The following is a 56,344-nucleotide window of genomic DNA, read 5'->3' on the forward strand; positions in this document are numbered from 1 at the left end:
CGGCGGCGACGGCGGTGGCAGCGGCGGCGGTGGCAGCGGCGGCGGCGAGCCGTCGTCCAACAGCAGCGGGCCCGGCGGCGGCAAGAGCACCTCCGTGGTCCGCACCGGCGGGGGCACCGCCGTCATGGCGAAGAAGTCCGCCCAGGTCTCCCCCTCGGAGATCACGCAGCCGGTCCCGGTGCGCCGGCTCTGTCATGTGCACGCGTTCGAGGACGTCGACCCGGGGTCGGACGAGGTGGTCGGCGTGGTCGTGCTGGTCGGCCCGGTGACGCGGGTGGCGGGCCTGGAGACGGTCCGCGACCTGGTCGCCGCGTCCGGCTGGCCGCTGCTCGGCGTCGTCGGCGCGACCCGGAAGATCCCGTCCCGCAGGAGCAGGGGGTAGCCAGATGAGTTCGTCCGTCCCGTTCACGATCCCGTCGGTGTCCGGCGAGGTGTCCGACGCGGTCGTCAAGGTGCTCGACTCGGGCTGGATCACGACGGGCCCGCAGACGGCCGCGTTCGAGCAGGAGTTCGCCGACCACCTCGGCGCCGCGCACGTCGTCGCGGTGGCCTCGTGCACGACCGCGCTGGAGCTGTGCCTGCGCGCGCTCGCCCTGCCGCCCGGCTCGGCGGTGCTGACGCCGAGCCTGACGTTCTGCGGCGCGATCAACGCGATCCTGCACGCGGGGCTCCGGCCGGTGCTGGTCGACATCGACGAGGACACGCTCGTCCCGAGCCCGGAGACGGTCGCGGCGGCGGCGCGCCGCTGCGCACCGGCGGCGATGATCGTCCAGAACCAGGGCGGGTACCCGGTGGACGTGCCGGCGCTCGCGGCGGCGGCCGGGCTCGACCGGACGCGGGTGGTCGAGGACGCCGCGCACGGTCCGGGCGCGGCGCGCGGCGGGAAACGCGTCGGGTCGGAGTCGTTCGCGGCGTGCTTCTCCTTCTACGCGACGAAGAACATGCCGATCGGCGAGGGCGGCGCGGTGGCGTCCGGCGACCAGGAGTTCGCCGACCGGGTCCGCGCGATGCGGTTGCACGGGATGAGCAAGGACTCCTGGAAGCGGTACCTGCCGGGCGGCAGCTGGCGCTACGACGTGAAGACGGTCGGGCTCAAGGCCAACATGACCGACGTGCAGGCTGCGATCGGGCGGGCGCAGCTCGCGGCGCTGCCGGCCTGGCAGGAGCGGCGCGCCGAGATCGTCGCCCGCTACGACGCGGCGCTGCGCGACCTGCCGGGGCTCGTCCTGCCGCAGCGGAACCTGGACGGGATCCAGCACGCCTGGCACCTCTACCAGGTCCGCGTCCAGGACCGGGACGCGATCAGCGCCGAGCTGGAGGCGGCCGGCGTCGCGACGTCCGTGCACTTCATCCCCGCGAACCAGATGACGGCCTACCAGGAGATCCTCGGCGCCGAGGAGTGCGCGCAGGTGCCGGTGACCGACCGGGTCGGCGAGGAACTGCTGTCGCTGCCGCTGTATCCGGGGCTGACCGGAGACGGGCTGGAACGCGTCATCACCGCGCTCACCGAGGCGCTGCGGACCCGGAGCTGACCGTGCGAAGGTTCCTGCCGCGCCGCGGCCCCGGCGCCCCCGCGCCGGTCCCGGCCAGCCCGCTCGCCCTGCTGATGGGGCGGGACGAGGTGGCCATGGCGCCGCACCGCGGGCGGCGGCTGGTCCGCGGCCGGCGGGTGCTGGTCACCGGGGCGTGCGGGACGGTCGGCCGGGCGCTGTGCCACCAGGTCGGGCTGCTCGAACCGGCCGCGCTGTGCCTGCTCGACCGCGACGGCGACGGCCTCGCGGGCCTCGGGGAGGACCTCGCCCGGCACGGCGTCGAGGCCGTCACGCTCGCCGAGGCCGACGTGCGGGACGCCGACCGCGTCGGCGAGGTCGTCGCGGCGGCCCGCCCCGACCTCGTCTTCCACACCGCCGGGCGCAACGAGCTGGCCGACCTCGAACGCGACCCGTGCCGGGGCGCCGCGCACAACGTCCTCGGCACCCGGCACGTGATCGACGCGGCGGTGCGGCACGGCGCGGAGCGGCTGGTGTTCGTCTCGTCCGACAAGGCCGCCGACCCGACCTCGGTGCTCGGCGCGACGATGCGGCTCGGCGAACTGCTGCTGCGGACGGCGACGCCCGGCCCGACGTGCTTCGCCGCCGTCCGCGTCGGCAACGTGATCGGCGGGGCGGGCCGGCTGCTGACCGTCCTCGCGCACCGCATCTCCTCCGGCGAGGTCGTCACGATCGCCCACCCGGAGGTGGCGCGCCACTTCATGACCGTGGAGGAGGCGGCGGGACTGCTGATCGAGGCGGCGGCGATGGCGGAGGAGGCGGAGACGTTCGTCCTCGACATGGGCCGCCCCGTCCCGGTGGTGGAGCTCGTGCACCGGTACGCCGAGCAGCTGCGGCTGCCGGAGGTGACGATCCGGTTCAGCGGGCTCGGGCCGGGCGAGAAGCTCGCGGAGAAGGCGTTCGCCGACTCCGAGCGCCGGATCCGCACCGCGCACCCGAAGATCTGGGCGACCCGTCCCGCGGCGCCGCCCGCCGGGCTCCCGCAGCTGCTGGACGAGCTGGAGGCGGCGGCAGGCGCCGGCGACTGCGACGCGGTCCGGCTGCTGCTGCGCCGGCTGCTCCCCGAGTACCACCCGGTCCGGCGGGCGGAGCCGGCCGGCGACCCGCCGCCGCCCGGACCGACCTGCCTCTGCGGCGCGGGGTGCGACCCCGCCCCGCCCGGCCTGTGAGGTGCGCATGACCAGCACGAGGAAGCTCAGAGTCGCCACGGTGATCACCCGCTTCAACGGCGGGGCCGGGCAGGTCGCGCTGAACGGCGCGCTCGCCCTCCCGGACGGCGGCTACGAGCGCGCGATCGTCACCGGCGGCGTCGGCATGGACAGCACGGCCGCGTCCACGGGAAACAGCGTCCTCTACGGGGACGCGGCCGTCGCCAACGCCGCCGCCGGTGACCTCACTCCCGCGGCGCACGCGGCCGGGATGGAGATCGTCCAGGTGGGGCCGCTGGTGCCGCAGATCTCGCCGCGCGACGACCTGGCCGCGCTGCGCACGCTCACCCGGGTGCTGGCGGAGGGGCGGTACGACGTCGTCCACACCCACAGCGCGAAGGGCGGCGTGATCGGCCGGGTCGCCGCCGCCCGCGCCGGGGTCCCGCGCATCGTGCACACCTGGCACGGGTTCCCGTTCAACGAGTTCCAGTCGTGGGCGCGGCGACGCGTATACATAGGTCTCGAACGGATCGCCGCCAAGCGCACCGACGCGTTCCTCGCCATCGGGTCGGAGACGGTGACGACGGCGCTGCGGCTCGGGCTGACGACGCCGGAGCGGGTGCGGCTGTCGTGGCCGGCGGTGGACGTGGACGCCTACGCCGCCGCGCCCGGCTCCCGCGCGCAGGCCCGCCGCCGCCTCGACCTGCCGCTCGGCGTGAAGGTCGTCGGGTCCGTCGGGCGGCTGACGTTCCAGAAGGGCCCCGAGGTCTTCGCGAAGGCGATCGCGCGGCTGCCGGACGACGTGTTCGGGCTGTGGGTCGGCGGCGGCCCGATGGCCGACGAGCTGGCGGCGCTGACGGCCAAGCTCGGCATCGGCGAGCGGATGCGCTGGCTCGGGCACCGCGACGACGTCGCCGGCGTGCTGCCCGCGTTCGACGTGATGGCGATGGCGAGCCGCTGGGAGGGGCTCCCGTGCGTGCTGGTCGAGGCGATCGCGGCGGGGATCCCGCTGGTCGCGACGGCCGTCCCGTCCAACCAGGACCTGGTGCTCGCCGGTGAGACGGGGATGCTCGTCCGGCCCGAGGACCCGGACGGCCTCGCGTCGGCGGTGTCGGCGCTGCTGGACGACCCGTCCGCCGCGACGCGGATGGCCGAGCGCGCCCGCGCCCGGGTCGGCGCGTGGTTCTCGCCGGAGCACCTCGGGACCGTCCTCGACGAGACCTACCGAGGGAACTCCGCGCGCCCATGACCGCGACCATCGAGGCCCCGCCCGCCCCGCCGGCGACCGCGACCGCGGCCGCGCCGCTGAAGCGCGGTACGCGGCTGACGGCCGTGACGCTCGTCGCGGGCATCGCCTCGCTGCCGATGCTGATGCCGGCCGGGCTGCCGCCGGGGCCGGGCAACACGGGCCTGCCCGACCTCGCGCTCGTCGCCGTCACCGGGACGCTCCTGCTGTGGGCGGGCACCCGGAGACTGCCGGTCTACTGGCCGTTCCTCATCCCCACACTGCTGACGATCATCGCGGGCGGCATCGCCGCGATCGTCAACGACGCGGGCGCGCTGACGCTCGTCAAGGACCTGTTCGTGCTGCTGTGGGCGGTCGCGATCGCCAACTTCGGCCGCGACACGTCCCTGTTCAAGCTCGCGCTCCGCGCGTTCGTCTGGATCGGGACGTTTTACGCCATCGTCATGATCGTCGGCTTCGTGCTGGGGATCGAGGCGCTGTCCGGCAAGCAGGTCGACGGCGAGCGCGCGATGTTCACCTTCGGCGACGCCAACTACGCGTCCAACTGGTTCATCTGCGTCTTCTTCATCGCCCGCGCGAGCCGCTTCCCCGAGACGGCCTGGAAGCGGTGGACCGTCTGCGGCGTCCTGCTCGCCGCCGAGATCCTGACCGGCTCCAACGGCGGGCTGCTCGCGCTGTGCATCGCGGTGCTGCTCGGCTACCTGTTCCGGCTGTTCCGCGAGGGCAAGGCGCACCACGCCATCGCGGTCGGCGCGCTCGCCGTGTTCGTCGGCGGCGGCGCCGTCACGGTCGTGTCGGCGGTGAACGTCCAGCCGCTCCTGGACCAGGCGAGCCAGGCGTCCCCGATCCTGCGCGACTCCATCGGCCGGACGACCGGGGAGAGCACCAACTCGCGCAGCACCGTCCTCGCCACCACCCTCCAGATGATCGACGCCCAGCCCCACCCGTGGGGCATCGGGCCGGGCCAGACGGAGAAGCAGATGCTGGTCCGGCAGGAGACGTACGTGCGTGAGGCGCACAACGACTACGTCGCCGCCGTCCTGGAGCGCGGGTTCCTCGGCGGGATCGCGCTCATCACGCTGGTGTTCGTCCTGCTGCTGAAGTGCGTGCGGATCGCCCGCCGGGACGCGCTCGCCGGCGAGTACGCGCGGCTCGTCCCCCGGCCCGAACTGTTCGGCGCCCTAGTCGCCGTCTTCCTCGTCTCCGGGCTCTTCTACGAGACCCTCCACTACCGCCACGGCTGGGCGTTCTTCGGCCTCATCGCCGCCCTGGATTTGTTTGGAAGGGAGCGCGCCCGATGACCGGTACCCAGTCGCCCGACAGCGCGCAGGTCACCGCCGTGCCCGCTGCGGAGGCGGGACGGCTGCGGCGGCGGCTGCTGGCGCTCGTGGCGGGGAACATGGCGGGACGGATCGGGGCGCTCGGCTCGCTCGGCGTCGCCACGATCCTCGTCGCGCGGGTCGGCGGACCGAAGCTCGTCGGCGCGTTCACGCTCGTCCGGATCCTGCCGGGGCTGCTGTGCCAGCTGTCCAGCGCGGGCCTGCCGGGCGCCGCGCCGTTCTTCCTCGCCCGCGGCGACTACGACCAGCGCCGGGTGCGGCCCACCCTCGCGTGGCTGACCGTCATCGGCGCCGCCATCTCCGGGATCGGGTGGCTCGCGCTCAGCCCCCTGTTCTACCTGGTGTTCTTCAAGTCGTTCGGGATGTGGGTCGCGGTCGCGGCCGCCGCGCCGTCCTTCACGCAGGGCTTCGTGTCGGTCGGCAAGGGCCTCCTCCAGGGGACGGACGACCAGCACGGCGCGAGCCTCGCCATCGCCGTCGAGGAGTTCGTGTTCCTGCCCATCTACCTCGTGATTCTGACCGGCTGGTACGGGCCCGGCGCGCTGATCACCGGGCTGGTGCTCGCCGACGTCGCCGCCGCCGCGTGGATCGCCCGGCGGCTCGCCCGGCGCGGCTTCTTCCGGGGCTGGGGGCGCGCCGACCGGCGGCTCGGCCGCTCCATCGCCGGGTACGGGTTCCGCGGCTACCTCGGCCAGCTCATCGACCTGCTGCAACTCCGGTTCGACATGGCGCTGCTCGGCGCGCTCGCCGGGCCGAAGGTGCTCGGCGTGTACACGGTCGCGAGCAAGTTCGCCGAGCTGGTGCAGCTGCCGGGGCTCGCGGTCAACTACGTCCTGTACCCCGACTTCGCCAAGGAGGACCGGGAGACCGCGACGAAGCGGACGTCCCACCTGATCCTGCCCGCGCTGGCGGTGTCGGCGCTCGCCGCGCTGCCCCTCGCGCTCATCGCCGGGACCGCGCTGCCCTGGGTGTTCGGGGACGTGTTCGACGACGCGGTCGTGCCCACCTACATCCGGCTCGCGGGCGTCGTCACGTTCGGCGTGACCGGGCTCATCATGGCCTACCTGTACGGGGTGGGACGGCCCGGCGCCGCGTCCACCGGGCAGGGCATCGGGCTGCTGGTCGTCGTCGTCCTCGGCGCCGTCCTCATCCCGACGCACGGCGCGGTCGGCGCCGCCGTCGCCACGTCCGTGTCCTTCGTCGCCACCACGGCCGCGCTGCTGGTCTGGTTCCAGCGCGTCAAGAACCCCGCGCGCGGGGCCCCCGCGCCCACTCGACCCCCCGTCACCGAGCACAAGGGGTGATCATGTCCGAGCTCGCGAGCCGTCCGCTCGAACCGTCCGGCGGGGTCCCGCCGTCCAGGCCGCGGCGCGTGCTGGACGTCGCCGGCGCGCTCACCGGGCTGCTGCTCCTCAGCGTCCCGCTGCTGCTGATCTACGTGCTGGTGCGGCTGTCCAGCCCCGGTCCCGGCGTGTTCCGGCAGACGCGGGTCGGGCAGGGCGGGCGGCCGTTCACGATGTACAAGTTCCGGACCATGCGGCAGGGCGTCGGCGGCCTCACCGTCACCGCCAACTGCGACCCGCGGCTCACGAAGGTCGGCAAGCTGCTGCGGCAGTGGTCGCTGGACGAGCTGCCGCAGCTGGTGAACGTGCTGCGCGGCCAGATGACGCTGGTCGGGCCGCGCCCGGAGACCTACGACCTCGCCGTCCACTACGCCGCCGACTGCCGCTGGGTGTTCGACCACCGGCCCGGGCTGACCGGGGTGTCGGAGGTGCGGCTGCGCGACTTCGACGTCCTCGGACCGGACGAGGAGGTCGACCTCGCCAACTACATCGAGCGGATCGTGCCCGCGCGGGTCGCGGTGGACGCCGTCTACCTGCGCGACCCGTCGATGAGCGCCACGTTCGGCGCGCTGTGGGACACGGTCAAGCACATCCTCGGCATCCCGCTGCCGCCGCTGCCGCCGCTCCGGCGGGACGCGGCCGGGGCCGAGCAGCCCGTCCGTCCTGCGGAGGAGCCCGGCTCCGCCGCCTGACCAGCCCGCCCGGCCGGGCGGGCCGGCCGCCATCGGGGAGGAAGCATGGACATCCGGGACGTCCGGGTCCGGATCTGGGCCATCGTGACCGCGGTCGTCCTGGTCGCCGGGTTCCTCTTCTACGTCGGGCACCGGAAGGCCGGCTACCAGCCCTACCGGGGGCCGCTCGCCTCGCCCGGCACGCCCGCCGCGCATCCCCCGCCGACGCGGCGGATCGCGCTGAACACCCAGCCCGCCGACTACCCGCGGCTGAAGGCGCTCGGCTACGACCTGGTGGACGTGAAGGCCGACCCGGCCCTCGTCGCCGGCGTCCCCGCCGGGATGCAGGCGCTGCTGTGGGTCGGCAACTTCACCTGCGGCGACTTCGAGCTCGGCTGGGACGCGTTCCAGCGGGCCGTGCAGCGGTTCGGGCGCGACCCGAAGGTGTACGGCTGGTACCTCTCGGACGAGCCGAACCCCGGCGACTGCCCCGAGGTCGCCGGTGAGATCCGCCGCCGCGCCCAGTACATCGAGCGCCACGCGCCCGGCCAGGTCTCGTTCATCTCACTGACCGACTGGCCGATGAAGCCGCTCGCGCCGAAGCGCGTCGGCGTCGACCTGATCGGGCTCGACCCGTACCCGTGCAAGGGGTCGGCCAGGACGCGCGAGCGCTGCGACATCGGGGCCATCGACCGGATGGTCCGCCTGGCGGACGCCGCCGGCATCCCCCGCGCCCGGGTCGCGCCCGTCCTGCAGACGTTCGGGCAGGGCTGCACCAAGGGCGACAAGCAGTACTGGCTGCCGACGCGGACCCAGTTCCGCGAGATCCTCGCCCGCTGGGACCGGCTCGCGCCGCGCCCACCGCTGGAGATCTCCTACTCCTGGGGCCGCCAGGACGAGTGGGCCTGCCCGACGCTCGCCGACGCGACCGGCGGGAAGCACCCCGACCTGCAGAGCATCATGCGGGCCCGCAACCTAGGGAGCTGACCGGCCTAGCCGGGATCGTCGGCGACGGCCGGATGCTGTGCGCCGGACGGCACCGGGAAGTCGAGCGACCCGAGCTTCAGGGCCGCCATCTCCATTGCACCGACGAGCAGAACGAACGCGACGGCCAGCAGGCCGAGCTTCTTGCGGTTCAAGTCCCGCACCCCTTCAAAACCCCCAGAAACGCAGGTCAAACGTAACACACGATGATCTACGCCGTGGCCCGGAACACTTCACCGCACACAAGACGTAATGCCCTTGTTACGGCCCGCCCGTGCAGCACTGCGGGCCGGGCGGCGCGGGAGGCGCCCGGCCCTCAGGGGCGGGGTCTACGGGAGTTTGCGGCTGGTGAGGTTGGCGGCTCGGGCGTTGAGGCACTCGCCGGTGGCGAGGTCGAAGGCGAAGTTGTGGGCCAGGCAGTGGATCCGGCCGTCGCGGACGACGGCGCCGACGGACAGGTCCTCGCCGGCGTGCGGGCAGTAGCGCGGGATGTCGTAGCGGGCGCCGTCGCAGTCGACGGTGATGCGCTCGGACTCGTCCCGCCCCGTCTCGTACGCCTCGACGGCCTGCAGCGCGGGCGCGTTGGCGTGCTTGAGCAGCCCGACCAGGTGGTCGTTGTAGACGTCCGGGTCGCGGTAGAGGCTGAGCCGGAACGAGATGAGCAGGTCCTCCCAGGCCATCCGGCCGGTGAGGACGGCGTCCAGCCAGCGTCCGGCGGTGGTGATCCGGTAGTGCGGGCGGACGTCCGGGCCCGCGACCGCCACGGTGACGCCGTCCTCGCCGAAGTCGACGTCCCAGGCCCCGCCGTTCGGCCCGGTGATCTCGAAGCGGACGGTCATCGCGATGCGGCGGCGGAAGTAGTCGCTGAGGCCGCCCAGGTGGGTGAAGTGGGCGGCGAAGCGGTCGAACAGGTCGGGGCCCGGCTCGGGGTACTCGGCGAGCACCGCGGCGAGGGCGGGCGCGCGGTCGGCGGCGTACCGCTTGAGGTAGTCGCCCCGGTCGGCGTCGGCGAAGGAGAACTCCGCCGAGACCGGGTCGCGGGTGATCTCGCCGGTGTCCAGGTCGATCGCGTCGCCGGGCAGGAAGTGGTCCCAGCGCTGCCGCGGCAGGTGCTCGCGCAGCCACGCCGTCGAGACCTCCGGGTCGCAGAACGCGCCGTCCTCCTGGCCGAGCACCCAGTTGAGGTGCTCGACCTCGGCGTCCAGGAAGCACGGCGGGCCCGCGAACGGGACGGCCAGCTCCGGCTCGGTCTGCCGGACGAGGCGCTGCACCGCGCGCAGCTTGGAGATCCGCTTGGACAGGGAGAGCTCGGCCATCTCCGCGGCCGGGTACTCGTAGCAGATGGGGTGCCAGGACGCCCCGGACGTCTGCAGCGCCATCAGGTCGAGCCGGTCGCCGGCGAGGTGCTTGGCGCGGCGGGCCTGGGCGGCGGTGAGCCGGGCGTCATTGCAGTGCAGGATCCCGCGCCCGTCCGCCACGATGAGAAAGGCGGCATCGTGGCACATAGGAGATAGTTCCGGAATCACCGTGATCCAGGACCCGCGATTGTCAAGCGGGTATTTCCCCCAGGGTTCGATCTCGATTACCTGGCGGCCACCCGCGGCGGCGGCCATGCGTTCCCGGAAGGCGGGTCCGGGATAACGCGGAATGAGGATCCGGGTTCGCACCGGAAGGCGGTCGATGACCCAGGGGTCGAAATGATCTAGATGCTCGTGCGAGACGGCGACCCAGTCGGCGTCGAGCACCGCGTCCGGATTCAGGTGATCGTTTCTCGGATACTGGTGCCAGGCTCCGAGAAAGGCCCCGGTCGGGGCGAGCCACGGGTCCGCGAGCAGGTGGAACGCCTGCGCGTCCACCGCCACCCCCGCATGTCCGAGAAATGTGACCGTCGGCATGAGGCGACTGTCCCGCCGCGGGCCCGCCGGCGCACCCACCGGAATGCGCAAAGCGGCTACGCCACCGGTATGAAAGAAAAGCCGCGGGACGAACTGACAAACCTGACTGAGACGTTCCGACAAAGCATCGAGTTTGCCCTGGTGAGGCACATGTCCACTTCTGGACAGGCACCGGTCTGTTGCGGTCAATTCACTGGACATGCGCCGGGAGGCCGGGTGACCGTCTATGGGGTGCTGGAATAGCGGACGGGGGACTTTCATGAACAACGGACGGGCGCGGTCCTCCCCGGCGGACGCCTCCGCGGTGCCCGCGGGGCCCGCGGGCGCGGGCGCGCACGCGGGCGCGCCGGACGGCGGCCACCCCGCCGGGCGGGGCGAGCAGGTGCTGTGGCGGCGCCGGCTCCGCCACGACATCCGGCACGAGCTGGGCACCATCATCATGCTGGCCTCGGCCGTCGTCGTCGCGGAGGACGTCGGCGACACCAGCCGGGCCCGCATCGAGCAGCTGCTCGGCGAGACCCGCTGGCTCGACCACCTGCTGCGCCGGCTCGACGAGGACGACACCGGCGACGGGGACGGCCCGGACGGCCGCCCGCTGCCCGGCCCCGAGCGGCTCCGGGTCGACGAGCTGACCGCCGAGGTCGTCACCGGGATGCGGCTCGCGACGCGGCACGAGGTGTGCTTCACCGGCGGCGAGTCCTGGGCCCACATGGACCCGGTCGCCCTGTGGCGCGCGGTCCGCAACGTCCTCGACAACGCGTGCCGCGTCGCGGCGGGCCGCGTCGACGTGCGCGTCGAGGCCGACCAGGGGTGGGTCGTCATCCAGGTCGACGACGACGGCCCCGGCTTCGGCGCCGGCGGGCGCCCCGGCGAACCCGGCCGCCCGGGGCGCGGGCGGGCCCGGCCCGGCCTGGCCTCGCTCGGGCTCGGCATCGTGCACGACCTCATCTCCGGCTACGGCGGCAGCCTGGAGATCCGCACCTGCGAGATGGGCGGGGCGCGGGTCCGGATGCTGCTGCCGGCGGCGCCGCCCCCGGAGTCCGCCGCGCCCCGCGGCATCGGCGCCGACGCCTTCCTCGACGACTGGCGGCCGCACCCATGAGGATGGTCATCTGCGACGACCACGCGGTCTTCGCCGAGTCGCTGTCGCTGGTGCTGGCCGACGCCGGGCACAGCGTCGTCGGGGTCGCCTACTCCCCCGCCGACGCGCTGCCGGTGCTCCGCTCCCGGCAGCCGGATGTCTGCCTGATCGACCTGCGGTTCCCGTCCGGCACCGCGCTCGACTGGATGCCGCGGCTGCGCGCCGCGTCCCCGCACACCAAGTTCGTCGTGCTGACCGGGTTCCTGGAGCAGCCGGTGCTGGAGGCGGGCGTCGCGGCGGGCGTGCGGGGGTTCGCGCACAAGGGCCAGCAGGCCGGCGACATCCTCGCCGTGCTGCGCCGCGTCGCGGACGGCGAGGTCGTGATCGACCAGGCGGCGCTGCGCGGCGGCACACGCCCGAACACCCGCGCGCAGAAGGTCGCGCGGTTCCTCACCCCGCGCGAGCGGGAGGTGCTCACCCGGCTGGCCCGCGGCGAGTCCACGCAGGCGCTGGCCAAGGCCATGGGGGTCACGCGCAGCACGGCGCGCAGCCACGTGCAGAGCGTGCTGTCCAAGCTGGGCGTCCACTCGCAGCGGGAGGCGGTGATCGAGGCGGCCCGGCACGGGCTGGTCAGCGTGGAGACCGGGGAGTGGCTCGCGGGCTGACCCGCGCGCCCCCGCCGCGCCATGCAGCCCCCGCGCATGGGGACGGCCGAATCCGGCCCTTCAGGGTTCGGCCGCGACGCGTTAGCGTCTGCCTCGGAGAGGAGGTACCCATGCCGCAACCGCGCGGCGCGCCGCCGATCCCCGCCGGGGCCCTCGGCCGCGCGGACGCCTACGCCGGCGGGATCCCGCACGACCGGCTCGAACGGCTCAGGGCGCGGACGCCGGTGGTCTGGCTGGACGAGCGCTCCGCCGGGCAGCCCGGCGCCTGGGCCGTGCTGCGCTACTCCGACGTCCACCACGCCCTCACCCACCCCGAGCTCTTCGCCCCGCAGATGGACGGCCCGCTGCACGGCCCCGTGAGCGGCGCCGACGCGCCCCCGGCCGACGTCCCGCCGGGCGACGCGCGCGACGCGGCGCACATCGACATGGACCCGCCCGCCCGTGCCATGCTCGCCCGCATCCCGTCCCGGGAGCCGGTCGACTTCGTCGGCGAGGTCGTGCGCGAGCTGCCCGAGACGCTGCGCAACACCCTCGCCGGGGGCCTGTACGCGCTGCTGCGCCACCCCGCCGAGTACGTCCGGCTCCAGGAGGAGCAGCACGACGACGCGCTGGTCGACAGCGCCGTCGAGGAGATGCTGCGCTGGTGGACGCCGGTGCTCCAGGTGTGGCGGACGGTCCTGCGCGGAACGACCGTCGGCGGCGTGCCGCTGCTGCCCGGCGAGCAGGTGGCGCTGTGGCTGGTCTCCGCCAACCACGACGGCGAGAAGTTCCCCGACCCCGGCCGGTTCGCCCCGGACCGTTTCGTCCAGTCCCCGCGGCCGCATCTGTGCTTCGGGTTCGGGCACCGCGCCTGCCTGGGCGCGCGGCTGGCGCGGGTGCACCTGCGCGCCATGCTCGTCGCGCTGCTCGAACGCCCGGGGCTGCCGCGGCTGGCGGGCGAGCCGGTGCCGCTGCGGTCCAGCGCCCGGCACGGCTTCGCCCATCTGCCGGTCCGCTGGACCGCCTGATCCCTCGGTGGCGCCTGGTCCCTCCGGTGGCGCCCGGTCCCTCCGGGTACCTCCCGAGGAGTACCGGCGCGCACTCCCCGCGGCCGACGTGCCGCCTGACCTCGATGACTTACCGTGCAGGCATGAGCACCTCACCGCCGCACCCGCCGGGCCACACCGGCCGGCCGCGTCCCGGCACGTGGCCGGTCTGGGTGGTCCCGGCCCTGGTCGCCCTCATCCAGGTCGCCGGGTCGCTCGGCGCGCAGCGCGGCGGCCCGGCCGGCGGCGAGCGGTCCGGCGGCCCGCCCTGGGAGCACGGCGGCGGGACGTCCGAGCTGGGGCACACCGACCTGGACGCGCTCGGCTTCGCGCTGCTGCTCGGCGGCCCGGCGCTCCTGCTGCTGCGGCGCCGCAACCCGGTGTTCACGGTGTGCGCGGTCGCGGCCGTGACCGCGCTGTACTTCCTGCGCGCCTACACCTACGGCCCGGCGCCGCTCGCGCTGGCCGTCGCGATGATCGCCGCGATCACCGCCGGGCACCGGCTGCTGACCTGGGCCGGGACCGGCATCGGGCTCGCCGCGTTCTTCTCCCTCACCGCGCTGATCGGCGTGCCGGCCGCCGAGCGCGGGCAGGACGGGCCGTTCCCGGTGGAGGAGCCGACGCTCGGCGGGTCGAGCTTCGTCGTCGGCTGGGCGCTGGTGGTGCTGATCGGCGGCGAGCTCATCCGGATGCGGGCGCAGCGGGCCGCGGAGACCGCCCGGACGCGGGCCGAGGAGGAGCGCCGCCAGGCCAGCGAGGAGCGGCTGCGGATGGCCCGCGAACTGCACGACGTCCTGGCGCACAACATCTCGATGATCAACGTGCAGGCGGGGGTGGCGCTGCACCTCATCGACCAGAACCCCGAGCAGGCGCGGACGGCGCTCGCCGCGATCAAGGACGCGAGCAAGGAGGCGCTCACCGAGATGCGCGGCGTGATCGGCGCGCTGCGCTCGGAGGGCGAGACCGCGCCGCGCGCGCCCACCGCCGGGCTGGACCGGCTGGACGACCTGCTCGACCGGGCGCGGTCCGCCGGGCTCGCGGTCGACGCCGAGATCACCGGGGACCGGCGGCCGCTGCACGCGAACACCGACCTCGCGGCGTTCCGGATCGTCCAGGAGGCGCTGACGAACGTGACCCGGCATGCCGGTCCCGGGCCGGTGACGGCGCGGGTCCGGATCGCCTACGGTGAACACGAGATCGTGGTCCGGGTCGAGGACGACGGGCGGGGCGCGCCCCTGCTGGACGACCGGCCCGGCGGCAGCGGCCTGCGCGGGATGCGCGAGCGCGCCGCCGCGCTCGGCGGGACGTTCGACGCGGGGCCGCGGCCGGGCGGCGGGTTCCGGGTGCGGGCCGGGCTTCCCCTGCGGGAGGGCGACGTGGACGAGGACGGCGCGGACGACGGCGCGGACGACGGCGCGGGCGGCGGGCCCGGAGGGAGTGTGCGGTGATCAAGGTGATGCTGGCCGACGACCAGGTGCTCGTCCGGGCCGGGTTCCGCGCGCTGCTGGACGCGCAGCCGGGCATCGAGGTGGTCGGCGAGGCGAGCGACGGCGAGGAGGCGGTCGCGGGGGCGCGCCGGCTGCGGCCCGACGTCATCCTGATGGACATCCGCATGCCGGGCCTGGACGGGCTCGCGGCGACCCGCCGGATCGCCGCCGACGAGCGGCTCGACGGCGTGAAGATCGTGATCTTGACCACGTTCGAGCTGGACGAGTACGTGTTCGAGGCGCTGCGCGGCGGCGCGAGCGGGTTCCTGGTGAAGGACACCGAGCCGGTGGAGTTGATCCACGCCGTCCGGGCCGTCGCGGCCGGGGACGCGCTGCTGTCGCCGAGCGTGACCCGGCGGCTGATCGCCGAGTTCGCCGCGCGGGCCAAGGAGCCCGCGCCGTCGCCGCGGCTGAACGCCCTGACCGACCGGGAGCGCGAGGTCATGGCGCTCGTCGGGGAGGGGCTGTCCAACGAGGAGATCGCGGCCCGCCTGGTGGTGAGCCCGGCGACCGCGAAGACGCACGTCAGCCGCACGATGGTGAAGCTCGGCGCCCGCGACCGGGCGCAACTGGTGGTGTTCGCGTACGAGTCGGGGTTGGTCAAACCCGGCTGGCTGCCATAGAAATTTACTCTGCATCGATTCACTGTTGCCGTCGGCGGGAGCATGACAGGCTGGACGGCACAGGCCACCACCGACGTTGAGGAGTCCAGTGCCGAACGACACGAGGATCCTGGCCGTCGACGACCGTGAGGAGAATCTGACCGCCCTCGCGGCCGTGCTCGACGCGCTGCCGGTGGAGGTCGTGCCCGTCACGTCGGGGCAGGCGGCCCTGAAGGAACTCCTCAACGAGGACTTCGCGCTCATCCTGCTGGACGTCGTCATGCCGGAGATGGACGGGTTCGAGACGGCCGAGCACATCAAGTCCCGGCCGCGCACCCGCGACATCCCGATCATCTTCCTGACCGCGGGCGGCGGCGCCGGGGAGCAGGCGTACCGGGGCTATGCGGCCGGCGCCGTCGACTACCTGACCAAGCCGTTCGACCCGTGGCTGCTGCGGGCGAAGGTGTCGGTGTTCGTCGACCTGCACCGCCGCAACCTGGAGCTCAAGCAGCAGGCGCGGCTGCTGCGCAGCACGCTCGGCGGCGACGACGCCGAGAGCGCCCTCGCGGGCTGCGAGCGGTTGCTGGCGGCGCTGGACGAGCGGCTCGCCAAGGTGGAGGGCGACCTCGTCCAGGTGCGGGCGGCCGGCGACGGCCCGGTGGACGCCCTCGAACGGCACGTCCGCGAGCTGCGCCTCGCCGTGGACGCCTTCTCGGCGGGAAGCTGACCCGCCGGTCTCTCCCCTCCCCCCCGCTTTCGGGACCTTCGGCCCGCAGACTCCGGGATCTTCGGCCCGTGACGATCACGCTTGGTAGTTGATAGTGGTTGATCCTCACCGGCTCTATTGACAGCGAGTTCAAGAGCTTTCGCAGGTAAAGGACTGGATCCTTTACCTTCGAGGGTCCTGTCGGCGATTGCCGCAAGTAAGTACTTGGTAGTAACTTGCACTCACCGTCACGAGATCGACCGGTGCCGCCGGGACCCCCGCCCGGCCCGCCGAGACCCCCAGGAGCAACCCCCATGTCCGAATCCCCCGACCCGTCCGGCACCGGCGGCGCCGGCTCCGACGCCTCCGCCCCGGTCGGCCGCGTCCGCTGGAAGCGGTTCGCCGCCCTCGCCGTCCCCGCCGCGATCGGCGCGGGCGCCCTCGCCTTCATGACCGCGCAGGGCGCGATCGCCTCCTCCTTCGCCGTCTCCGGCGGCAGCTTCAAGGTCAGCGCCGACTCCCTCACCGGGCAGGGCTTCGTCCAGTACGGCGGCGTCGACACCGGCAAGGACGGCGCGAAGCACCCGGTGCAGATCTCCGGGATCAAGTCCGCGCAGATCCGCAACATGTGCCAGTCGGTGAAGGTCGGCCCGTTCACGCTGCGGCTGACCGCCGGCACCGGCTCCAAGCCCGTCGAGGCGTCCGACCTGGTCCTGGACGTGGAGCAGCTCAACGCCGACGCCACGTTCTCCAACATCGAGATCGGCCGGGACGCCAGCACGCTGGACAAGGGCCCGAACGGCGCCCAGGGCCCGGCGGGCATGTTCGGCCAGCAGGCGTCCAGCATCGAGCTGCGGAACGTCAAGCAGGTCGCGTGGGCCACCACCGCCGGCACCTTCAAGCTGAGCGACCTCAGCATGAAGCTCGGCGACGAGTGCTTCTGAGCGCCATGGACTCCGCCGGAACCTCCGGATTCCGCCGCTGGCGGCGGACGCGCCCCTTCTGGGGCGGCGTGTTCGCCGTCCTCGGCGGCCTGGAACTGATCGCGATCCCGCTCGCGCCCCTGCCGCTCGTCGTCCACCAGGGCATGGCCGGGGTGGCGAGCTGGCTGATCGGCGCGCTGCTCGTCACGGCGGGCGTGCTGATGTGGGCGCAGCCCGCCCAGCGCAGCTTCTACGGCGTCCTGGCCGTGCTGCTGTCGCTGGCGTCGTTCCTCACGTCCAACTTCGGCGGGTTCTTCGTCGGCCTGCTGCTCGGCCTGGTCGGCGGCGCCCTCGGCTTCGCCTGGTCCCCCGCCGCACCCGCACGGCCCGCGGCGCCCGCGCCCCGGCGGGCTCGGCACGGCGGGCGGCTGACCGCCATCGCGCTGCCCGCCGCGCTGGGCCTCCCGCTGCTCGCCCCCTGGCCCACGCCGCCCTTCGGGACGGCGCCCACGGCGCCCACGGCCCCTGTGGTGACGCCCAGCCCGACGACCGCTCCCAGCACCGCCCCCGCCGCGAAGCCCGCTCCGACGCCCGCTCCGAGGACTAGCACCAAGGCGGCGACCTGCCCGGACGTCCCTTCGAACGCCGCCGGGCTGTCCCAGGAGCAGCTCCGCAAGCTGCTCCAGAGCCTGCGATCGAGCGAGGACCCGGCCTGCCAGGCGAAGGACGGCCAGGCCGCGTCCAAGCAGGCCGCCGGCTCCGGGACGCGGCTCTACACCGGCGCATCGACCCTGCGCGCCGACTCCCTGACGATGTCGGGGCTCAGCTATGACGGGGTCGCGTCGCTGCCCTCGGCGGGCGGGACGGTGAAGGCGCTGAAGTTCAGCATGTCCAAGGCCGTCCTGAAGAACGTGGACCAGACGACGTCCGCGCGTGGCGGGGCCGCGTCACGGACGCGCACACCCAACCTCACGCTGACCGGCGACGTCGTCATGTACACGACGAAGATGTCGTCCAAGCTGCTCGGGATCCCGCTGACCTTCACCCCGGAGAGCCCGCCGCCGCTGACGCTCCCCTACATGGTGATGACGGACGTGGTGTCCGAGCAGCCGTCGGTCACCGCGAACGGGGCGCAGATCACCGGGCTCGGCATCGGCGCCGCCTGAGCGTTCGAGCGCAGCTTGCCGCGCAGGATGAACGCCCCCAGCAGCACCGCGGCCACGACGAGGATCACCGCGACCGTGACGACCAGCACCGTCCGCTGACGCTCACCGCCCGCCGCCCCGGCCGGGCGCGGCGCCGGCGGAGGCTGCGGCTGCTGCCAGTTCGCGAACTGCTGCGGCTGCTCCCACGGCGGCGGCGTCTGCGGCGGACCGTTCGGCCTGGACGGGGTGTTCGGGCTGGTGGGCGGCGGCGCCCACTCGGTCTCCAGTAAAGTCCGCGCGTTGTGCTCCCCGGCGCCGGGGCCGGGGTCGCGGCGGGTCACCGGGTCGGGCTCGGGCGGGTCGAGGCGGGTCACCGGGTCGGCGAAACCGGCCGGGTCCAGGACGGTCTCGGCCGCGTCCTCGACGCGGGACGCCGGGCGGCGCCGCGCGGACGGCTCGTCCATCACCGTCTCGCTCGCCGACGGCGGCTGCGGAGGCGGCGCGGGCGGCCGGGCCGGACGGGACGGGACCGGCATCGTCGCGACCCGGCTGAGCAGCGGCTGCGCCTGCGCGGCGGTCATCCGGTGCACCGGCTCGCGCGCCAGCAGCCCGTCCAGCACCGGGGCGAGCGGCCCCGCGTTCCGCGCGATCGGGACCGGCTCGGTCAGCACGGCCTGCAGCGACGACATCGCGTCCGACCGCTCGTAGGGCGACCGGCCCTCGAGCGCCGCGTACAGGGTCGCGCCGAGCGCCCACAGGTCCGACGCGGGGACCGCCCGCTCGCCCTGCGCCCGCTCGGGCGGGATGTAGGCGGGCGACCCCATGACCAGGCCCGTCTGCGTGAGCGTCGCGTCGCCCTCCATCTGCGCGATGCCGAAGTCGGTGAGCACCACCCGGCCGGACCCGGTGATCAGCACGTTGCTGGGCTTGACGTCGCGGTGCAGGATGCCCTTCTCGTGGGCGTGCCGGAGCGCGCCGAGCATCTGCAGGCCGATGTCGGCGACGCGGCGCGGGTCGAGCGGGCCGCGCTCGATGACGTCCTGCAGGGACGGGGCGGAGACCAGCTCCATCACGATCCAGGGCCGGTCGCCCTCCTGCACGACGTCGTGGACGGTCACGACGCCGGAGTGGTTGAGCCGCGCCGACGCCCGCGCCTCCCGGAACGTCCGCTCGTACAGGACGGCGCGCTCCTCCTCGGTCAGGCCCGGCGGGAACACGACCTCCTTGACCGCGACCTCGCGGTCCAGCATGACGTCGAAGGCGCGCCACACGGTGCCCATGCCGCCCCGGCCGACCACCGAGTCCAGCCGGTAGCGGTTACCGAGCAGACGTGCCTGTGCCATGTCGGAAGAGTCCCCCCATCGGTCATCCCACCCCGGAGGGACGGAACGTGTCGAGCACATTCTTCACGAGCGGCTCTCTCTCGTTCCACTGGGACGCGGGAACCGCCACCACCACGGCGAACGGCCGGCCGTCGATGATCACACCCCGGTCGCGGGCCCGGGTGAGGCCCGTCCCCCGGGTCCAGGTGAACTCGATGTCGGCGGCGGGGCGGCCCGCGACGGTCGTGCGGGTGATCTCCCCGACCCGCCGGAAGTCCTTCAGCTTGCCGTCCGCGATGGCCTCCCGCTCCCAGACGACCCAGTGGTCGTAGGGGTCCCCGGTCCAGATCGTCTGGTCGACCTGGACGTAGGCGGAGGACACGGGGTCGGTCCAGACGGTGCTGTTGCCGCGCGTCGCGCGCACCCAGCCGCGAGGGACGCCGATGGTGAAGCCGTTGCCGACCGACCGGACGAGCCCGGCGGGCAGGGCCGTGGCGCTGGAGGCGGGCTGCGACGGCGGCGCGCTGGTCGGCGTGTCCTGCGGGTTCTGCGTGGCGGACGGCGTGCCCTCGGCGGCGGGCGGCGTCGGCGTCAGGTCCGGGTCGGCGGGCGAGGAGGGGCGGTTCATCCAGAACACGACCCCGGCGACCGACAGGATCACGGCCGCCGCGGCGATGCCCCCGAGGACCGGCAGGAACGCCGACCGCTTGCGCGGCGGCTCGGGCGCCTGCGGGGCGGGCGGGATCGGCGGCGGGGCGGGCGCGTACCCGGTCGTCGCCCCCTGCGATCCGGGACCGGGCGGGAACGGCGCGGTCATGCCCGACGCGGCCGGCGCGGGGACCGGAGCCGGAGCCTGGAACGGGACGGGCTGCTGCGCGGTCGTCGGGTGCGCGGCGGCCGGCTCGGCGGCGTGGCCCGCCTCGACCGCCTTGAGGGCCTCCTCCGCCCGGTCGCCGCTGAGCCGCCGCACCGGGTCGCGCTCCAGCAGCGCGATGAGGACGGGCGCGAGCGGCCCCGCGTTCCGCGGCGGCGGGACGTCCTGCGTCATCACCGCCGCGAGGACCGCCATCGCGTCGCTGCGGTGGTGCGGCGCCCGCCCCTCCGTCGCCGCGTAGAGGGTCGCGCCGAGCGCCCACAGGTCGGACGCGGGGATCGCCGGGTCGCCGTTCACCCGCTCCGGCGACATGTAGGCCGGCGACCCCATGATCAGCCCGGTGCCGGTGAGGGTGGCGTCGCCCGCGAGCTGGGCGATGCCGAAGTCGGTGAGCACGGCCCGGTCGTCGGCCGCGACCAGCACGTTCGCGGGCTTGACGTCGCGGTGCAGGATGCCGATCGCGTGCGCCGCGCGCAGCGCCCCCGCGATCTGCCGACCGATCGCCGCGACGCGGCCGGGCGGCAGCGGCCCGTCCTCGTCCACGATCTCCTGGAGCGAGCGGGCCCGCACCAGCTCCATGACGATCCACGGCCGGTCGTCCTCGTCCACGACGTCGTGTACGGTCACGACGCCCGGATGGTTCAGCCGCGCCGACGCGCGGGCCTCGCGGAGCGTCCGGCGGTGCCGGTTCTCCCGCTCCTCGTCGCTCAGCCCGGCGGGCAGCACGACCTCCTTGACCGCGACCTCGCGGTCAAGGGTCTCGTCGCGGGCGCGCCACACGGTGCCCATGCCGCCGCGTCCGACCACGGATTCGAGCCGGTACCGACCGGCGAGGAGGCGGCCGTCCATCAGTCGTCCGCGGGCTGGAAGTGCGCGTAGACCGGCTGCAGCTCGGCGAACACCTTGGCCCAGGCGGCGTCGGGCGCGCGCAGGAGGATGGCGTAGCCGTGCCCGTTCGCCACGAACCCGCGGTTCAGGATGTGCACCCGGCCCCCGTCGCCGTTGTAGGTGAACTCCCAGTCGGCCGAGTCGTCGCCGTCGCCGGTGTCGCGGACGGGCGGCTGGTCGCCGGTCGGAGCGATCTTGATCTTCACATAGCCGGGGAACCCGGCGCCGCCCCGCTCCTGCCGCCGCCAGTCGTCGATCGCGCTGTCGCCCGGGTCGTCGGTCTGGTCGATCTGGAGGTAGACCTTGCGGTCGGGCGAGTAGAAGAAGTCGCCGCCCTGCTTGCGCTCCGGGCCGCTCCACCCCTTCGGGACGGGCACCGCGTAGCCGCTGCGGTCCTTGTGCAGGGTGAACCCGGCGGGCAGCCCGCCGCCCGGCGAGGCGCTCGGTGACACGCTGGACGACGCGGTCGTGGCGAGCGTCGACGGCGACGCGCCAGTGCTGGACGGGGTGGTGGCGCCCCCCTTGCGGGCCGGCTTGTCCTCCCCGCCGCCGCTGGCGAGGGCGATGCTCGCGACGACCACGATGATGATCAGCACGATCGCGGCGACGATCAGCACGTTCCGGTTGGCGGCCAGCGCGGGCCGCGCGGACGGGTGGTGCGTCGTCGGCGGGAAGTGCGTGGCCGGGCCGGGCCGGTCGGGCGGGACCTGGTCGGAGCGGATCGCGCCGGCGGGCTCGGTGCGCGGCCCGGAGCGCCACGACCTGACCCGGTCGGGGTCGGGCGCGGTCTCGCCGGGGTTCTCCGCGTTCGCCTGGCTCGCCGCCGGGGCCGCCGGGCCCGCCTGCTTGGCCGCGCGGGTCGCGGCGGCGGGAAGGTCGAGGCTGGTCAGCTGGTCCGGGCGCGCCTCCTGGGCGTTCTCGGGCGCCGGGGCCTTCGGGGCCGCCGGCGACGCCGCGGACGGGCCGGACTCGGGGGCCTCCGGACGGCCGCCCGACTCCTCCATCTCCTCCGGGAGCGGCTGGTCGGGCGCGTACGTCTCCGGGTACGGCTCGGCGTACGCCTCCGCGTACGGCCGCGACCGGTAGGCGGAGTCCTGGACGGTGCCCTGGGGGTCGGCGAGGTCGTCCATGGAGAACTCGACGGCCATGGTGCGCTGGGTGTCGATGGTCTCCTGCCGGACGATGTCGTCCAGCAGCGCGCCGGCCTCGATCGCGTCCATCCGCTGGTCGGGGTTCTTGCGCAGCAGCCCCTCGATGACCGGGACGAGCCGGCCGCCCTTCTCCGGCGGGTCGGGCTCCTCGGAGATCACCGCGACCAGCGCGGCCATCGGCTCGGGCCGCTCGAACGGGGACCGGCCGTGCACCATCGCGAACAGCGTGACGCCGAGCGACCACAGGTCGGACGCCGGGCCGGCGACGCGGCCCCGCGCGCGCTCGGGCGCGATGTAGGCGGGCGAGCCCATCACCAGGCCGGTCTGGGTGAGGGTCGCGTCCCCGGCGGCGGTCGCGATGCCGAAGTCGGTGAGCACGGCGCGCTCGCCCATCCGGCCGGTGCCGGTGATCAGCACGTTGCTCGGCTTGACGTCGCGGTGCAGGACGCCGGCGCCGTGCGCGGCGTGCAGCGCGGCGAGCATCTGCCGGCCGATCTCGGCGGCGCGGCGCGGCTCCAGCGGGCCGTCCTGCTTGATCACCTGGTCCAGGGAGCGGGCCTTGATCAGCTCCATGATGATCCAGGGGCGGTCGTCCTCCTCGACGACGTCGTAGACCGTCACGACGCCGGGGTGGCCGAGCCGCGCGGCGGTACGGGCCTCACGGAACGTGCGCTTGTGGTGCACGGCGCGTTCCTCATCGGTGAGACCATGCGGGAGGATGACCTCCTTCACCGCAACGTCACGACCGAGGACCTCATCGTGCGCCTGCCAGACCGTCCCCATGCCGCCCCGGCCGACCTGGGTCACCAGGCGGTAGCGGCGGGCGAGCAACCGCTCACCGGTGGGTTCATTTGGCATATCCGCGACCATATCGACTTTTGCTGACAACCTTGGACCGAGCTTGCAAGCCACATCCCCCTATCCGTACGACGTCCGGCACCACCCCGAGGTTCGCCGCCGGACGGGCGCCCGCGGACGAAAGCGTGATGGACGTGACACCCGGTAAAAAGAACAAGGCCACACCGCGCGGCGACTGGGGGGGCATGCCGGAGAGGGAACCGCACGGCACGGGCGGCCTGCGGGGCGAGTGGGGGCGGCTCATCCAGGCCGCGCCGACGATCTTCTTCTGGTACACCCGTCTCTCCGGGATCCTGTCGCTGCTCGCGTGGGTCTCCTATGGTCTCATCCTCGAGATAGCCGATATCTGGGCGCTGCGCTGGATCGGGTACCTCGGCTGGTTCCCCAGCGTGCCCATCGGGCTGCTGTGGATCCTGCTGTCGATGGGCGTCCGGCGGCGCAAGAAGGCCGCCTGGCGGATCCTCGTCCTGATCTTCTGCCTGCCCACCGCGCTCGGCGTCACCGCCGTGCTGACCACGCTGATCAACCCGGAGCGGCCCACCCCCGTCGGGCTGATCGTCACGGCCGCCGTGTACCTCGCCGTGCTCGGCCTGCTGATCTCCGCGCGCGGCGAGTTCACCACCCTCCCCGACCGCGCCAACCGGCGGCTCGCGACCATCGTCTTCACCAGCCTCCTGATCGTGACCGGCGGCATCGGCACGTTCCTGGTCACGGTGACCGACCGCAACCGCAGCGGCGACGTGTGGACGCATCCGCTCTACGCGATCGCGCAGACCGTCCTCGGGCCGCGCGTCACCGGCAAGCCGATCGACGTCGCCGTGCCGTTCTGGGTCGACGTGATCCTGTGGAGCCTCGGCACCGGGCTGCTGATCGGCACGTTCTGGGCGCTGTTCAAGCCGGGGCGGCGCGACCCCGTCCTGTCCCCCGGCGAAGAGCTCGCGGCGCGCGCGCTGCTCGCCGAGTACGGCGACCAGGACTCCCTCGGCTACTTCGCGCTGCGCCGCGACAAAGATGTCATGGTCGCGCCGAACGGCAAGGCGGCCATCGCCTACCGGGTCGAGGGTTCGGTCTCCCTCGCCAGCGGCGACCCGCTCGGCGACCCCGAATCCTGGGACCAGGCGATCGAGGCGTGGCTGGAGGAGTGCCGCGCGCACGCGTGGATCCCCGGCGCGGTCAGCGTCGGCGAGCGCGCCGCCCACATCTACAAGCGGCACGGGTTCGACGCCCTGGAGCTCGGCGACGAGGCCATCATCGACCTCGCCGACTTCAACCTCGACGGCCGCGAGATGCGGCAGGTGCGGCAGGCCGTCCGGCGGGTCGAGCGGGCCGGGTACACGGTCCGGATCCGGCGGCACGCGCAGATCCCCGGCTGGGAGATGGCCAAGCTCATCCGCAGCGCCGACGCCTGGCGCGGCGAGGAGACCGAGCGCGGCTTCTCGATGGCGCTCGGCCGGCTCGGCGACCCCACCGACGGGCGCTGCGTCATGGTCGAGGCGTTCGACGCGCACGGAGAGCTGCGCGGCCTGCTCAGCTTCGTCCCGTGGGGGCGGGCCGGGCTGTCGCTCGACCTGATGCGCCGCGACCGGCTCGCCGAGAACGGCCTCAACGAGTACATGGTCGCCAAGCTCGCGGAGAAGGCCGCCGCGATCGGCGCGCAGCAGCTCTCGCTGAACTTCGCGATGCTGCGCTCGGCATTCGAGCGCGGCTCGCAGATAGGCGCCGGGCCGGTCGCGCGGCTCTACTACAAGTTCCTGTCGTTCGCGTCGAAGTTCTGGCAGCTCGAATCGCTGTACCTGTCGAACGCCAAGTACATGCCGCACTGGCGGCCCCGCTTCATCTGCTACACGCAGGGCCGCCACCTGATCCGCCTCGGGCTCGCCTACGCGCGCGCGGAGGGGTTCCTGCCGAGCTTCAACCGGCCGAAGCTCGACCGGGCCGCCGCGATGGTCCCGTCCACCGAACTCGTCGACAAGATCCACGAGATCGAGGAGGCGGCGGAGGCGGCGCGCGCCCCGCAGCGGCGGCTGTCGGAGCAGGAGCGGGTGCGGCACGCCAAACTCGACCAGATCCGCGCCGCCGGGATGGAGCCGTACGCGCTCGGCTGCGAGCGCACCGACTTCGCCGCCGACATCCGCGCCCGCTTCCCCGACCTCGCCCCCGACGCCCACACCGGAACCGAGGTGGCCGTCGCCGGGCGCGTCGTGCTCGCCCGCGAACACGGCCGGCTGATCTTCGTCACGCTGCGGGACGAGACCGCCGACCTCCAGGTCATGCTCACCGCCGACGCGCTCGGCGAGGAGTCGCTGCGCCACTGGAAGACGCTCATCGACCTCGGCGACCAAGTCGGGGTGCGCGGCGAGGTCGTCACGTCCCGGCGCGGGGAGCTGTCGGTGCTCGCCGCGTCCTGGACGCTCACCGCCAAGTGCCTGCGCCCGCTGCCGAACAAGAGCTCCGGGCTGTCGGACCCCGAGGCCCGCGTCCGGCAGCGGTACGTCGACTTCATCGTCAACGACGAGTCCCGCCGGATGCTGCGGATGCGCGGCGACGCCGTCGCCGCCGTCCGCGAGGGCCTCCGGTCCCGCGGCTACCTCGAAGTCGAGACGCCGATGCTGCAGCCCGTGCACGGCGGCGCCACCGCGCGGCCGTTCACCACCCGCATCAACGCCTACAACATGCAGCTCTACCTGCGGATCGCGCCCGAGCTGTACCTGAAGCGGCTGCTCGTCGGCGGGGTCGGGCGCGTCTTCGAGCTGAACCGCAACTTCCGCAACGAGGGCGTGTCGCAGAAGCACAACCCCGAGTTCACGATGCTGGAGGCGTACGAGCCGTACGGCGACTACGACACGATGGCGGAGCTGACCCGCTCCCTCGTCGTGGACGCGGCCCGCGCCGCCCTCGGCACCACCGTCGTCGTCCGCGACGGCGTCGAGTACGACCTCGCCGAGCCCTGGGACGAGATCACCGTCTACGAGTCGGTGTCGAAGGCCCTCGGCGAGGAGGTCACCCCCGGCACGCCGCGCGACGCCGTCCGCGGGTACGCCGAACGGCACGGGCTGAACGTCGACCCGCAGTGGGGGCAGGGGAAGATCGTCCAGGAGCTGTTCGAGGCGCTCGTCGAGGAGCACCTGACGGCGCCGACGTTCGTCCGCGACTACCCGGCCGAGACGTCCCCGCTGACCCGGCCCCACCGCGCCGACCCGCGGCTCGCCGAGAAATGGGACCTGATCGTCTTCGGCCTGGAACTGGGCACCGCCTACTCCGAGCTGATCGACCCGATCCTGCAGCGCAAGCGGCTCACCGAGCAGTCGCTGCAGGCCGCGGGCGGCGACCCGGAGGCCATGGAGCTGGACGAGGACTTCCTGCGCGCCCTGGAGTACGCGATGCCGCCCGCCGGCGGCATGGGCATGGGCATCGACCGGCTGCTGATCACCCTCACCGGCCGCAGCATCCGGGAGACGATCCCGTTCCCGCTCGTGCGCCCCGGCTCCTAGAGGCTGCGCGGGACGGGCCGGTAGCCCTGCTCGGCGAGCCACTGCCGCGCCGCGCCCCGCCGGGCGTCCTCGCCTTCGGGCAGGACGCCCGGCGGGACCGGCAGCCAGCGGTCGGGGATCTCCACGAGCTCCTCGTCGTCGGGCAGCACGTCGCCGCGCTCCAGGTCGAGGACGTGACCGCCGTCGTCCAGGGCCGCCGCCACGGCGCCGAGGTCGACCGGCAGCGGGACGAGCGGATCGGCGCGGCCGTCGAGCGCGGCGGCGAGCTGGGCGGCCAACTCGGCGTCACCCGGCAGGCCGCGCGCCTTCAAGCCGTCCAGGCACGCGCGGGCCGGCGCTTCGTCGGCGCCATCGCGGGCCAGCGCGGCGAGCAGCACGTCACCCGCGTACTGGAGCACCGGTTCGAGCGGACGCCCCCGAAGCACCCCGGTATCGCCATCGCCCCGATGGGCGGCGGCCCGCAACCGCGCCAGCGCCTCCTCGTCCCACTCCGTCACACGACATTTGTACAGACATCCGCTGACATCGGTGCGCCAATTCACCGGGCCCGCTTGTCCTCCACATGGACCACGGCGAGTTCCCGGCCGTCCTGATCCCGTTTCGCCCGCCCGAACAGGCCCACGACCAGATCGTCCGCGCCTTCCTCGACCTCGTCCGGAGCGACATAGGTGAGGATGTCGCCGTGGTGCCCGTACACGGCCCATCCGGGCGCCGCCTCAAGATCGATCGTCCCGAAGTCACCGGCCGGACCGCCCGCGTGGACGGGCCCGTACTCGCGCAGCAACTCCACCGCCTGCGCGCTCAGGTCGTCCTCGGGCTCCATCAGAATCACGCACGTCCCGTTCTCGAACAGGACCCACGACTTCTCGTCGCCCTGAATGACGTCCCGCCACACCTGAACCAGTTCGTCGGCCACCATGCACGCGATTCTGCCGGTCGCCACCGACACTTCGCACGCCCATTACCGCCGCCCGGCGCTCCGGTAGTGGTAGACGCACATTTCGGTGAACCCCGCCCGCGCGTAGAGCCGCGACGCCGCCCCATTCCCGCGTTCGACCTGGAGGTACATGCGGTCGGCATTGTTCGCGTCCGCCCAGCCCGCCAGTGCGGACAGCACATTCCGAGCGGCGCCTTTCCCCCGCGCCTCGGGAAGGGTCGCCATACTGAAAACGCCCGCCCACCCGTCATCGGCCACCGCCCGCCCGACCGCGACGATATCGCCACCGACCAGCGCGGACACGTAGACGGACGGCAGATCCACCCGGGCGAGCATCTCCCATTCCGCGCGGGACTCCCCGTTCACCGCCTGCCAGGTATCGAACCACGCCCGCGTCGGACGCTCGTCCAGGCTGACTTTCAGCGTCCTTTCCAACTCCCGGACACGAGCAGTGCTCGCCCCCTGCAACGCCACGGGACTATGCCGCCGATACCCCCGCTCATCCAGAAGGGCATCAAGCCCATCACGACACACCTCAGGCGTGATTTGAAACCGGGCCACCGCCCCATGCGCGGCGTAGAACTCTTCCGCCCCCGCAACCCGGCGCTCCACCACATCCATCCCCGCACCGCCATGGGGAAGCACCGCCCCCACCCACCACGACCCCTCGGGAGCGACCCGCAACCACCACCCGCCGGCGTCCACGACGCGCTCCGCGGGCTGACCGCGCGCCGCCCTCTCCTGCAGAGCCCGCACGAGCCCACCGTCCACCAAAGGTCAGCCGCCCGACTGCTGCCGGTACGTCTCCACGGCGTACCGGAGACGCGCCCCGACAAGCAGCGCCTCGTCCTCCGGACACCCGAGAAGCCGCGCGACCAGCTCGACGAGCTGCTCATCGGTGAGATCCGGCTCCCGCTCCGCGATCCGCCCGACGATCTCGACCAGCTCGGGCCGCTTGTACCCCACGATCGACTGCCCGCGCCGCACCTTCGCCGGCCCCCCGGCCTCCTCCCGACGCTCCTCCCCCGCCGAAGACGCTCCGCCCTGCGCCTCCGGCGCGCGCGGTGAGTCAGCGGGACGAGAGTGACGCGGCGGCGCAGGCGGACGATGCGGCTCCCACTGCTCCTGCTCCTCCGCAGGACGCGGTTGCCGCCGCGGCGAATCCAACCGCCGCGGCACGTCCGGCACCCGAGGCGCCCCAGACGGACGACGCGACTCCACCGGCCCCCGTCCCTCAGGCGAACCCGCCGCCCCCGATGACTCGGATGGCCGCAGCGCCTCCAACCGCCGCGGCGGCCCAGCCGGCCGACGCGCCTCCGGAGAATCTGGCCGACGTGGTGAGTCCTGCGGCCGCGCCCCCTCAGCCCACCCCGGCGACTCCGACGGACGCGCCGACCCCGGCCGAAGCGGCGGCGACGACGGACGCCGCGCCTCCGGTGACTCTGGCTGACGTGGCAAGTCCTGCGGGTGCGCCCCCTCAGGCCGCCCCTGAGTCTCTGGCCGACGCGGCGGCACAGGTGGGCGACGCGACTCCAACGGCCCGCGCGACTCCTGCGAACGCGGTGACTCTAGCCGGCCGGGCGAGTCCTGCGGGCGCGGCGGCACGGGTGGGCGAGCCTCCAACGGCCCGCGTGACTCCGGAGGGCGCGGTGACTCTGCCTGACGCGGCGAATCTTGCGGACGCGGCGGCGACGGCGGACGGCGCGACTCCGGCGACTCTGCCTGACGCGGCAAATCCTGCGAGCTCGCCCCCTCAGGCCGCCCCTGCGACCCCGGCCGACGCGGCGGCACGGGTGGGCGCCGCGACTCCAACGGCCCGCGCGACTCCTGCGACCCCGGCGCCTCTGGCTGACGTGGCGAGTCCTGCGGGCGCGCCCCCTCAGGCCGCCCCTGAGTCTCTGGCCGACGCGGCGGTGCGGGTGGGCGGCGCGACTCCAACGGTCCCCGCGACTCCTGCGAGCGCGGTGACTCCGGCTGACGGGACGAGTCCTGCGGGCGCGGCGGCGCGGGCGGACCGTGGGACTCCAACGGCGCCTCAGGCCGCCCCTGCGACTCCGGCCGACGCGGCGGCGCAGGTGGGCGGCGCGACTCCAACGGCCCCCGCGACTCCGGCGACCCCGGCGACCCCGGCGCCTCTGCCTGGCGCGGCGAATCTTGCGGGCGCGGCGAGCCCGGCCGAAGCGGCGGCGACGGCGGGCGGCGCGACTCCAACGGCCCGTGTGACTCCGGCGAACGCGGTGACTCCGGCTGACGTGGTGACTCCGGCTGACGTGGTGACTCCGGCTGACGTGGTGACTCCGGCTGACGTGGTGAGTCTTCCGGGCGCGGCGGCGTGGGAGGACCTTGGGACTCCAACGGCCCGTGTGACTCCTGCGAGCGCGGTGAATCCGGCCGACGCGGGGAGTCCTGCGGGCGCGGCGGCGTGGGAGGGCCGTGTGACTCCAGCGGTCCCTGTCTCTCCAGCGAGCGCGGTGGGAGCGGCCGACGCGGTGGGGCGGATGGGCCGTGCGATTCCAGCGGAGGCGGCGACTCTGGCCTGCGTGGCGAGTCTGTCGGGCGTATGCCCTCTGCCTCCAGCGGGCGCGGCGAAGGCCGTTGGGTGGGCGGGCGGCGCGTTTCCGGTTGTCCTTGTGCCTCTGAGGGTTGCGGCGACGCCGGAGGGCGCGGCGGAGCTTGGCGGCGCGGTGGGTCCTGCGGGCGCGGCTGGTCGGGCGGCGTCTCTGCCTCGGGGTCGCTCGGCGGGCGGCGTGTTTGTGCCTCTGACGGCTGTGGGTCTTGTGCCTTTGCGGGGGGCTGTGGGGGTGGGTGGGGGCCTGGGGTGCCCCAGAGGGCGGGGACTGTCGGTGGGCGGGGTTCTGGGTCGGACGTCGCGTCCAGGCGGCGGGGTGGGGGGTGTTCGGGCGGGGTCAGGGGTGGGGCGTCCAGGCGGCGGGGTGGAGTGGGACGGGTGGTGGGGTGGTTCGTGTCGCGGGGGGCCAAGGGTGGGGCGTCCAGGCGGCGGGGTGGGGTCTTTGCGGGGGCTGGGTGCTGCTGCTCGGGCTCGGTGCGGGGGCCTGTGAGGGCTGTGAAGAGGGTCGTCGTGGGGGTGATCGTTTCGTGCAGGTGGGGTGGGAGGCGGGTGGCGGGGAGGGGGCCCTCGGGGGGTGGGAGGTCCGCGCCGGCGGGGCCGACGAGGACGGCGCGGGGGGCCAGCCACAGGACGAAGAGGGCCTCGGCGCCGGCCTCGTGCTCGCCGTCCACGATGACGGCGTCGAACGAGTCGGGTTCGGGCGGGAGGACGTCCGGGATGCGCCAGAGCGGGAGGATCCAGGCGGGGACGTCGGCGAGGGCGGTGGCGGCCGTCCACGCCTGGGCGGTGGCGAGGGCGGCGCGGGCCTCGCCGAGTTCCTCCTCGGCGGCGGCCAGTTCGGTGCGGGCGGGCGGCGGCGGGGCAGCGGTGGCGGCGCGGCGCGCCCAGGCCCAGGCGTCGTCCCAGCGGCGGGTGCGGTCGTGCCATGCCTCGTCGCCGTCGGTGGCGATCATGAGGTTGGCGAGGTCGGGGTGGACGGCGCGGACGCGGTCGAGGAGTTCGGTGCAGCGGATCTGCAGGGCGCGTTCGTGGCGGGCCTCGGCGAGGGCGCCGAGGGCGCGGCCGTAGGCGGCGGCGTCGCGGGCCTCGATGGCGGCGACGGCGGCGCCCAGTTCGGGGGGATCGTCGGCGTGCGGCGGGCCGAGCGAGTCGCGGAGGGCGTCGAGGTCGGCGGTGGCGCGGTTGACGCCGAGTCCTTCGAGGGCGTTGCGGAGGGCGGTGGCGTAGGCGTGCCACTGGGCCGGGTGGCCGAGGGACACGCCGAAGCCGTTCCGGTCAAGGAGCGTGCGCGTCGAGTCGACGGCGGGCATGGCGTCCCGGACGCGGGCGAGGCGGGCGTGGGCGCGGACGAACCGGGCGATGCGCTCGGCGGGCGGCAGGTCGGCGGGGAAGGAGATGCCCGCGGCCTCCCACACGTACTGGAGTTCGCGGCAGGTGATCCGCACCATGAGGTCGGTGTGGACGAGGTGGAGCAGCTCGGCCGTGGTGGGCGCGGCGCCGTCGACGGTGACGGTGGCGAGCAGCGTCTCGGCCTGGCGCTGGGCGGCGGAGCGCAGGGGGCCGCGTTTGAGGGTGCCGCCGCCGGCGAGGTAGCCGCGCAGGTCTTGGGCGGCGGCGGCGAGGCCGCGCAGGTCGGCGTCGGCGGGCAGTTCGACGCGGTGGCCGCCGAGCCCGGCGAGGGCGCGTTCGGCCCACTGGGCGCGGGACGTCATCTCCACGACGCGGGCCCAGATGAGGGGGCGGCGTTCGGCGAGGGCGTCGCTGAACGCGCGGACGGCGAGGTCGGCGGGGTTCCAGCCGCCCGGGTGGCCGTCCAGGCCGAGGTCGCGGAGCGCGGCGGCGACGACGGACGCGTCGCCGTCGAGGCGGGCGAGGAGGGTGACGTCGCTGTCGCGGAGGCGCTGGGACAGGTCCGTCCGGGCGCGTTCGGCGCGTTCGGCGGCGGCCTGCTCCGCGTCGACCAGGGTGCGCACGTAGGCGGCGCTCGGCAGCGCGCCCGGGTCGACGTCGCGCTGCCGGGTGCGGGCCTTGCGGGCGGGGCTCTCCTCGGCGAGCAGGACGACGAGCTCCGCCGCCTCGGACCGGGAGATCGGCGGGGTCGGCGGCAGGTCGGGCCGGACGGGCAGCCACGACAGCTCGGGGGCCTCGTCGCGGCGGTCGGGCTGGGGCGCTGCGGACTCGCCGTCCAGGTGCTCGGTGAGCTCGGCGACCCGGCGGGCGGCGGCCTTCTCGCGTTCGGCGGCGGCGGCCTCGTCGGGGCGGGCGGCGCTGATCGCGTCCCGCACCTGCGCGCCGGTGGCGGCGTCGGTCGCGGTGAGCGCGGCGAGTCCGGGCGGGAGGGCGGCGCGCAGCGCGGCGGACGCGCCGGGCCCGGACGTGGCGACGAGTACCCGGTGGCCGCGCGCCAGCATCCCGGCGAGCAGGTCGGGGACGGTCTCCGGCGCCCGCTCCGGGATGTGCATGACCTGGGGTTTTCGACCCGGTGACACCAGCCGGGCCAGCCCGTCCGGGACGCGCCGCGGCAGCAGGGCGAGCAGCCGGGCGTGGTGGTCGGCGACGGCGCCGCGGCCCGGCGGCCGGACGACCAGCGCGGGCGCGAGCCGGATGCGCGGGGCGGGCGGCCCGGCATCGGTGCCGGGGGTCCAGTCCTCCCGGTACTCGGCGGGGCCGGTCAGCGCGGTCTGGGACCATTTGCGCAGGACGTCCCCGACCGACGGGTTCAGCCCGAAGCCCTGGCCGTTCTGGACGGCGTCCGCGATCCAGCCGGCGGGCCGGAACCCGGGATGCCCGGCGAGCAGTTCCCGGTCGCGCAGGGTCGTGTGCCCGGTGAGGACGACGTCGACGCGTTCGGTGCGCTCGTCGACGACGATGCGGACGGGCGTGCTCAGCAGGTGGTCGTGGACGGCGGGCCGCCACGACAGCAGGCCGGTCGCGAGCACGACCTCCTGCCCGGCCAGCTCGCGCAGGACCCGGTACCAGTTGCGGAGGGCCAGCCAGCCGTCGAACTCCTCCAGCACGACGGGCGGCGTGAGCGGGATGACCGGGACGCTGAACAGGACGTCGCCGGGCCCGGCGTCCGCCTCCACGTAGACGTCGCCGGGCAGGTCGGCCAGCCACTCGACGTGGTCGTGGCCGGCGAGGTCGCGGGACGGGCGCCGCCGGGCCCGCGCCAGGTCGCGCAGGAAGCCCAGCAGCCGGGCCGCGTACTCCGCCTCGCGCGCGGCGGCGGCCTCCTCAGGCACCTGGCTCCTCCCCTTCCCACGGAGGGACGGGCCCCTTCCCGCGTTCCCCGCCCGGGCGACCGGGCGGTGGAAGGGGTCCGATGGTGGTGCCCCGATCTAACACCCATGGGCGGGCCTGGTCGAGCGCTATCGATGATCTTGAGCTAGCGGGCGCCCGCCATGTGCCGGTCCTCGTCCGGCATCATCACCCACAGGACCAGGTAGACCACGAACTGCGGGCCCGGCAGCAGGCACGACAGCACGAAGAGCAGGCGGACCATCCCGGGCGTCATGCCGAACCGGCGCGCGAGCCCGGCGCAGACGCCCGCGATCATCCGGCCGTTGCGCGGGCGGTAGAGACCGTTCATGGGTTCTTCTCTCCCCGATTCGTCGAGCGGTGAACACGGCCGCGCGTTCCTCGCGGCCACGTCACCCACGCTACGAACCGGGCAGGGTGTCCCACATCGGCCGCAGGGCCCGTTCCGGCGCCATACTCGGGGATTAGGGGACATCCCCTAAGGGCCCGGCCGGACGTTCCGCGGGGCTATGGGGCGTTGTACTCGGCGACGAGCTTCGGCAGGCCGACCAGGTCGTCCAGGACGAACAGGCAGTCGCGGAGCGCGGCGTCGTCCTGCTGGATGTGCCCCCACGGGCCGCGCCGCAGGAACGCCGCCCGCATCCCGAACTCCAGGGCCGGACGGACGTCGTTGTCGATGCGGTCGCCCACGTACAGGACGCGGTCGGGGAGCACGTCGGCGAGCTGGGCGCAGCGCTCGAAGAACTCGGGCGACGGCTTGCTGACGCCCCACACGTCCGAGATGCCGACGACGTCCGCGTCCAGGCCGATCGCCGCCATGTGCGCCGCCGCCTCGACCGGCTGGTTGCCGGCGATGCCGACGTAGAGGCCCTGGTCGCGGAGCCCGGACAGGCAGGCCCGCGCGTCCGGGTACAGGTCGTCCGGCCCGAACCCGTTCGGGACGCCCGCCTCGGCGCGGCGCCGCTCCTCCTCCGCCAGGTCGAATCCCGGCCGGAAGTACTCCAGGAGGTCCATGTGGCTGCCGCCCGTGGCGAGCAGCGCGCCCAGCTTGGCGAGGAACGTGTGCCTGGGCACGCCGAACCAGTCGGCCCAGCGCCCGTAGATCTCCCCCTCGTTGATGAGGGTCTCGCCTATGTCGAAGAACACCGCCTGGATCAGCGGTGGTGCGGTTCGGAGGTCGCGCGCCGGGGTGGGGTCGGGGGGCTGGGGGGAATCGGTCATTTGGCAGCCAGATCCACCGTGGTGCCCGGGGCGAGGCGGCGGAACTCCTTGTCCTGTTCCTTGCCCGCGTTGGTGACGGCGGTCTCCATCACCTTGAGGCCGATGTCGTTCAGCAGGCCGTCGTGGATGACGAAGGCGCGCTCGGGACGGACCGCCCGGGTGTACTCGAACAGCTCCGGGACCTTCATCCAGGGCGCGTTGCCGGGCAGGCACAGCGTCGGGACGGGCTCGGACGGGACGGTCAGCGCGTCGCCCGGGTGGAACACCTCGCCGTTCACCAGGAAGCCGACGTTGGGGATGGGCGGCACGTCCGGGTGCAGGATCTCGTGCTCCTCGCCGTAGACGTGGACGTCGAAACCGGCGATGGTGACGGCGTCGCCGTGGCCCACCTGGTGGACGCGCCCGCCCAGGTCGGCGAGGTTCTCAGCGACGACGCGGGACGTCCAGACCTCCAGCTCGGGCCGCTTCGCCATCGCGGCGCGCAGCGCGTCGGCGTCGAAGTGGTCGAAGTGCTCATGGGTGATCAGCACGGCGTCGGCGGCGGCGAGCGCGGCGGCCGCCCCGTGGCTGAAGGCGCCGGGGTCGATGACGATCGTGCGGTCGTCGTCGGTGATCTGGACGCAGGCGTGCCCGAGCTTCGTCAACTGCATCAGGCCATGTTTTCACGCCGGGGCGGCCGCACCCATTGACCGCCCCCCGGCTCGTTGATAGAACACGTTCTACTTTTGGTGCGGCGCAAGGAGGCGGCATGCCCGTTCCCGACCAACGCGATCCCGAGATCACCCGACGCGCGCTGGGGGGCTGGCTGGCCGGGCGGCTGCCCGGCGCCGCGATCCCCGCCGTGGAGACCCCGCAGACCAGCGGCTTCTCCAACGAGACCCTGCTGTTCGAGGCGGAGTGGACGGACGGCGGCCAGACCCGCCGGGAGCCGCTCGTCGCGCGGGTCGCCCCCGCGAAGTACCAGGTCTTCCCCGAGCCCCGGTTCGCCGAGGAGTACCGGCTGATGCGGATCCTGGACGAGCGCACCGCCGTCCCGGTGCCGCCGATCCGCTGGTACGAGCCGTCCCCGGACGTCCTGGGCGCCCCGTTCTTCGTGATGGGACGGGTCGACGGCCGCGTCCCCACCGACATGCCGCCGTACCACATGGACGGCTGGGTGACCGAGGCCGCGCCGGAGGAGCGGGCCGCGATGTGGTGGTCCACGCTGGAGATCCTCGCCGTCCTGCACCGGCTGGACGTCTGGGAGCTGGGGCTCGGCTTCCTCGACCAGCCCAAGTGGGGCAGGCCCGGCCTCGACCAGCGGCTCAACTACTACGAGCACTACCTGCACTGGGCCTACCAGGGGCCGCAGGAGACGGCGCTCAAGGCGCTGGAGTGGCTGAAGGCGAACCGCCCCGAGGAGCCGGACGAGCCGGTCGCGCTGTGGGGCGACGCCCGCATCGGCAACGTGATCTTCCAGGAGGGCGCGCCGGCCGCCGTCCTGGACTGGGAGACCGCCGCGCTCGGCGCGCCCGAGGAGGACCTCGCCTGGTTCATGTTCCTCGACCGGCACCACAGCGAGGGCGTCGGCGCGGCCCGGCTGGACGGCTTCCCCTCCTACGCCGAGACCGTCGCCCGGTACGAGGAGCTGCTCGGCCGCCCGATGCGGCACATGGCGTACTACGAGATCCTGTCCGGCTTCAAGTTCTCCGTGATCATGGCGCGGATCGGGCAGGCGATGATCGACTTCGGCTGGATCGACCAGACCGCCGACTTCCCCCACAACAACAACTGCACGCAGCTGCTCGCCCGCATCCTCGGAGGGGACCAGTGACGCTGTCGCCGCTCGACGACTACCCGATCCACCAGGCGCCCGAGGTGATGCGGCACGTCACCACGTCCGACCGCAACTTCTACGACCGGTACTACTTCAACGTCCATCCCTGCTCGGACGAGCTGATGCTGATCATCGGGGTCGGGCAGTACCCGAACCTCGGGGTGATGGACGCGTTCGCCGTCGTGCGGCGCGGCCCGATCCACAAGGTGGTCCGGGCGTCCCGCGAGCTGGGGAACGACCGCATGGACACCACGGTCGGACCGTTCCGCGTCGAGGTCATCGAGGGACTGAAGCGGCTCAGGGTCGTCCTGGACGAGAACGAGCACGGCCTGGCCTTCGACCTGACCTGGGAGGGATCGATCCCCGCCACCCTGGAGCCGCCGCACTACCTGCGCTGGCAGGAGCGCGTCATGTTCGACTCGCGGCGCCTCGCGCAGACCGGACGCTGGACGGGCACCATCACGGTCGACGGCGAGACCATCGACGTCACACCCGACCACTGGTGGGGCTCGCGGGACCGGTCCTGGGGCATCCGCCCCGTGGGCGAGGCGGAGCCGCCCGGCATCCAGGTCAAGAACGCCGGCACGTTCTACTGGCTGTACACGCCAATCCAGTTCGAGGACCACTCGATCCTCTGCATCGTGCAGGAGGACGAGAAGGGCCGCCGCGTCCTGGAAGAGGCCACCCGCGTCTGGCCCGACCGTGAGGCGGAGTATCTCGGACGTCCCGAATACCGTCCCGAGTACGCCGAGGGCACGCGCGACGTGGTCACCGCCACGCTCCGCTTCGCACCGCCCGGCGGCGAGCCGTTCGAGGTGAGGGCCACGCCGATCCTGCCCGTCCACATGATGGTCGGCACCGGCTACGGGCTGGAGCCCGGCTGGAAGCACGGCATGTACCAGGGGCCCGACCTCAAGGTGGAGGGCGTCACCCACGACGTCCGCAAGCCGGACGACGCCGCCCGCATGTGGGGCATGGTCGACGCGGTCGGCCGGTACGAGTACCTGGACGGTGCGGAGCCGACCGACGCCGTCACCGGCTACGGCCTGTACGAATACTGGGCGCTCGGCCCGCACCCGTCCTTCCCCGAGTAGTGGATCTGGGAGACTGGCGAGCGTGACGACCCCGTCTTCGCCCGACTCCCCCGACGCGGAACGGCCGTCCCGGGAAGAACTGGACGGGTCTCCTCTGGGGGGACGACCCCCCAGACCCCCCGAGGAGAGCCGCCGGTCCAGCTCCTTCCGCTCCGCTGGCGCTCCACTCCAGGATCTGGACCGGCAAGTGCGCGACCGCTACGGCACGTGGCGCGACCAGCCGCGCGGGTTGGCCTGCGCGGTGATCGCCGCGTTCATGATCCTCACCACGGTGGCGTTCGTGTTCGCCGTGGTGGCCGTCGTCGCGGCCATGCGCTGAACGCATGAGGGCCGGAGCCGCCCGCGGCGGCCCCGGCCCTCGCACGTCGTTCGGGCGGAGTCAGGTAGGGGTGCCCTCGGTTCCCTCCGCGATGGTGAACGCCACGTCCCCCTGCGGGTCGACCTGGGCGTCGAGGGTCTTGTCGTCGAGCATCTCGGCGACGGTGGGCTCCAGGTACACCTTGGCGCCCTCCTCCTCGACGACCTGGTCGCCGGCCTCGGGCGCGGGGGCGACCGAGAGCCGCAGCGCGTCCGAGCCGTCGAGCCCGGACTCGATGCGGATGCCGGTCTCCGGCGGAAGCTCCGGGTTCGCGGTCACTGTACGAATGACCTGGACGGCACCGCTGGTCAGCGTGAGCACGATCAGCTCCTCACGTCTCTGGCTGTCTGTCGGATCTGCCCCACCCTCCCCAGTGAAGGGTGGGGGCAAACATCGAGACGTGATCAGGAGGTGTCAGTCCGCGGTCGGCGCGAGCGCCCGCACGGCCTCCACCGGGGAGAGCCCGCCGCCCGGGACGACCGCTAGAACCGGCGTGGTCAGGCCGCTGTCCACGTACTCGCGGACGCGGGCGCGGCACGCCTCGGGCGACCCGTGCACGATCAGGTCGTCGACGACCTCGTCCGGGATGACCTCCAGCGCCTTCTTCCGGTCGCCGGCCGCCCACGCCTCGTTCATCGGCCGCAGCGCCTCGCCCCGGCCGAGCCACTCGTGGAACGCCCGGTACACGGGGACCGTCATGTACGCGGCGATCATCCAGCGGCCGATCGCGCGCGCCTCCTCGGCATTGTCGGTCGGGCACACGAACAGCCGCGCGATCAGCTCGGGCTCGTCGCCCAGCACGCCGCGCACCGTCGGGACGTCCTTCGGCGCGAGCCAGTTGGTGATCGCCCCGTCGGCCTCCCGGGCGGCGAGCCGCAGCATGCCGGGGCGCAGCGCCGCGAGGACGATCGGCGGCGGCGTCGCCGGGACGTTGTCCAGCTTGAAGCCCTTGACGGCGAAGGTGTCGTACTCCTCCTTCACCTTCTCCCCGGCGAGGGCCTTGCGCAGGAAGCGGAGCGTGTCGCGGACGCGCTTGTACGGCTCGTCGAACGGGATCCCGTTCCAGCGCTGCACGATCGTGTCGGACGAGGTGCCGATGCCGAGCACGAACCGTCCGGGCGCGAGGTCGGCGAGGGTGGCGGCGTGCTGGGCCAGCAGCGCCGGCCCGCGCGTGTAGACCGGGACGATCGCGGGGCCGAGGCGCAGCTCGGGGCCCCACTGGGAGGCGAGCGCCAGCGGGGTGAACGCGTCGGTGCCGTTGGTCTCGGCGGACCAGGCGTCGGTGTAGCCGAGCCCGGACAGCTCGGCGACGAGCTCGCGGTGCTCGGCCAGCGGGAGCCCGGTGAGCGGAATGGTCAGTCCCCAGCGTGACATGGGTGCCTCCTAGGCGATCGACGCGCGGATGGTGGCGCCGCCGTCCACGACGAGGGTCTGCCCGGTCATCCAGGACGAGGCGTCGCCCGCGAGGAACACGGCCGCGTTGGCGATGTCCTCGGGCTCGCCGAGCCGCCGCAGCGGCATGTGCTTGCTGATCTCCGCCTCGTTCGGCTCCCACAGCGCGCGGGCGAGATGGGTCTTGACCAGGCCGGGGGCGATGCAGTTCACGCGCACCTTGGGCGCCAGCTCCATCGCGAACTGCCGGCTGAGGTGGATCACGGCGGCCTTGGTGGCGTTGTAGTAGCCGATGCCGTGCTCGGTGATCATGCCGCCGACGGAGGCGATGTTGATGACGGCGCCGCCGCGCTCGGCCAGGCCCGCCTTCAGCGCGAGCTGCGTCCACTGGACGATCGCGAACTGGTTGACCTCGACGGTCTTGGCCGCGGCGGCGGGCTCGATGTCGGCCATCGGGCCGTAGTAGGGGTTCGTCCCGGCGTTGTTGACCAGGATGTCGATGCCGCCGAACTCGGCGACGGCCGCCTCCACACAGGCGGCGGCCTCGTCGGCGTGGCCGACGTGCGCCGCCTTGGCGAGCACCTTGGCGCCGGGGCTGGCCGCGCCGATCTCCTTCGCGACCTCGTCGAGCGCCTCCTGCTTGCGGGAGGAGATCACCACGTTGGCGCCCTCGGCGGCGAACGCCGCCGCGATCGCCTTCCCGATGCCCCGGGACGCCCCGGTGACCAGGGCCGTTCTTCCGTCAAGACCAGTCCGCATCCGCGCGCTCCCTACTGCTTGCTACCTGCTGCAATTCGCTCGCACCCTGTGGGCGGCATGGGCAGAATCCGACTCGGTTCACTCTAGCGAAGTGACTGACGAGTCAGTTACCTCGCCCCCGGCGGTTCGCCCCGCGCTCCGCCCCCACCCCCCGGTGATCCATCCCGCTGACCGGACGCGGCATTCTTTCTAACGATTGTTTGATTGGTACTCTCGCCGAGAAGACACGAGGAGGGCCGCGTGACCACGACCAAGGAGCGCCGTCCGGCCGTCGAGGGCTGGTACACCACCGCGGACGGCGACGTCCGCCTGCTCGGTACCCGATGCTCGTCGTGCGGCACGCCGTACTTCCCGCGCAACGAGCTGGCGTGCCGCAACCCCGGCTGCACGGGACCGAAGGACGGCTCGGAGCTGGAGCCGTACGCCCTGTCCCCCCGCGGCCGCGTGTGGTCGTACGCCGACGCGCGCTACAAGCCGCCACCGCCGTACGTCTCCCCCGACCCGTTCGTCCCCTACACGGTCGCCGCCGTCGAGCTCGACGCCGAGCGCATGGTCGTCCTGGGGCAGGTCGTCCCCGGCGTCACCGTGGACGACCTGGAGGTCGGCATGGAGGTCGAGCTGACCGAGGGCACCCTCTACGAGGACGACGAAGCCGAGTACACCGTCTGGATGTGGAGGCCCGTCAAGTGAGTCGCGACATCGCCGTCCTGGGCGCGGGGATGCACCCGTGGGGCAAGTGGGGCCGCAACTTCGTCGAGTACGGGCTCGCGGCGGCGCGGGAGGCGCTCGCCGACGCCGGGCTGTCGTGGACGGACGTCCAGTACGTGTCCGGCGCCGACACCATCCGCAACGGGTATCCGGGGTTCATCGCGGGCGCCACGTTCGCGCAGGCGCTCGGCTGGTCGGGCGCGCGGGTGTCGAGCTGCTACGCGGCGTGCGCCTCCGGGGCGCAGGCCATCAACACGGCGCGCGCGCAGATCCTCGCGGGCCTGTGCGACGTCGCGCTGGTCGTGGGCGCCGACGCCGCCCCGAAGGGCTTCTTCAAGCCCGTCGGCGGCGACCGCCCCGACGACCCCGACTGGCTGCGGTTCCGCCTGCTGGGCGCGACCAACCCCATCTACTTCGCCCTGTACGCGCGCCGCCGGATGGCCATGTACGGCGCCACCCTCGACGACTTCGCCGCCGTGAAGGTGAAGAACGCGCGGCACGGCCTCGGCAACCCGAACGCCCGGTACCGCAAGGAGGTGACCGTCGAGGACGTCCGCGAGTCCGCCGTGGTCGCCGACCCGCTGCGGCTGCTGGACATCTGCGCGACCAGCGACGGCGGCGCCGCGCTCGTCCTCACCTCGATGGAGTTCGCGCGGCGGCACGGCGTGGCCGACCCGGTGCGGATCCCGGCGGTCTCGACGGTGACGCCGACGTTCCCGAAGACCGTGCTGGACCTGCCCGACTTCGCGACGGACTCGGCGATGACCGCCGCCGTCCCGGAGCGCCCGTTCCGCTCCGCGATCGCGCACGCCGCCTACGAGGAGGCGGGCCTCGGCCCCGGGGACCTGTCGCTCGCCGAGGTGTACGACCTGTCCACCGCCCTCGAACTCGACTGGTACGAGGACATCGGCCTGTGCGAGCAGGGCGGCGCCGAGGAGCTGCTGCGCTCGGGCGCGACGGCGCTCGGCGGCCGGATCCCGGTGAACCCCAGCGGCGGCCTCGCCTCGTTCGGCGAGGCGATCCCGGCGCAGGCGATCGCGCAGGTGTGCGAGCTGACCTGGCAGTTGCGCGGTCAGGCGGAGGGCCGCCAGGTCGAGGACGCGCGGGCCGGCATCGCGGTGAACCAGGGCCTGTTCGGCCACGGCTCCGCGGTCATCGCCGTCCGCTGACCGGACGGCCCGCCCGGCGACACGGCGACGGCTTCACGCGACCGTGAAGCCGTCGCAGGCCATGAAGTACGCGTCGCCGTTCGGGTGGACGTGCATCCAGATGACGGTCCAGACGCCCTTCATCAGCGGGTAGGTGCCGTTCCCGGCGCCCTTCCACTTGAAGTCCGCCGGGTACTGGAGCTTCACGTCCTGGTTCTCCTTCGGTACCAGGTGCGGCTTGCTCACCACCACGCCGGTCACGCCGTTGCCCTGCTGCTCCGCGGGCGGGCGGATCTGCGCGGCCACGTAGTAGCCGGACGGCTGCGCGTACTTGAACCGCATGCTCAGCTCGATGGACGACGCGGTGACCGGCTGGCGCGGCGCCGACCTTTGCAGGTCCCTGGCCAGGGCTTGGTCCTCCGGACGGACCGCCGGGAGGCAGGTGAAGTCCTTCTGGGAGAAGCGGGTGTTCTGGAAGTCGCCGGTGGGCTCCTTGACGAAGATCTCGTCCGGCGGGCGGCCGTCGGCGGACGGAGTGCGTCCGGCCGCTGCCGGGCTCGTGCCGGTCGTGGCCGGGTCTCCGCCGGTCTTCTGCCCGCCGTTCGCGCCCGGGCCGGCCTGGGCCGCGTTCGGCCCCTTCCCGCCGGTCTCGCCGTCGTCGCCGTTCAGGACGAAGCGGGCCGCGAAGGCGCCGCCTAGGACGACGGCGACCACCGCCGCCCCGGCGGCGATGACGGCGGCGCGCGACCGCGCGGGCCCCGCGCCGCCGGGCACGGTCCGCGTGCGGTCCGGCGGGACGAGGCCGGACGCGGCGGCGTCGGCGATGCTGAGCGGCGGCGCCTGGACCGTCCCGACGATCGCCCGGTAGGCGGGGTCGGCGGCGAGGGGCTCGATGGGCCCGATCTCGTGGAGGAGCTGCTCCAGGCCGACGCGCTGCTCCGGCTCCTTGGCGGCGCAGCGGCGGAGCAGGTCGGCGAGCCGGGGCTCGACGCCGTCCACGTCGATGTCGCCGCTGAGCGTGCGGTGCAGGACGGCCTCGATGCGGCCGCCGCCGAACGGCGGGCGTCCCGTGGCGGCGTAGGCGATGGTGCCGGCGAGCGAGAACACGTCCGACGCGGGGAGCGGCAGCTGCTCGCGGACGACCTCCGGCGCGACGTAGCCGGGGGTGCCGTTCCACGCGCCGGTCTGGGTGATCTGCGTCTGGCCCTCGCCGCGCGCGATGCCGAAGTCGATCAGGCGCGGGCCGTCCGGGGCGAGGATCACGTTGCCGGGTTTGAGGTCGCGGTGCTGGACGCCCTGCCGGTGGATCTCCAGCAGGCCCTGGGCGAGCGCGGCGAGCAGCCGCAGGCAGGTGGCCGCGGGGACGGGCCCGTGCCGGCCGGCGGCCTGCCGGAGCGTCGGACCGGGGACGTACTCGGTGGCCAGCCAGTACGGCGGCGCGTCCAGCCCGGCGCCGACCATCGCGGCGGCCGACCGGGACCGCACCCGCTCGACGGTCGCGACCTCGCGGCGGAAGCGCGCGAGCGCCTCCGGGCCCTCGAAGTCCTCCCGGATGACCTTGACCGCGATGTGCCGCCCGCCGCCGGTCAGCCCCAGGTAGACCTGGCCCATGCCGCCGGCGCCGAGCCGGCCCAGCAGCGGGTAGCCGCCGATCTGCGCGGGATCCTCCGGACGCAGCGGTTCCACGGTTCACCGGCCCCTCGTCGTCGCCTCTGCGAAGAAATGATCATATGGGCGGCGGGGCGGCTCCGGGGCGCGGTCGGCGCGCCTCGCGCGCCACGTGCGGGGCCCAGGCGATCAGCGGGGCCTGGAGCGGGAGGCGGCCGTAGGCGGCGGCGCGCAGCGGCAGCGGGCGGCGGCGCCAGTCGCGCGGCATCTTGACGGCGATGTGACGGAAGTCACCCCTCTGGGACCGTGTGACCTGGGGCGTAGCGGTCACGTGTCTGATGTCACCGTTCAGGTGGATTCGCGAAGTTCAACGCGGGGCTAGATTTGAACTGACCGGTCAGTACAAATCCGGGAGGCTCCGCGATGACGTCCGCGCACCAGACTCCGGGGACGGCTGCCGCGGCCGGGGGGACCGCCGCGACCGTCCCCGGACCCCGGCCGCGCGGCTCCGGGACTGGCGGGGGCCGTCCCGGAGCCGCCGGACTCCCCGTGCGGGCCCGGCGGCTCGGCGTGCGCGGCCCCCGGGGATGGGCGTTCCGCGGCGCGGACCTCGACGCCCCGGCCGGCGCGCTGGTCGCCGTGAGCGGCATCGCCGGGACGGGACGCACCGCGCTGCTCCTCACCCTCGGCGGCCGCATGAGGCCCACCGAGGGCACGGTCCGGGTCGGCGGCCGCACCGGCCTCTCCGACATCCAGCGCGTCGCGGCGCTCGGCATCGTCCCCGGCGTCACCGAACTCGACCCGGCGCTGACCGTCCGCGAGCACCTGAACGAGGCCCTCGCCCTGCGCGAGGGCGTCTTCGGCGGGTTCCGGGGACGGGACGCCCGCAGGCGCCGCGCCCTGGACCGGGCCGGTCTCGACCTCGATCCCCGGACGCTCGCCGCCGACCTCGCGCCCGACGAGGAGCAGCTCCTCGGCGCCGCCCTCGGCCTGGTCGGCGACCCCGGCCTGCTCCTGCTCGACGACGTCGGCGAAGGGCTGGACGCCGAGGGGCAGCGCGCACTGTGGCGGCGGCTCGCCGCCATCGCGTCCGGCGGCGTCACCGTCGTCGCCGCGTGCCATGACGCCGCGCCCGCCGAGGGCGTGGCCACCCACGAACTCTCGCTCTGACCAGCTAGCCAGGAGATCCCCCCATGAGACTTCCCGCGCTGACGCCGGGCGCCCTCGAACTGCGGCGCTTCCAGCGCAACCGGCTGACCCGCGTCGCGCTCGCCGGTCTCGTCCTCCTCCCGCTGCTCTACGCCGGGCTCTACCTGTGGTCGTTCTGGGACCCCTACGCCCGGCTCCGGCATGTGCCGGTGGCGCTGGTCGTCCAGGACCGGCCGGCCAAGGCGGACGGCAAGACCGTCCACGCAGGGGCCGACCTCGCCGACGAGCTTGAGAAGCGCAAGGTGTTCGACTGGCGGACGGTGTCGGCGCAGGAGGCCGACAAGGGCGTGCGGTCGGGCAAGTACTACCTGTCGCTGACGATCCCGTCCGACTTCAGCGCCCGGATCGCGTCGCCGTCCGGGGACGGCACGCCCCAGCCGGCCGGGCTGCGGCTCCGGATGAACGACGCGAACAACTACGTGATGGGGACGCTCGCGCAGGCCGCGTTCAAGGAGATCAGCGCCGCCGCCGGGACCGAGGCCGTGCGCGGGTACTTCGACCAGGTCTTCCTGTCGTTCGGCAAGCTGCACGGCGAGCTGGGCGAGGCCGCCGACGGCGCCGGGAAGCTCGCCGAGGGCTCCGGCCAGGCCGAGGACGGGGCCGGGAAGCTCGCCCAGGGCGCGGGCGAGGCGGAGGCGGGCGCGGGACGCCTCAAGGGCGGCATCGACGAGGCCCGCTCCGGCAGCGCGGAACTGACGTCCGGGCTGGGCGACCTGCACGACGGGACCGAGCAGGTCGCCGCGGGGATGCGGCGGCTGAGCGCGACCGTCGACCGCGCGGGCGGCACGCTCGTCCCGCTGCTGCGCGAGAACGCCCCCGAGATCCGGTCGGCCGCGCTGGCGGTCGCGCGGGGCGCGGACGCCCTCGCCGACGGCGCCGGGCGGCTGCCCGCGCAGACCGGCGACGCCGTGCGGCGGGCCGAGCGCGCGCAGACCGAGCTGGAGACGCATCTCGCCGCGCATCCCGAGATACCCGCGAACGTCAGCCAGGACCTCACCCGGTCCGCCGCGCAGGTCGTGGCGGTGGCGAAGCAGGTGGACGGGTACGTCCGCGGGCACACCGGCGACCTGCGCAAGGTCGCCGCCGACGCGCGGACGGTCGAGCGCGCCGCCCGCAAGATCGCCCAGGAAGCGCCCGCCCTCGCCGCCAAGGTCGACAAGGCCCGCCGCGACATCGACCGCCTCGACGCCGGGACGCGGCAGGTCAACGCGGGCGCCGGGCAACTGCTCGCCGGCTCGTCCAAGCTGACGACCGGCCTCACCACGCTCTCCGGCGGCGCCGGAGAGCTGCAGGGCGGGCTCGGGCGGCTCTCCGGCGGCGCGGTGACGCTGGAGACGGCTCTCACCCAGCTCGCCGACGGCAGCGGCAAGCTCGCGACCGGGCTGGACGACGGCGTCCGCAAGATCCCCGCCTACGGCGACGACGAGCGCGCCGCCCGGGGCGGCATGATGAGCGACCCGGTGCGGCTGGCCAGCACCACCGACAACCCGGTCCCGAACTACGGCACCGGGTTCGCGCCGTTCTTCGTCCCGCTGTCGCTCTGGGTCGGCGGCATGATCATCTACATGCTGCTGCGGCCGCTGAACCCGCGCGCGATGGCGGGCACCGCGCCCGGCCGCCGCGTCGCGCTCGCCGGCTGGCTGCCCGCGGCGGCGATCGGCGCGGCGCAGGCCGTGGTCGTCCTCGCGGTCCTGCGGTTCGCGCTCGGGCTGCGCGCCGAGCACTGGCCGGGCCTCGTGGCGTTCCTCGCGCTCGCGTCCGCCGCGTTCCTCGCCGTGATCCAGTGGGTGAACGCGCGGTTCGGCCCGGTCGGCCGGATCATCGCGCTCGCGCTCCTCATGCTGCAGCTGACCTCGGCCGCGGGCACCTACCCCATCGAGACCAGCCCCCGCTTCTTCCAGGTGATCCGGCCCTACCTGCCGATGTCGTGGGTGGTGGACGGCGTCCGGCACCTGATCGGCGGCGGGCCGATGACGGCGGTATGGCAGGGTTGTGCGGTGCTGGCGGCGTTCCTGGCCGGCGGGCTCGCCCTCACCGCCCTGGCCGTCCGGCACAACCGGGTGTGGACGCTCAAGCGGCTCCACCCGGCCCTGAAGCTCTAGGGGCCCGAAGCTCTAGGAGGCGCGATGGCGCGGAGCGCGACGCGGGAGAAGCTGTTCGCCTCGGCGATCGAGCTGATCGCCGAGAGCGGCCTCGCCGCGACCACCGTCGACCAGATCGCCGAACGGGCCGGCGTCGCCAAGGGCACCGTCTACTACAACTTCGGCAGCAAGGCCGCCCTGTTCTCGGCGCTGCTGGAGTACGGCGTCGAACGCCTCGCGACCGCGCTGCGCGACGCGGCGTCCGGCAAGGCCCCGCTGGACGCCCTGGAGGCGGTCGTCGCCGCCGAACTCGCGTTCATCGGCGAGCACGAGCCGTTCGCGCGCGTGCTCATCGCGGAGACATGGCGGGCGGGCGGCGACTGGCAGCACGCGGCCCGGCTGATCCGCGAACGCGCCATCGAGGTCGTCGCCGACGTCCTGCGCGACGCCGTCACCGCCGGCGACCTGCGCCGCGACCTCGACACGGGCACCGCCGCGTCCGCCGTCTTCGGGATGGTCCTGACCGTGGCCCTGGACTGGCGGGCCCTCCAGCCCGCCCGCCCCCTGACCGACGTCCAGGCGACCCTGATGGCCCTCCTCCGCGGCCGCCTCACCCCCTGACGACCCGGCGGTGGCGGTCCGCCGTCAGGGGAGGTTGCGGATCTCCTCGATGATGGCGGGCATCGCCTCGTTGTTCTCGTGGATCCAGCGCCGCAGGACGGCGAGCTCCTCGTCGCTGTAGGTGGAGAGGCGGGCGTAGAAGGCGCGCGCGATCGGATCGAAGTAGCGGCCGAACTCGGCGACGTTCTCCTCGACCAGCTCGACGATCACGCGGCGGCGGTCGTCGGGGTCGCGGGTGCGCTTGACGTAGCCGGCGCGCTCCAGCCGGTCGATGACCGCGGTGATGGCCCCGCCGGTCGTGATGCCCATGAGCTGCGCGAGCTGCCCCGGGGTCTGCGGGCCGTCCAGCACCAGCGCGCTCACGCACTGCGCGTCGGTGACGTTCAGGCCCGCCTTGCTCGCGGTCGTGTGGTGCAGCAGCACGGTGAACATGGTGCTGCGCTGCATCGCCCGCTGGAGTTCGTCCAACCGGTCCGGGTCCCGGGTCGCCACGCCCACCTCTTCCGCCACGTCTCCGTTTTAGAGAGAGCCTAGTGGCCGCATCCGGTCAGAAACCACCCGGGGCGGCGCGTCGTGTGGCGCAGGACTCACGCCCCGGCGGGCGAGGCACTCCCAGGTCACCCCTACCATGGTCGTTGTTAGGACCACTAACAGAGGTCCGCTCCTGGCCCCGAATCCCACGAAGGTTCGGGGCCGACCTCTACGCGCTTCCGTTTCCCGCCTACTGGGCCTCCTCCGCCACCTGCTTCGCCCACCGGTAGTCGGCCTTGCCCGCCGGGGAGCGCTTCATCTCGCCGACGAACGCGTAGACGCGCGGCACCTTGTAGCCCGACAGCTCGCGCCGGCAGTGCGCGTCCAGCTCCTCCGAGGACGGCACGTCGCCCGACGCCTGGATCACCGCGGCGACGCGGTTGCCCCAGCGCTCGTCCGGGATGCCGGTCACCACCGCGTCGTACACCGCCGGATGCCCCTTGAGGACGGCCTCGACCTCCTCCGGGAACACCTTCTCGCCGCCAGTGTTGATCGCCTGCGAGCCGCGCCCGTACACGGCGATCGACCCGTCCTCCTCGACGGTGGCGATGTCGCCGGTGAGCAGCCAGCGCTTGCCGTCCACCACCGGGAACGTCTTCGCCGTCTTCTCCGGGTCGTTGTAGTAGCCCTGCGCGATGTGCCCCGTGCGGGCGACCTGGCCGATGACGCCCGACCCCGGCTTGACGGGCTGGAGCGCGTCGTCCAGCACGGTGACGTTCTCCACGTCCGGCGCGAACCGCAGGCCCTTCTCCGGAGTGGAGCCCGCGACCGCCTCGGCCGTCGAACCCGACTCCGTCGAGCCGAACCGGTCCAGGATCATCACGTTCGGCAGCAGCTCCTGGATGCGGTCCCGGACCGTCCCGGTGAAGATCGCGCCCGTGGAGACGTAGGCGAACAGCGAGGACGTGTCGTAGTCGCCGCGCGCCAGCTCCTCCGCCATCGGGATCGCCATCGCGTCCCCGGTGATCGTCAGCGAGTTGACCTTCTCCCGCTCGATCGTCCGCCACACGTCGGCCGCGTCGAACTTGCGCGTGTAGACGAGCGTCGCGCCCATGAACCAGGCGATCCACGTCGCGACCTGCGCCGCCCCGTGCATCAGCGGCGCCACCGGCATCATGATCAGCGGGCCGCCGTCGCGGGCGTTCTCCACGATGTCCTCGGGACGCGACGGGCGCGGCACCGTCGGGTTCCAGAACGCGAAGATGATCTGCTCGGTCGACCAGATGACGCCCTTCGGCATCCCGGTCGTCCCGCCCGTGTAAATGATGTAGATGTCCTCGCCGGTCCGCGCCGGGAAACCCGTACGCGTGCCGTCGGCGTCCTTCAGCGCCGCGTCGTAGGCGACCGCCCCCGGGATGGACGGCGCGCCGCCCACCGCGATGAGGTGCCGCAGCTCCGGCACCTCCGGGACGGTCGCCGCGACCCGGTCCTCGAACTCCACGTCGTACAGCAGCGCGACGCTGTCGGAGTCCCGGTACACGTAGAGCAGCTCGCTCTCCACGTACCGGTAGTTGATGTTGATCGGCACGGCCCGGATCTTGATCGCGGCCAGCAGCGCGGCCGCGTACTCCACGCCGTTGTAGAGCTGGACGGCGATGTGCTGGCCGGGCCGCACGCCCGCGTCCATCAGGTGGTGCGCGAGCCGGTTCGCGTGCTCGTCCAGCTCGGCGAACGTGAGCCGCTGATCGCCGCACACCAGGGCGACACGGTCCCCGATCGCGTCCGCGATCCCCTCGAACAGGTCAGCGTGGTTGAACTCCATCGGACGTCCCTCTTTCGGGGTCTGGGGTCGTCCCCAGGGGAGCAGGGGTCTGGGGTCGTGTTCGCGCCTCGGAAGGGTTGTCAGATCAGGGCTTGTCGCTGCCGACGATCCACATGGCGAAGAACTGGGCGCCGCCGCCGTAGGCGTGGCCGAGCGCGCGCCGCGCGCCGTCCACCTGGTGCTCCCCGGCCCGGCCGCGCACCTGCAGCGCCGCCTCGGCGAACCGGATCATCCCGGACGCGCCGATCGGGTTGGACGACAGCACGCCGCCGGACGGGTTCCACGGGATGTCGCCGTCGAACGCCGTCGCGCCCGCCTCGGTGAGCTTCCAGCCCTCGCTCTCGCCGCAGAACCCCAGATTCTCCAGCCACATCGGCTCGTACCAGGAGAACGGGACGTACACCTCGGCGCAGTCGAGTTCGCGGCGCGGGTCGGTGATGCCGGCCTGCCGGTACACGTCCGCCGCCGCGTCCTTGCCGCCCTGCGGGCTGACGCTGTCGCGGCCCGCGAACTGCATCGGCTCGGACCGCATCGCCGTGCCGTGCACCCAGGCGGGCGGGTTCGGGGCCTTCTTCGCCGCGTCCTCCGACGCCAGCACCATCGCGCAGGCGCCGTCCGACGACGGGCAGGTCTCCAGGTAGCGGATCGGCTCCCACAGCATCGGCGTCGACTCGACCATCTCGCGGGAGATGCCGGGGATCTTCAGGTGCGCGTACGGGTTCCGCAGCGCGTTCTGCCGGTCCTTGACCGCGACGAGCGTCCCGATGTGGTCGGGGGCGCCCGACCGGCGCATGTACGCGCGGATGTGCGGGGCGAAGTAGCCGCCCGCGCCGACCACGAGGGACGTCGTGAACGGCCCGTTCACCGTCAGCGCCCACGTCGCGTTCGACTCCGACTGCTTCTCCCACGCCAGCGTGAGGACCCGCTCGTGCACCCCGGACTGGATCAGGTTCGCCGCGACGATCGCCGTCGACCCGCCGACCGAGCCCGCCGTGTGCACCCGCAGCAGCGGCTTGCCGGTGGCGCCGAGCGCGTCCGCCAGGAACAGCTCCGGCATCACGACGCCCTCGAACAGGTCGGGCGCCTTGCCGACCACGATGGCGTCGATGTCCTTCCAGGTCAGCCCGGCGTCGTCGAGGGCGCGGCGGGCCGCCTCGCGGAGCAGGCCGGCCATCGAGACGTCCAGCCGCTTGGTCTTGTACTGGGTCTGCCCGATGCCGATGACCGCACAGGATTTAGCCATTGTTCTCTCCCGACAGCACGCAGACGAGGTTCTGCTGGAGGCAGGGGCCGGACGCGGCGTGCCCGAGCGTCCGGGACGCCGTCCCGTCGTGGATGCGGGCCGCGGCCTCGCCGATCCGGATGAGGCCCGCCGCCATCACCGGGTTCGCCGACAGCGCCCCGCCGGACGGGTTGACGGTCACGCCGTCGTCCAGGCCGAGGGCCTCGCGCAGGATCAGCTCCTCATGGCTGAACTGCGCGTGCAGCTCCGCGACCTCGATGCCGGTCGCGCCGGCCTTCTCCCCCGCGATGCGGGCGGCCGCCGAGCGGGTCAGGTCGCGGACGCCGAGCGCGTGCGGCTCGGTGCGGTGGTCGATGCCGGTGATCCACGCGGGCCGCTCGCACAGCTCCCGCGCCTTGTCGCCCGCCGCCAGCACGATCGCGGCGGCGCCGTCGGTGACGGGCGCGACGTCGTAGGGGTGCAGCGGCGCCACGTCGTAGGCGTCGCCCTCCGGGTCCGGCAGGTGCAGCGCGAACGGGTTCTCGCGGCCGGACGCCCGGGACCGCGCGGCGACGGCGCGGAGGTCGTCCTCCTTCACGCCCGACCGGTCCATGTAGGCGCGGGCCTGCATGGCGGCCATCGACACCTGGTCGACGCCGAGCGGCGCCAGCGTGTACGGGTCGAGCTGCTGGTTCATGATCGCGCGGAGGTCGCCCTGGGACGACTTGCCGAACCCGTACACCAGCGCGGTGTCGATCTCGCCGATCTGGAGCTTCACCCACGCCTCGTACAGCGCCCACGCGCCGTCCATCTCGACGTGGCTCTCCGAGATCGGCGGCCAGGCGCCCAGCGTGTCGAGCGCGGACACGAACGCGAACGGCGCGCCCTGCAGGTAGTCGCACGAGCCCGAGCAGGTGAAACCGAACCGGGACAGGCCCGTCCGCTCCTTGATCTCGGTGATCACCGGGAGCACCATCTCGGTCTCGGCGATCCCCTGGTCCTCGCCGCTGTGATGGCTCTGTGCGAAGGCGACGACTGCGACATCACGCATTACATGAAGTCCTTGATCTCTTCGAAGGGGACGTCGGGCTCGTCGATCGGCTCGAACCACTTGATGTTGGCCATCGACCGGTCCCACTCCTCGCGGGGCCGCCACGCCGCCTTCACCCGCATGCCCATCCGCACCTGGTCGGCCGGGATCCCCGCGACCAGCGTGAGCATCGTCAGGCCCGCGCCGTCCAGCAGGACGTAGCCGGACACGAACGGCACCTCGGGGGCGCGCGGGTCGGGGATGTTGTTGACCGCGAAGGTGGTGACGGTGCCGGTGTCGGGCAGCTCCACCTCCTCGGACGTGGGGACGCCGTCGCGCGGGCAGAACCCCTTCATCGGCACGATGACCTTCTCGCACACCGGGCAGCGGTGCCCGATGATGCGGCCCTCGGAGATCCCCTCCAGGAACCGGCCGAGCGCCCGCCCGCCCTTCAGCCGGTAGTCGAGGCTCGCCTGCGGGTTGATCATGGTGACCTCGGGCAGGAAGCACTCGATGTCGCCGATCGTCCCGGTCCGCTCCGCGCGGTACTTCGGCCGCACCCGCATCCCCGTCTTCAGGAACTTCGGCGGCTTCGCGCCGGCCTCGAAGACGCCCAGGTCGAGGGCGTGCAGCAGCGCGGTGTCGGCGCCGTCCGGGCGGATCAGCGCCCACGCGAACGGGCGGTCGAACGGGTGCCCCTTCGCCGGCTCCGGCACCCACGACCAGGTCGTGACCGTCCCGGCCGGGCCGACCTCGACGAACTCGTCCGTCACGTCCTCGCCGGTGTCGGGGTCGCACTCCGCCGGCGGGACGAGCACCCGGCCGCCCGCCGTGCGGACGCCGACCAGCCGGCCGTCGCGCAGCTCGCTGAGGAAGCGCCCGATCACCGGCCCGACCGAGCGGGTGTACCCGCCGGGGAACTCGACGACGTGGTTGGGGGCGGGGGTCTCCGATGGCGCCGTGTTAGATGGCACTGTCGCGGTCCTTCCAGTACGGGTCCCGCAGCTTGCGCTTGAGGAGCTTGCCGTTGGGCTCGCGCGGCATCGTCTCGATGAAGTCGATGGACTTCGGCCACTTCATCTTGGCGAGCCGGCCCTCCAGCGACGCGAGGATCTCGGCCGCGAGCGCGTCACCGGGCTCGGCGCCCTCGGCGGGCTCCACGACGGCCTTGATCTGCTCGCCCCACTCCTCGTCGGGGATGCCGAACACGGCGACGTCCGCGACCTTCGGATGCAGGGTGATCTCGTTCTCGATCTCGGCCGGGTAGATGTTCGCGCCGCCCGAGATGATCATGTCGGCCTTGCGGTCGGACAGGAACAGGAACCCGTCCTCGGTGAGGTAGCCGATGTCCCCGACGGTGAAGAAGTCCTTGAGGCGGTTCTTCTCCGTCTTCTCCTTGTCGCCCTTGTACTCGAACTCGACGCCGGCCATCTTCATGTAGATCGTGCCGTGCGTCCCGGCCGGGACGGGCTCGCCGTCGTCGTCCACGATCAGCAGCTCGCTGATCGGCCACGCGTTGCCGACCGTGCCGGGGTGCGCGCGCCAGTCCTGCGGGCTCGCGATCGTCCCGCCGCCCTCGGTCGCCGCGTAGTACTCCCAGATGCAGTCGCCCCACCACTCCAGCATCTGCTGCTTGATCGGCACCGGGCACGGCGCCGCCGCGTGGATCGCCCACTTCATGCTCGACACGTCGTACCGGGACCGGACGTCCTCGGGCAGCGCCAGCAGCCGCTTGAAGTGCGTCGGGACCATGTGGGTATTGCTGACGCGGTATTTCTCGATCACCCTGAGGGTGTCTTCGGCGTCCCACTTGTCCATGTAGACGAGCGTGTGGCCCATCTGCAGGGCGGTGCCGCCGAACTGGGTGACGGCCGTGTGGTAGTTCGGCGAGGTGATCAGATGGGCCTGGTGCTCGCCCCCCGCGGGACGCCCCGGCGGGATGCCGAACAGGCCGAGCAGGAACGTCATCAGTTCGGCGCTGTCGTCGGGGTCGAGCCCCATCAGCGCCCGCTTGACGCCCTTCGGCCGCCCGGTCGTCCCGGACGTGTAGTGCATCGTGGCGCCGTTGCTGCGGTCCTCGGGAAGCGTGTCGGGCTGCCCCGCGACCAGCTCCTCGTACGGGCGGAAGCCCTCGACGTCGCCGAACGCGAACCGCCGGTGCGCCTCGATCTCCTCGCCCGCGCGCGCGCCCTCCTTGGCGTACCGCTCGTGGACGAAGAACGCCTTGGCCTCGCTGTCGGCGACGATGTAGCCGATCTCCGGCCCGGTCAGGTGCCAGTTGATCGGCGTGTAGTACCAGCCGGCCTGCAGCGCGGCGAGGTACAGCACGACGCCCTCGACACCGTTCGGGACGAGCCCGCAGATGCCGTCGCCCTTCTCCAGTCCCAGCGCGCGCAGCCCGTGCACCAGCCGGTTCGAGCGGGCGAGCAGGTCGCCCGCGGCGTACTCGGTTCCGTCCGGATCGACGGCGGCGATCCACTCGGGATCCGCCTGCGCCAACCGCCAGAAGCCCAATGACCCCATCGGATCTCCCTAAGTGACCACAGTGAGCACCGACACACCGCGGCGCCCGGCAGCCAAAGTAGATCACGTTCTCGTTTTGCAGTTCAACCCCTACCGGTAGGGCAGTGGCTTAACTAGAATCTGTTCTCGTTTGACATCTGAGCTGGAGGAACCCATGGCGGAACGGCTGCCGATCAGCACCGAGCACTGCATCGTCGAGCGGGACGGCCACGTGGTCATCGTCACGATGAACCGGCCGGAGGCGCGCAACGCGCTCAGCACCGCGATGCTGGTCGGCCTCGCCGACGCCTGGGCCTACATCTCGGACACGCCCGAGGTCCGCGTCGGCATCCTCACCGGAGCCGACGGGACGTTCTGCGCCGGCGCCGACCTGAAGGCGATGAGCCAGCCGCCCTCCGACCCGCGCGTGCAGGAGCGGGCAGCGCAGATCACCGACTACCACTGGAAGGGCCTGCTGCGCGACGGCCGCCCCACCAAGCCGCTCATCTGCGCCATCGAGGGCTACGCCGTCGCCGGCGGCACCGAGCTGCTCACCGGCACCGACCTGCGCGTCGTCGCCGAGGGCGCCACCCTCGGCCTGTTCGAGGCCAAGCGCGGCCTGTTCCCCATGGGCGGCAGCGCCGTCCGCCTGCCCCGCCAGATCGGCTACGCCGCCGCGCTCGACATCCTGCTCACCGCCCGCGAGGTGACCCCGCAGGAGGCCCTCGCCATGGGGCTGATCAACAAGGTCGTCCCGGACGGCCAGGCCCTCGCCGCCGCCCGCGAGATGGCCGACCAGATCGCCGCGTGCGCGCCGCTGTCCGTCCAGGCGATCCTGCGCGCCGTCCGCGAGACCGAGCACCTCCCCGAGGAGGAGGCCCTCAAGATCTCCGACGAGATCGGCTGGCCCGTCTTCGCCTCCGAGGACGCCAAGGAGGGCTCCCGCGCCTTCAAGGAGAAGCGCCCCGCCGTCTACCAGGGCAAGTAACGGCCGCGAACACGGGCATCCCGCCCCGCGCGAGGTGCGCGGGGCGGGATGCCGGTTCCCGCTATGCGGGTTCTCGCTGAGACGCGGTCAGTTGCGGGTCCAGTGCGCCAGGTCGGCCCACCGGGTCGCGTCGGTGGTGGTGGTGCCGACCGCCCACATGGTCCCGGTCCCCGGCACGACGGCCAGGGCGGAGGCCCGGACGGTCGTCCCCTCGGGCCGGGTCAGGGTCTCGTCGGACCAGACGCCCGCGGCGGTGCGGTGGCGCATGGTGCTGCCGTCCGAGACGACCCAGATGCCGCCCGCCCCGTCCGAGGCGACCTTGCTCAGAGAGGTGCCGGGAGCGCCGAGGACGTTGGTCCACTTGGTGCCGTTCCAGTGCGCCAGCAGCGACCGGGAGACCGACTTGCCCGTCCCGTCCGGCATCCGCGCCGTGCCGACCGCCCACACGTCGTCGTCGGAGGCCGCGTACACGTCCTGCAAGGTCGACGCGACCTCGCCCTTGACGGTCTCACCGATGTCGGGGAACGGGACGCTGGTCCACGAGGTGCCGTTCCACCGCGTGGTGGCGGGCCGCGCGGTGCCGTCCGGCGCGATCGCCCAGCCGACCGCCCACGCGCTGGCGGACGAGACGGCCGCGACCGCGCGCGGCTTGATCCCGATGGGGGTGTCGGCCCAGCCCGCGCCGTTCCAGTACTTGGCCGCCATCGCGCTGACCGCCCACGTGCGGTCGGGACCGGCCGTCGCGATGTCGGTCGGCTGGAACCCCAGCGGGACGCTGAACGGGATCCAGGACGAGCCGGTCCAGCGCAGCAGGGCGTGCGAGTCGCCCGAGGTGTTGAGCTGGGCGGCCACCCAGACGTTCGACGCCGACGTGGCCGAGGCGGCCTGGAGCCGGTAGGGGGCGAGCGACGCGGGCAGCGCCACGTCCTTCCAGGTGCCGCCCGTCAGCCGCTGGAGGATCGGCTTGCGCGTCGTGACGTTCTGCTGCCGCCGACGGCCCAGACGGTGCCGTCCGGCGCCGTGGCGATGTCGCTGAGGGAGGTCCCCTGGTCGGCTTTGGCGTCGCTCTGGACGCCACCCCCGCGACCCCCAGTTTCCTGCTGCTCTTCACTCGATCCCCGTCCATTGAAAATGA

General features: G+C 73.5%; 50 protein-coding genes (1 of these 50 cut by a window edge). 26 read left to right on the forward strand and 24 right to left on the reverse strand.

From position 1 onward, the window contains the following. The 8 genes in view from AB0K34_RS01625 to AB0K34_RS01660 are tightly spaced (at most 45 nt apart) and all read left to right on the forward strand, a layout consistent with a single transcriptional unit that may run on beyond the window. Positions 1–382 carry the 3' portion of a hypothetical protein gene (locus tag AB0K34_RS01625; protein WP_301175441.1) on the forward strand. Its footprint begins 1,037 nt before the window's first position, so 382 of the gene's 1,419 nt are visible here — the last part of the coding sequence; the start codon falls outside the window, past its left edge; its stop codon occupies positions 380–382. 4 nt (positions 383–386) lie between these two features. Then, complete coding sequence (locus AB0K34_RS01630) at positions 387–1,532, forward strand: DegT/DnrJ/EryC1/StrS aminotransferase family protein (protein WP_301175440.1); 1,146 nt, start codon at positions 387–389, stop codon at positions 1,530–1,532. 2 nt (positions 1,533–1,534) lie between these two features. Continuing rightward, the gene (locus AB0K34_RS01635; protein WP_301175439.1) at positions 1,535–2,719 is read left to right on the forward strand and encodes a polysaccharide biosynthesis protein; all 1,185 of its coding nucleotides are present in this window, start codon (positions 1,535–1,537) and stop codon (positions 2,717–2,719) included. Positions 2,720–2,726: 7 nt separating this feature from the next. Beyond that, entirely contained in the window at positions 2,727–3,947 is a 1,221-nt protein-coding gene (locus tag AB0K34_RS01640) for a glycosyltransferase (protein ID WP_301175438.1), read from the forward strand. Continuing rightward, entirely contained in the window at positions 3,944–5,245 is a 1,302-nt protein-coding gene (locus tag AB0K34_RS01645; RefSeq protein ID WP_364544537.1) for an O-antigen ligase family protein, read from the forward strand. Before AB0K34_RS01640 ends, AB0K34_RS01645 begins: the two co-directional genes overlap by 4 nt. Beyond that, positions 5,242–6,588 carry a lipopolysaccharide biosynthesis protein gene (locus tag AB0K34_RS01650; protein WP_364544539.1) on the forward strand — a complete coding sequence of 449 codons (1,347 nt, stop codon included), beginning with the start codon at positions 5,242–5,244 and terminating at the stop codon, positions 6,586–6,588. The genes AB0K34_RS01645 and AB0K34_RS01650 overlap by 4 nt, the downstream gene beginning before the upstream one ends. A 2-nt stretch (positions 6,589–6,590) precedes the next feature. Next, a complete protein-coding gene (locus AB0K34_RS01655) occupies positions 6,591–7,319 on the forward strand; it encodes a sugar transferase (protein ID WP_301175435.1) in 729 nt (242 codons plus the stop codon). 45 nt (positions 7,320–7,364) lie between these two features. Beyond that, entirely contained in the window at positions 7,365–8,285 is a 921-nt protein-coding gene (locus AB0K34_RS01660; protein WP_301175434.1) for a hypothetical protein, read from the forward strand. A gap of 5 nt (positions 8,286–8,290) precedes the next feature. On the opposite strand, the gene AB0K34_RS01665 is transcribed toward AB0K34_RS01660, so the two are convergent. Then, positions 8,291–8,437, reverse strand: a complete 147-nt coding sequence (locus AB0K34_RS01665; RefSeq protein WP_171069469.1) for a hypothetical protein — start codon at positions 8,435–8,437, stop codon at positions 8,291–8,293. Between the two features lie 174 nt (positions 8,438–8,611). Continuing rightward, positions 8,612–9,760, reverse strand: a complete 1,149-nt coding sequence (locus tag AB0K34_RS01670) for a Rieske 2Fe-2S domain-containing protein (protein ID WP_364544542.1) — start codon at positions 9,758–9,760, stop codon at positions 8,612–8,614. Positions 9,761–10,436: 676 nt separating this feature from the next. Between AB0K34_RS01670 and AB0K34_RS01675 the strand changes: the two genes are divergently transcribed. The 8 genes from AB0K34_RS01675 (at position 10,437) to AB0K34_RS01710 (ending at position 17,832) form a co-directional block, all read left to right on the forward strand. Then, positions 10,437–11,279 carry an ATP-binding protein gene (locus AB0K34_RS01675; protein WP_364544544.1) on the forward strand — a complete coding sequence of 281 codons (843 nt, stop codon included), beginning with the start codon at positions 10,437–10,439 and terminating at the stop codon, positions 11,277–11,279. Then, entirely contained in the window at positions 11,276–11,923 is a 648-nt protein-coding gene (locus AB0K34_RS01680) for a response regulator transcription factor (RefSeq protein WP_138641678.1), read from the forward strand. The genes AB0K34_RS01675 and AB0K34_RS01680 overlap by 4 nt, the downstream gene beginning before the upstream one ends. 110 nt (positions 11,924–12,033) lie before the next feature. Then, positions 12,034–12,930 carry a cytochrome P450 gene (locus tag AB0K34_RS01685; RefSeq protein ID WP_301177510.1) on the forward strand — a complete coding sequence of 299 codons (897 nt, stop codon included), beginning with the start codon at positions 12,034–12,036 and terminating at the stop codon, positions 12,928–12,930. 122 nt (positions 12,931–13,052) lie between these two features. After that, a complete protein-coding gene (locus AB0K34_RS01690; protein ID WP_364544547.1) occupies positions 13,053–14,396 on the forward strand; it encodes a sensor histidine kinase in 1,344 nt (447 codons plus the stop codon). Beyond that, on the forward strand, positions 14,393–15,058 hold the full coding sequence (locus AB0K34_RS01695; RefSeq protein ID WP_138642147.1) for a response regulator transcription factor: 666 nt from the start codon (positions 14,393–14,395) through the stop codon (positions 15,056–15,058). Before AB0K34_RS01690 ends, AB0K34_RS01695 begins: the two co-directional genes overlap by 4 nt. Positions 15,059–15,146: 88 nt before the next feature. Beyond that, positions 15,147–15,764: a response regulator gene (locus AB0K34_RS01700; RefSeq protein WP_138642146.1), complete on the forward strand. Its 618-nt coding sequence runs from the start codon at positions 15,147–15,149 to the stop codon at positions 15,762–15,764. Positions 15,765–16,057: 293 nt separating this feature from the next. Beyond that, positions 16,058–16,687, forward strand: coding sequence for a DUF6230 family protein (locus AB0K34_RS01705; RefSeq protein ID WP_301177512.1), 630 nt, complete (start codon positions 16,058–16,060; stop codon positions 16,685–16,687). A gap of 5 nt (positions 16,688–16,692) precedes the next feature. Next, positions 16,693–17,832 (forward strand): DUF6114 domain-containing protein, encoded by a 1,140-nt coding sequence (locus AB0K34_RS01710; protein ID WP_301177513.1) that lies wholly within the window; start codon positions 16,693–16,695, stop codon positions 17,830–17,832. On the opposite strand, the gene AB0K34_RS01715 is transcribed toward AB0K34_RS01710, so the two are convergent. From AB0K34_RS01715 to AB0K34_RS01725, 3 genes are read right to left on the reverse strand one after another with little or no spacing between them, the layout of a single operon-like run. Beyond that, positions 17,742–19,154, reverse strand: a complete 1,413-nt coding sequence (locus AB0K34_RS01715) for a serine/threonine-protein kinase (protein WP_301177514.1) — start codon at positions 19,152–19,154, stop codon at positions 17,742–17,744. The two genes, AB0K34_RS01710 and AB0K34_RS01715, sit on opposite strands and share 91 nt — an antisense overlap. A 22-nt stretch (positions 19,155–19,176) precedes the next feature. Continuing rightward, positions 19,177–20,856 carry a serine/threonine-protein kinase gene (locus AB0K34_RS01720; RefSeq protein ID WP_301177515.1) on the reverse strand — a complete coding sequence of 560 codons (1,680 nt, stop codon included), beginning with the start codon at positions 20,854–20,856 and terminating at the stop codon, positions 19,177–19,179. Continuing rightward, positions 20,856–22,904 (reverse strand): serine/threonine-protein kinase, encoded by a 2,049-nt coding sequence (locus tag AB0K34_RS01725; protein WP_301177516.1) that lies wholly within the window; start codon positions 22,902–22,904, stop codon positions 20,856–20,858. The genes AB0K34_RS01720 and AB0K34_RS01725 overlap by 1 nt, the downstream gene beginning before the upstream one ends. Positions 22,905–23,038: 134 nt before the next feature. On the opposite strand from AB0K34_RS01725, the gene lysX reads away from it, so the two are divergent. Beyond that, positions 23,039–26,395 carry a bifunctional lysylphosphatidylglycerol synthetase/lysine--tRNA ligase LysX gene (gene lysX / locus AB0K34_RS01730; protein ID WP_364544553.1) on the forward strand — a complete coding sequence of 1,119 codons (3,357 nt, stop codon included), beginning with the start codon at positions 23,039–23,041 and terminating at the stop codon, positions 26,393–26,395. On the opposite strand, the gene AB0K34_RS01735 is transcribed toward lysX, so the two are convergent. From AB0K34_RS01735 to AB0K34_RS01765, 7 genes are all read right to left on the reverse strand, one after another. Then, positions 26,392–26,892, reverse strand: coding sequence for a hypothetical protein (locus AB0K34_RS01735; protein WP_301177518.1), 501 nt, complete (start codon positions 26,890–26,892; stop codon positions 26,392–26,394). The two genes, lysX and AB0K34_RS01735, sit on opposite strands and share 4 nt — an antisense overlap. A 41-nt stretch (positions 26,893–26,933) precedes the next feature. Beyond that, the gene (locus AB0K34_RS01740) at positions 26,934–27,314 is read right to left on the reverse strand and encodes a hypothetical protein (protein WP_364544556.1); all 381 of its coding nucleotides are present in this window, start codon (positions 27,312–27,314) and stop codon (positions 26,934–26,936) included. Between the two features lie 42 nt (positions 27,315–27,356). Next, on the reverse strand, positions 27,357–27,953 hold the full coding sequence (locus AB0K34_RS01745) for a GNAT family N-acetyltransferase (protein ID WP_364544559.1): 597 nt from the start codon (positions 27,951–27,953) through the stop codon (positions 27,357–27,359). Positions 27,954–28,109: 156 nt separating this feature from the next. Next, positions 28,110–33,143 (reverse strand): hypothetical protein, encoded by a 5,034-nt coding sequence (locus tag AB0K34_RS01750; RefSeq protein WP_364544562.1) that lies wholly within the window; start codon positions 33,141–33,143, stop codon positions 28,110–28,112. 143 nt (positions 33,144–33,286) lie between these two features. Next, positions 33,287–33,490 carry a PspC domain-containing protein gene (locus tag AB0K34_RS01755; RefSeq protein ID WP_138641074.1) on the reverse strand — a complete coding sequence of 68 codons (204 nt, stop codon included), beginning with the start codon at positions 33,488–33,490 and terminating at the stop codon, positions 33,287–33,289. A gap of 176 nt (positions 33,491–33,666) precedes the next feature. Beyond that, positions 33,667–34,380, reverse strand: a complete 714-nt coding sequence (locus tag AB0K34_RS01760) for an HAD family hydrolase (protein WP_364544566.1) — start codon at positions 34,378–34,380, stop codon at positions 33,667–33,669. Continuing rightward, on the reverse strand, positions 34,377–35,030 hold the full coding sequence (locus AB0K34_RS01765; RefSeq protein WP_364544569.1) for an MBL fold metallo-hydrolase: 654 nt from the start codon (positions 35,028–35,030) through the stop codon (positions 34,377–34,379). The genes AB0K34_RS01760 and AB0K34_RS01765 overlap by 4 nt, the downstream gene beginning before the upstream one ends. A 98-nt stretch (positions 35,031–35,128) precedes the next feature. On the opposite strand from AB0K34_RS01765, the gene AB0K34_RS01770 reads away from it, so the two are divergent. The 3 genes from AB0K34_RS01770 (at position 35,129) to AB0K34_RS01780 (ending at position 37,609) form a co-directional block, all read left to right on the forward strand. After that, positions 35,129–36,193 carry a phosphotransferase family protein gene (locus AB0K34_RS01770; protein ID WP_364544572.1) on the forward strand — a complete coding sequence of 355 codons (1,065 nt, stop codon included), beginning with the start codon at positions 35,129–35,131 and terminating at the stop codon, positions 36,191–36,193. Further along, complete coding sequence (locus tag AB0K34_RS01775) at positions 36,190–37,290, forward strand: hypothetical protein (protein WP_364544574.1); 1,101 nt, start codon at positions 36,190–36,192, stop codon at positions 37,288–37,290. The genes AB0K34_RS01770 and AB0K34_RS01775 overlap by 4 nt, the downstream gene beginning before the upstream one ends. 187 nt (positions 37,291–37,477) lie before the next feature. Beyond that, entirely contained in the window at positions 37,478–37,609 is a 132-nt protein-coding gene (locus AB0K34_RS01780; protein ID WP_274704675.1) for a hypothetical protein, read from the forward strand. Positions 37,610–37,669: 60 nt separating this feature from the next. On the opposite strand, the gene AB0K34_RS01785 is transcribed toward AB0K34_RS01780, so the two are convergent. The 3 genes from AB0K34_RS01785 to AB0K34_RS01795 all read right to left on the reverse strand — a co-directional run bounded on the left by AB0K34_RS01785 (position 37,670) and on the right by AB0K34_RS01795 (position 39,799). After that, entirely contained in the window at positions 37,670–37,969 is a 300-nt protein-coding gene (locus tag AB0K34_RS01785) for a Fe-S cluster assembly protein HesB (protein ID WP_138641067.1), read from the reverse strand. A gap of 93 nt (positions 37,970–38,062) precedes the next feature. After that, positions 38,063–39,022, reverse strand: coding sequence for an LLM class F420-dependent oxidoreductase (locus tag AB0K34_RS01790; RefSeq protein ID WP_364544577.1), 960 nt, complete (start codon positions 39,020–39,022; stop codon positions 38,063–38,065). 9 nt (positions 39,023–39,031) lie between these two features. Next, positions 39,032–39,799, reverse strand: coding sequence for an SDR family oxidoreductase (locus tag AB0K34_RS01795; RefSeq protein WP_364544580.1), 768 nt, complete (start codon positions 39,797–39,799; stop codon positions 39,032–39,034). 240 nt (positions 39,800–40,039) lie between these two features. Here AB0K34_RS01795 and AB0K34_RS01800 point away from each other — a divergent pair, with 240 nt between their 5' ends. Together AB0K34_RS01800 and AB0K34_RS01805 are read left to right on the forward strand one after the other, a co-directional pair. After that, the gene (locus AB0K34_RS01800; RefSeq protein ID WP_301177964.1) at positions 40,040–40,489 is read left to right on the forward strand and encodes an OB-fold domain-containing protein; all 450 of its coding nucleotides are present in this window, start codon (positions 40,040–40,042) and stop codon (positions 40,487–40,489) included. Continuing rightward, the gene (locus AB0K34_RS01805) at positions 40,486–41,676 is read left to right on the forward strand and encodes a lipid-transfer protein (protein ID WP_138641330.1); all 1,191 of its coding nucleotides are present in this window, start codon (positions 40,486–40,488) and stop codon (positions 41,674–41,676) included. The genes AB0K34_RS01800 and AB0K34_RS01805 overlap by 4 nt, the downstream gene beginning before the upstream one ends. 33 nt (positions 41,677–41,709) lie before the next feature. On the opposite strand, the gene AB0K34_RS01810 is transcribed toward AB0K34_RS01805, so the two are convergent. Together AB0K34_RS01810 and AB0K34_RS01815 are read right to left on the reverse strand one after the other, a co-directional pair. Next, a complete protein-coding gene (locus tag AB0K34_RS01810) occupies positions 41,710–43,341 on the reverse strand; it encodes a serine/threonine-protein kinase (RefSeq protein WP_364544584.1) in 1,632 nt (543 codons plus the stop codon). Positions 43,342–43,381: 40 nt separating this feature from the next. After that, positions 43,382–43,531, reverse strand: coding sequence for a hypothetical protein (locus AB0K34_RS01815; RefSeq protein ID WP_364544587.1), 150 nt, complete (start codon positions 43,529–43,531; stop codon positions 43,382–43,384). Positions 43,532–43,812: 281 nt separating this feature from the next. Between AB0K34_RS01815 and AB0K34_RS01820 the strand changes: the two genes are divergently transcribed. From AB0K34_RS01820 to AB0K34_RS01830, 3 genes are read left to right on the forward strand one after another with little or no spacing between them, the layout of a single operon-like run. Further along, complete coding sequence (locus tag AB0K34_RS01820; RefSeq protein WP_364544590.1) at positions 43,813–44,433, forward strand: ATP-binding cassette domain-containing protein; 621 nt, start codon at positions 43,813–43,815, stop codon at positions 44,431–44,433. A gap of 23 nt (positions 44,434–44,456) precedes the next feature. After that, entirely contained in the window at positions 44,457–46,574 is a 2,118-nt protein-coding gene (locus AB0K34_RS01825) for a YhgE/Pip domain-containing protein (protein ID WP_364544592.1), read from the forward strand. Positions 46,575–46,598: 24 nt separating this feature from the next. After that, on the forward strand, positions 46,599–47,174 hold the full coding sequence (locus AB0K34_RS01830; protein WP_176199931.1) for a TetR/AcrR family transcriptional regulator: 576 nt from the start codon (positions 46,599–46,601) through the stop codon (positions 47,172–47,174). A 24-nt stretch (positions 47,175–47,198) separates the two neighbouring features. On the opposite strand, the gene AB0K34_RS01835 is transcribed toward AB0K34_RS01830, so the two are convergent. The 6 genes from AB0K34_RS01835 to AB0K34_RS01860 all read right to left on the reverse strand — a co-directional run bounded on the left by AB0K34_RS01835 (position 47,199) and on the right by AB0K34_RS01860 (position 54,242). Then, positions 47,199–47,684, reverse strand: a complete 486-nt coding sequence (locus tag AB0K34_RS01835; RefSeq protein WP_138640235.1) for a MarR family transcriptional regulator — start codon at positions 47,682–47,684, stop codon at positions 47,199–47,201. A 211-nt stretch (positions 47,685–47,895) separates the two neighbouring features. Next, positions 47,896–49,467 carry an acyl-CoA synthetase gene (locus AB0K34_RS01840; RefSeq protein ID WP_138640236.1) on the reverse strand — a complete coding sequence of 524 codons (1,572 nt, stop codon included), beginning with the start codon at positions 49,465–49,467 and terminating at the stop codon, positions 47,896–47,898. 85 nt (positions 49,468–49,552) lie between these two features. Then, on the reverse strand, positions 49,553–50,710 hold the full coding sequence (locus AB0K34_RS01845) for a thiolase domain-containing protein (RefSeq protein WP_138640237.1): 1,158 nt from the start codon (positions 50,708–50,710) through the stop codon (positions 49,553–49,555). Further along, positions 50,703–51,740 carry a thiolase domain-containing protein gene (locus AB0K34_RS01850; RefSeq protein ID WP_364544596.1) on the reverse strand — a complete coding sequence of 346 codons (1,038 nt, stop codon included), beginning with the start codon at positions 51,738–51,740 and terminating at the stop codon, positions 50,703–50,705. The genes AB0K34_RS01845 and AB0K34_RS01850 overlap by 8 nt, the downstream gene beginning before the upstream one ends. Continuing rightward, positions 51,740–52,693, reverse strand: coding sequence for an OB-fold nucleic acid binding domain-containing protein (locus AB0K34_RS01855; protein WP_138640239.1), 954 nt, complete (start codon positions 52,691–52,693; stop codon positions 51,740–51,742). Before AB0K34_RS01855 ends, AB0K34_RS01850 begins: the two co-directional genes overlap by 1 nt. Continuing rightward, entirely contained in the window at positions 52,683–54,242 is a 1,560-nt protein-coding gene (locus AB0K34_RS01860; RefSeq protein ID WP_364544600.1) for an acyl-CoA synthetase, read from the reverse strand. Before AB0K34_RS01860 ends, AB0K34_RS01855 begins: the two co-directional genes overlap by 11 nt. Positions 54,243–54,396: 154 nt before the next feature. Between AB0K34_RS01860 and AB0K34_RS01865 the strand changes: the two genes are divergently transcribed. Further along, complete coding sequence (locus tag AB0K34_RS01865) at positions 54,397–55,209, forward strand: crotonase/enoyl-CoA hydratase family protein (protein WP_171069332.1); 813 nt, start codon at positions 54,397–54,399, stop codon at positions 55,207–55,209. An 87-nt stretch (positions 55,210–55,296) separates the two neighbouring features. Here the strand turns inward: AB0K34_RS01865 and AB0K34_RS01870 are convergent, their stop codons facing one another. Beyond that, on the reverse strand, positions 55,297–56,133 hold the full coding sequence (locus AB0K34_RS01870; RefSeq protein WP_364544604.1) for a hypothetical protein: 837 nt from the start codon (positions 56,131–56,133) through the stop codon (positions 55,297–55,299). Between the last annotated feature and the right edge of the window lie 211 nt (positions 56,134–56,344).

The sequence above is a fragment of the Actinomadura sp. NPDC049382 genome, assembly GCF_040677125.1.
GTDB lineage: Bacteria > Actinomycetota > Actinomycetes > Streptosporangiales > Streptosporangiaceae > Spirillospora > Spirillospora geliboluensis.

What these genes read in the sequence shown, in the direction of transcription:
- AB0K34_RS01630 (WP_301175440.1), top strand. Translation starts at nt 387, where the DNA reads ATGAGTTCGTCCGTCCCGTTCACGATCCCGTCGGTGTCCGGCGAGGTG.
- AB0K34_RS01640 (WP_301175438.1), top strand. Translation starts at nt 2,727, where the DNA reads ATGACCAGCACGAGGAAGCTCAGAGTCGCCACGGTGATCACCCGCTTC.
- AB0K34_RS01645 (WP_364544537.1), top strand. Translation starts at nt 3,944, where the DNA reads ATGACCGCGACCATCGAGGCCCCGCCCGCCCCGCCGGCGACCGCGACC.
- AB0K34_RS01650 (WP_364544539.1), top strand. Translation starts at nt 5,242, where the DNA reads ATGACCGGTACCCAGTCGCCCGACAGCGCGCAGGTCACCGCCGTGCCC.
- AB0K34_RS01655 (WP_301175435.1), top strand. Translation starts at nt 6,591, where the DNA reads ATGTCCGAGCTCGCGAGCCGTCCGCTCGAACCGTCCGGCGGGGTCCCG.
- AB0K34_RS01660 (WP_301175434.1), top strand. Translation starts at nt 7,365, where the DNA reads ATGGACATCCGGGACGTCCGGGTCCGGATCTGGGCCATCGTGACCGCG.
- AB0K34_RS01675 (WP_364544544.1), top strand. Translation starts at nt 10,437, where the DNA reads ATGAACAACGGACGGGCGCGGTCCTCCCCGGCGGACGCCTCCGCGGTG.
- AB0K34_RS01680 (WP_138641678.1), top strand. Translation starts at nt 11,276, where the DNA reads ATGAGGATGGTCATCTGCGACGACCACGCGGTCTTCGCCGAGTCGCTG.
- AB0K34_RS01685 (WP_301177510.1), top strand. Translation starts at nt 12,034, where the DNA reads ATGCCGCAACCGCGCGGCGCGCCGCCGATCCCCGCCGGGGCCCTCGGC.
- AB0K34_RS01690 (WP_364544547.1), top strand. Translation starts at nt 13,053, where the DNA reads ATGAGCACCTCACCGCCGCACCCGCCGGGCCACACCGGCCGGCCGCGT.
- AB0K34_RS01705 (WP_301177512.1), top strand. Translation starts at nt 16,058, where the DNA reads ATGTCCGAATCCCCCGACCCGTCCGGCACCGGCGGCGCCGGCTCCGAC.
- AB0K34_RS01710 (WP_301177513.1), top strand. Translation starts at nt 16,693, where the DNA reads ATGGACTCCGCCGGAACCTCCGGATTCCGCCGCTGGCGGCGGACGCGC.
- AB0K34_RS01715 (WP_301177514.1), bottom strand. Translation starts at nt 19,154, where the DNA reads ATGGCACAGGCACGTCTGCTCGGTAACCGCTACCGGCTGGACTCGGTG.
- AB0K34_RS01720 (WP_301177515.1), bottom strand. Translation starts at nt 20,856, where the DNA reads ATGGACGGCCGCCTCCTCGCCGGTCGGTACCGGCTCGAATCCGTGGTC.
- AB0K34_RS01725 (WP_301177516.1), bottom strand. Translation starts at nt 22,904, where the DNA reads ATGCCAAATGAACCCACCGGTGAGCGGTTGCTCGCCCGCCGCTACCGC.
- AB0K34_RS01740 (WP_364544556.1), bottom strand. Translation starts at nt 27,314, where the DNA reads ATGGTGGCCGACGAACTGGTTCAGGTGTGGCGGGACGTCATTCAGGGC.
- AB0K34_RS01745 (WP_364544559.1), bottom strand. Translation starts at nt 27,953, where the DNA reads ATGGATGTGGTGGAGCGCCGGGTTGCGGGGGCGGAAGAGTTCTACGCC.
- AB0K34_RS01755 (WP_138641074.1), bottom strand. Translation starts at nt 33,490, where the DNA reads ATGAACGGTCTCTACCGCCCGCGCAACGGCCGGATGATCGCGGGCGTC.
- AB0K34_RS01760 (WP_364544566.1), bottom strand. Translation starts at nt 34,380, where the DNA reads ATGACCGATTCCCCCCAGCCCCCCGACCCCACCCCGGCGCGCGACCTC.
- AB0K34_RS01765 (WP_364544569.1), bottom strand. Translation starts at nt 35,030, where the DNA reads ATGCAGTTGACGAAGCTCGGGCACGCCTGCGTCCAGATCACCGACGAC.
- AB0K34_RS01770 (WP_364544572.1), top strand. Translation starts at nt 35,129, where the DNA reads ATGCCCGTTCCCGACCAACGCGATCCCGAGATCACCCGACGCGCGCTG.
- AB0K34_RS01790 (WP_364544577.1), bottom strand. Translation starts at nt 39,022, where the DNA reads ATGTCACGCTGGGGACTGACCATTCCGCTCACCGGGCTCCCGCTGGCC.
- AB0K34_RS01795 (WP_364544580.1), bottom strand. Translation starts at nt 39,799, where the DNA reads ATGCGGACTGGTCTTGACGGAAGAACGGCCCTGGTCACCGGGGCGTCC.
- AB0K34_RS01815 (WP_364544587.1), bottom strand. Translation starts at nt 43,531, where the DNA reads ATGCCGCGCGACTGGCGCCGCCGCCCGCTGCCGCTGCGCGCCGCCGCC.
- AB0K34_RS01825 (WP_364544592.1), top strand. Translation starts at nt 44,457, where the DNA reads ATGAGACTTCCCGCGCTGACGCCGGGCGCCCTCGAACTGCGGCGCTTC.
- AB0K34_RS01830 (WP_176199931.1), top strand. Translation starts at nt 46,599, where the DNA reads ATGGCGCGGAGCGCGACGCGGGAGAAGCTGTTCGCCTCGGCGATCGAG.
- AB0K34_RS01840 (WP_138640236.1), bottom strand. Translation starts at nt 49,467, where the DNA reads ATGGAGTTCAACCACGCTGACCTGTTCGAGGGGATCGCGGACGCGATC.
- AB0K34_RS01845 (WP_138640237.1), bottom strand. Translation starts at nt 50,710, where the DNA reads ATGGCTAAATCCTGTGCGGTCATCGGCATCGGGCAGACCCAGTACAAG.
- AB0K34_RS01850 (WP_364544596.1), bottom strand. Translation starts at nt 51,740, where the DNA reads ATGCGTGATGTCGCAGTCGTCGCCTTCGCACAGAGCCATCACAGCGGC.
- AB0K34_RS01860 (WP_364544600.1), bottom strand. Translation starts at nt 54,242, where the DNA reads ATGGGGTCATTGGGCTTCTGGCGGTTGGCGCAGGCGGATCCCGAGTGG.
- AB0K34_RS01865 (WP_171069332.1), top strand. Translation starts at nt 54,397, where the DNA reads ATGGCGGAACGGCTGCCGATCAGCACCGAGCACTGCATCGTCGAGCGG.